Origin of the sequence: Serratia plymuthica NBRC 102599, assembly GCF_001590925.1 — a bacterium.
Taxonomy (GTDB): domain Bacteria; phylum Pseudomonadota; class Gammaproteobacteria; order Enterobacterales; family Enterobacteriaceae; genus Serratia; species Serratia plymuthica.
In genome coordinates this window covers 54,134-111,804 of sequence record NZ_BCTU01000026.1, presented here as the reverse complement: position 1 = coordinate 111,804, position 57,671 = coordinate 54,134, and the positions used below count along the sequence as shown (strand labels likewise).

42 protein-coding genes (2 of these 42 running past the window's edge) are annotated in these 57,671 nt (G+C 57.3%); 11 read left to right on the top strand and 31 right to left on the bottom strand.

Annotated features, from left to right (window positions below):
• The 7 genes from SPL01S_RS18490 to SPL01S_RS18460 form a co-directional block, all read right to left on the bottom strand.
• Positions 1–1,173, bottom strand: the 5' portion of a protein-coding gene (locus SPL01S_RS18490) for a flippase (protein WP_063202024.1). The gene continues 117 nt to the left of window position 1, outside the view; 1,173 of the gene's 1,290 nt are visible here — the first part of the coding sequence; it begins with the start codon at positions 1,171–1,173; the stop codon falls past the left edge of the window.
• Positions 1,174–1,179: 6 nt separating this feature from the next.
• Positions 1,180–3,357: a polysaccharide biosynthesis tyrosine autokinase gene (locus SPL01S_RS18485; protein ID WP_063202020.1), complete on the bottom strand. Its 2,178-nt coding sequence runs from the start codon at positions 3,355–3,357 to the stop codon at positions 1,180–1,182.
• Between the two features lie 28 nt (positions 3,358–3,385).
• Positions 3,386–4,519: a polysaccharide export protein gene (locus SPL01S_RS18480; protein WP_063202017.1), complete on the bottom strand. Its 1,134-nt coding sequence runs from the start codon at positions 4,517–4,519 to the stop codon at positions 3,386–3,388.
• Positions 4,520–4,565: 46 nt separating this feature from the next.
• Entirely contained in the window at positions 4,566–5,615 is a 1,050-nt protein-coding gene (gene wecA / locus SPL01S_RS18475) for a UDP-N-acetylglucosamine--undecaprenyl-phosphate N-acetylglucosaminephosphotransferase (RefSeq protein WP_062871141.1), read from the bottom strand.
• A 167-nt stretch (positions 5,616–5,782) separates the two neighbouring features.
• Positions 5,783–6,739 carry an NAD-dependent epimerase/dehydratase family protein gene (locus tag SPL01S_RS18470; RefSeq protein WP_004945832.1) on the bottom strand — a complete coding sequence of 319 codons (957 nt, stop codon included), beginning with the start codon at positions 6,737–6,739 and terminating at the stop codon, positions 5,783–5,785.
• 182 nt (positions 6,740–6,921) lie between these two features.
• On the bottom strand, positions 6,922–7,827 hold the full coding sequence (locus tag SPL01S_RS18465) for a transcriptional regulator (RefSeq protein WP_063202014.1): 906 nt from the start codon (positions 7,825–7,827) through the stop codon (positions 6,922–6,924).
• A 751-nt stretch (positions 7,828–8,578) separates the two neighbouring features.
• A complete protein-coding gene (locus SPL01S_RS18460; RefSeq protein WP_063202010.1) occupies positions 8,579–9,973 on the bottom strand; it encodes a NarK family nitrate/nitrite MFS transporter in 1,395 nt (464 codons plus the stop codon).
• A gap of 363 nt (positions 9,974–10,336) precedes the next feature.
• Between SPL01S_RS18460 and narX the strand changes: the two genes are divergently transcribed.
• Both narX and narL read left to right on the top strand, forming a co-directional pair.
• Complete coding sequence (gene narX / locus SPL01S_RS18455; RefSeq protein WP_063202006.1) at positions 10,337–12,121, top strand: nitrate/nitrite two-component system sensor histidine kinase NarX; 1,785 nt, start codon at positions 10,337–10,339, stop codon at positions 12,119–12,121.
• A gap of 11 nt (positions 12,122–12,132) precedes the next feature.
• A complete protein-coding gene (narL, locus tag SPL01S_RS18450; protein WP_006326049.1) occupies positions 12,133–12,783 on the top strand; it encodes a two-component system response regulator NarL in 651 nt (216 codons plus the stop codon).
• On the opposite strand, the gene SPL01S_RS18445 is transcribed toward narL, so the two are convergent.
• Positions 12,780–14,294 (bottom strand): YchO/YchP family invasin, encoded by a 1,515-nt coding sequence (locus tag SPL01S_RS18445; protein ID WP_063202003.1) that lies wholly within the window; start codon positions 14,292–14,294, stop codon positions 12,780–12,782. The two genes, narL and SPL01S_RS18445, sit on opposite strands and share 4 nt — an antisense overlap.
• Positions 14,295–14,540: 246 nt before the next feature.
• Here SPL01S_RS18445 and SPL01S_RS18440 point away from each other — a divergent pair, with 246 nt between their 5' ends.
• The 3 genes from SPL01S_RS18440 to SPL01S_RS18430 all read left to right on the top strand — a co-directional run bounded on the left by SPL01S_RS18440 (position 14,541) and on the right by SPL01S_RS18430 (position 16,229).
• The gene (locus SPL01S_RS18440) at positions 14,541–14,834 is read left to right on the top strand and encodes a hypothetical protein (RefSeq protein WP_063202000.1); all 294 of its coding nucleotides are present in this window, start codon (positions 14,541–14,543) and stop codon (positions 14,832–14,834) included.
• Positions 14,824–15,498 carry a prepilin peptidase gene (locus SPL01S_RS18435; protein WP_063201997.1) on the top strand — a complete coding sequence of 225 codons (675 nt, stop codon included), beginning with the start codon at positions 14,824–14,826 and terminating at the stop codon, positions 15,496–15,498. The genes SPL01S_RS18440 and SPL01S_RS18435 overlap by 11 nt, the downstream gene beginning before the upstream one ends.
• Positions 15,499–15,662: 164 nt before the next feature.
• Positions 15,663–16,229, top strand: a complete 567-nt coding sequence (locus SPL01S_RS18430) for a YbhB/YbcL family Raf kinase inhibitor-like protein (protein WP_063201994.1) — start codon at positions 15,663–15,665, stop codon at positions 16,227–16,229.
• A 4-nt stretch (positions 16,230–16,233) separates the two neighbouring features.
• Here SPL01S_RS18430 and cobA read toward each other — a convergent pair whose 3' ends face one another.
• The 16 genes from cobA to chaB form a co-directional block, all read right to left on the bottom strand.
• Complete coding sequence (gene cobA, locus SPL01S_RS18425; protein ID WP_063201991.1) at positions 16,234–17,049, bottom strand: uroporphyrinogen-III C-methyltransferase; 816 nt, start codon at positions 17,047–17,049, stop codon at positions 16,234–16,236.
• A gap of 13 nt (positions 17,050–17,062) precedes the next feature.
• Entirely contained in the window at positions 17,063–19,714 is a 2,652-nt protein-coding gene (locus SPL01S_RS18420; protein ID WP_063201987.1) for a nitrate reductase, read from the bottom strand.
• On the bottom strand, positions 19,711–23,856 hold the full coding sequence (gene nirB, locus SPL01S_RS18415; RefSeq protein ID WP_415774753.1) for a nitrite reductase large subunit NirB: 4,146 nt from the start codon (positions 23,854–23,856) through the stop codon (positions 19,711–19,713). Before nirB ends, SPL01S_RS18420 begins: the two co-directional genes overlap by 4 nt.
• 10 nt (positions 23,857–23,866) lie before the next feature.
• The gene (locus SPL01S_RS18410; protein ID WP_006326063.1) at positions 23,867–24,655 is read right to left on the bottom strand and encodes an ABC transporter ATP-binding protein; all 789 of its coding nucleotides are present in this window, start codon (positions 24,653–24,655) and stop codon (positions 23,867–23,869) included.
• A 10-nt stretch (positions 24,656–24,665) separates the two neighbouring features.
• On the bottom strand, positions 24,666–25,550 hold the full coding sequence (gene ntrB, locus SPL01S_RS18405; protein WP_062871152.1) for a nitrate ABC transporter permease: 885 nt from the start codon (positions 25,548–25,550) through the stop codon (positions 24,666–24,668).
• A gap of 8 nt (positions 25,551–25,558) precedes the next feature.
• On the bottom strand, positions 25,559–26,818 hold the full coding sequence (locus SPL01S_RS18400; RefSeq protein ID WP_063201984.1) for a CmpA/NrtA family ABC transporter substrate-binding protein: 1,260 nt from the start codon (positions 26,816–26,818) through the stop codon (positions 25,559–25,561).
• Between the two features lie 441 nt (positions 26,819–27,259).
• Positions 27,260–28,540: a nitrate regulatory protein gene (locus tag SPL01S_RS18395; protein WP_063201979.1), complete on the bottom strand. Its 1,281-nt coding sequence runs from the start codon at positions 28,538–28,540 to the stop codon at positions 27,260–27,262.
• A gap of 55 nt (positions 28,541–28,595) precedes the next feature.
• Positions 28,596–30,170: an ABC transporter substrate-binding protein gene (locus tag SPL01S_RS18390; protein ID WP_063201975.1), complete on the bottom strand. Its 1,575-nt coding sequence runs from the start codon at positions 30,168–30,170 to the stop codon at positions 28,596–28,598.
• Between the two features lie 136 nt (positions 30,171–30,306).
• Positions 30,307–30,978 (bottom strand): ABC transporter ATP-binding protein, encoded by a 672-nt coding sequence (locus tag SPL01S_RS18385; protein WP_063201972.1) that lies wholly within the window; start codon positions 30,976–30,978, stop codon positions 30,307–30,309.
• Positions 30,975–31,817, bottom strand: coding sequence for an ABC transporter ATP-binding protein (locus SPL01S_RS18380; RefSeq protein WP_063201969.1), 843 nt, complete (start codon positions 31,815–31,817; stop codon positions 30,975–30,977). Before SPL01S_RS18380 ends, SPL01S_RS18385 begins: the two co-directional genes overlap by 4 nt.
• A complete protein-coding gene (locus SPL01S_RS18375) occupies positions 31,807–32,676 on the bottom strand; it encodes an ABC transporter permease (protein ID WP_063201966.1) in 870 nt (289 codons plus the stop codon). The genes SPL01S_RS18380 and SPL01S_RS18375 overlap by 11 nt, the downstream gene beginning before the upstream one ends.
• Positions 32,673–33,725 carry an ABC transporter permease gene (locus SPL01S_RS18370; protein WP_063201964.1) on the bottom strand — a complete coding sequence of 351 codons (1,053 nt, stop codon included), beginning with the start codon at positions 33,723–33,725 and terminating at the stop codon, positions 32,673–32,675. The genes SPL01S_RS18375 and SPL01S_RS18370 overlap by 4 nt, the downstream gene beginning before the upstream one ends.
• Complete coding sequence (locus SPL01S_RS18365) at positions 33,725–35,293, bottom strand: ABC transporter substrate-binding protein (protein ID WP_062871159.1); 1,569 nt, start codon at positions 35,291–35,293, stop codon at positions 33,725–33,727. Before SPL01S_RS18365 ends, SPL01S_RS18370 begins: the two co-directional genes overlap by 1 nt.
• A gap of 313 nt (positions 35,294–35,606) precedes the next feature.
• Entirely contained in the window at positions 35,607–36,560 is a 954-nt protein-coding gene (gene cbl, locus SPL01S_RS18360) for an HTH-type transcriptional regulator Cbl (protein WP_004945885.1), read from the bottom strand.
• 301 nt (positions 36,561–36,861) lie between these two features.
• Complete coding sequence (locus tag SPL01S_RS18355; RefSeq protein ID WP_062871160.1) at positions 36,862–37,557, bottom strand: gamma-glutamylcyclotransferase; 696 nt, start codon at positions 37,555–37,557, stop codon at positions 36,862–36,864.
• Positions 37,558–37,943: 386 nt separating this feature from the next.
• Positions 37,944–38,171 (bottom strand): putative cation transport regulator ChaB, encoded by a 228-nt coding sequence (gene chaB, locus SPL01S_RS18350; protein WP_062871161.1) that lies wholly within the window; start codon positions 38,169–38,171, stop codon positions 37,944–37,946.
• A 130-nt stretch (positions 38,172–38,301) separates the two neighbouring features.
• On the opposite strand from chaB, the gene SPL01S_RS18345 reads away from it, so the two are divergent.
• Positions 38,302–39,120, top strand: a complete 819-nt coding sequence (locus SPL01S_RS18345; protein ID WP_063201961.1) for a siderophore-interacting protein — start codon at positions 38,302–38,304, stop codon at positions 39,118–39,120.
• A 372-nt stretch (positions 39,121–39,492) separates the two neighbouring features.
• Positions 39,493–40,593 (top strand): sodium-potassium/proton antiporter ChaA, encoded by a 1,101-nt coding sequence (gene chaA, locus SPL01S_RS18340; RefSeq protein WP_063201958.1) that lies wholly within the window; start codon positions 39,493–39,495, stop codon positions 40,591–40,593.
• 57 nt (positions 40,594–40,650) lie between these two features.
• Here the strand turns inward: chaA and lpxO are convergent, their stop codons facing one another.
• Both lpxO and phoH read right to left on the bottom strand, forming a co-directional pair.
• Positions 40,651–41,553 carry a lipid A hydroxylase LpxO gene (gene lpxO / locus SPL01S_RS18335; protein WP_063201953.1) on the bottom strand — a complete coding sequence of 301 codons (903 nt, stop codon included), beginning with the start codon at positions 41,551–41,553 and terminating at the stop codon, positions 40,651–40,653.
• Between the two features lie 232 nt (positions 41,554–41,785).
• On the bottom strand, positions 41,786–42,571 hold the full coding sequence (phoH, locus tag SPL01S_RS18330; RefSeq protein ID WP_004945903.1) for a phosphate starvation-inducible protein PhoH: 786 nt from the start codon (positions 42,569–42,571) through the stop codon (positions 41,786–41,788).
• A 1,508-nt stretch (positions 42,572–44,079) separates the two neighbouring features.
• Here phoH and SPL01S_RS18325 point away from each other — a divergent pair.
• Positions 44,080–44,772, top strand: a complete 693-nt coding sequence (locus tag SPL01S_RS18325) for a hypothetical protein (protein ID WP_063201949.1) — start codon at positions 44,080–44,082, stop codon at positions 44,770–44,772.
• Between the two features lie 357 nt (positions 44,773–45,129).
• Here the strand turns inward: SPL01S_RS18325 and pqqU are convergent, their stop codons facing one another.
• The 5 genes from pqqU to putP form a co-directional block, all read right to left on the bottom strand.
• Complete coding sequence (pqqU, locus tag SPL01S_RS18315) at positions 45,130–47,277, bottom strand: TonB-dependent receptor PqqU (protein ID WP_063201942.1); 2,148 nt, start codon at positions 47,275–47,277, stop codon at positions 45,130–45,132.
• Positions 47,278–47,490: 213 nt separating this feature from the next.
• Entirely contained in the window at positions 47,491–48,789 is a 1,299-nt protein-coding gene (gene efeB, locus SPL01S_RS18310) for an iron uptake transporter deferrochelatase/peroxidase subunit (protein ID WP_063201938.1), read from the bottom strand.
• A gap of 10 nt (positions 48,790–48,799) precedes the next feature.
• On the bottom strand, positions 48,800–49,930 hold the full coding sequence (gene efeO, locus SPL01S_RS18305; RefSeq protein WP_063201935.1) for an iron uptake system protein EfeO: 1,131 nt from the start codon (positions 49,928–49,930) through the stop codon (positions 48,800–48,802).
• A 19-nt stretch (positions 49,931–49,949) separates the two neighbouring features.
• Complete coding sequence (gene efeU / locus SPL01S_RS18300) at positions 49,950–50,795, bottom strand: iron uptake transporter permease EfeU (protein ID WP_006321371.1); 846 nt, start codon at positions 50,793–50,795, stop codon at positions 49,950–49,952.
• A 249-nt stretch (positions 50,796–51,044) separates the two neighbouring features.
• Positions 51,045–52,529, bottom strand: coding sequence for a sodium/proline symporter PutP (gene putP / locus SPL01S_RS18295; RefSeq protein WP_063201931.1), 1,485 nt, complete (start codon positions 52,527–52,529; stop codon positions 51,045–51,047).
• A 557-nt stretch (positions 52,530–53,086) separates the two neighbouring features.
• On the opposite strand from putP, the gene putA reads away from it, so the two are divergent.
• The 3 genes from putA to SPL01S_RS18280 form a co-directional block, all read left to right on the top strand.
• Positions 53,087–57,055 carry a trifunctional transcriptional regulator/proline dehydrogenase/L-glutamate gamma-semialdehyde dehydrogenase gene (putA, locus tag SPL01S_RS18290; RefSeq protein WP_063201928.1) on the top strand — a complete coding sequence of 1,323 codons (3,969 nt, stop codon included), beginning with the start codon at positions 53,087–53,089 and terminating at the stop codon, positions 57,053–57,055.
• A 166-nt stretch (positions 57,056–57,221) separates the two neighbouring features.
• Positions 57,222–57,404, top strand: coding sequence for a type II toxin-antitoxin system HicA family toxin (locus SPL01S_RS18285; RefSeq protein ID WP_063201925.1), 183 nt, complete (start codon positions 57,222–57,224; stop codon positions 57,402–57,404).
• 29 nt (positions 57,405–57,433) lie between these two features.
• On the top strand, positions 57,434–57,671 hold the 5' portion of the coding sequence (locus SPL01S_RS18280; protein WP_063201920.1) for a type II toxin-antitoxin system HicB family antitoxin. Its footprint extends 176 nt past the window's final position; the window shows 238 of its 414 coding nt (coding positions 1–238); it begins with the start codon at positions 57,434–57,436; its stop codon lies beyond the right edge, outside the window.

Genomic DNA, 57,671 nt, shown 5'->3' with positions numbered 1-57,671 from the left:
AATAAACTCCGTTATCAGGGTTGAAACCGCCGCACCTACTATGCCGTAACGCGGTATCAACGCCAGATTCATCAGCACGTTGGCCAACGCGGCCAGCGGCATTTTTATCGCTATAAATCGATAGCCCCCAAACAGCACTATCGCCCGATAGGACACGGTGCCCATCACCGAGAACAGCGACGTCACCGAACACAGCGCCAAGATGGTGGCGGTTTCGCGATAGCTGTCGCCAAACATCAGCGCCACGATCGGACCTGGGAACAACGACAGCAGCAAGATCACCGGCATGGAGAGCGACAACACCACCAGATACAGCAACCGGATACGTCCTTCCTGCTCGGCCAATGAGCGGGCATTCGCCACGCCCGGCATCATTGAGGTGATCAAGGCAATGGGGACGAATATCCATCCCTGGCTCAGGGTAATCGCCGCGCTGTACAAGCCGACGCTGTGCTCGCCCAGTACGTTGCCGATCATGATCTGATCGATACGCGTGTAGACGACGATCGACAACCCGGAGACCGCCAGCGGCAAACCTACCTTTAACAGATAACGACCATAGCGCCGCTTGTGACGCCCGCTGATCGCCCGCATATCGCCCTGCTCGCGGCGAAACAGCACCCAACGCACGGCGTACGGGATCAGGCTGCTCACAACATAGGGCACGGCAAACCATTCCAACGGCAATTTGGCATGCACCAGCGCCAGCCGCAGAATGATTGACAGCAACAGAGCCAGGTTGTTGATCAGCGTGTTCAGCTTCGATTTCAACAGCGCGTCGTAATAAATCTTGTAGACGTCCTGAATAGAGAAATACGCACTGGCGAGCATCAACAACATCATGATCTGACTGGTACGATCCTGCGTCAGCACAGCCCAGGCCATCAGCGGCACGGCGATCAGCGCAAAAAGCTGGCGCCGCAAACGCATCGAGGCCATCATCAGCCGAATACCGCTGCGCCGCCGCTTGGCGACGCGGTTGAACAACACCGCATCCGCCCCCAGTTGTACCAGCGGCACGGCAATGGCGATCACCGACAGCAGATAGTTAATCAGACCGTATTGCGCCGGCCCCAGATAACGCGCTACGTACACCGAAACGAAAATCCCCGAAAGGCTCAGCGATATCCGTTCCAACATCAGCCACAGGGAGTTCATCAGCATCGCTTTCATGCGCGACTACACCTTTTCCTGATGGCTGGGGTAAGCAAAGGCGTAGTAGCCGGCGTCAGTGGCGGTTTTTTTCACCATGCCGTTCAGGATCACCCCTTTAATCGCCACGCCGTTCTGCTCGAAACGACGCATGCTGATTTCAATCTGCCGGACGGTGTCGACCTCAAAACGCACCACCATCAGCGCAGTGCCGACATGGTGACCCACGATGGCGGCGTCGGTCACCGCCAGCACCGGCGGCGTGTCGATCAGCACCAAATCGTAGTTCTGCCTCGCCCACTGCAGGAAGTCGGCGAAACGCTGATGCATCAGCAGTTCGGACGGGTTCGGCGGCACCTGGCCACGCGGCACAAAATCCAGATTGGCGATAGCAGTTTTCTTCACCGACTGATCTGGCGCAATCAACCCGGACAGCATGTCCGACAACCCGCCCTTGGCGCTGTTGTTGAACCAACGGTGCAGGAATCCTTTGCGCATGTCTGCGTCGATCAGCAGCACCCGTTGGCCCGCCTCGGCGATCACCACCGCCAGATTGGTGCTGGTGAAACTTTTCCCGCTGGCAGGGCTGGCGCCGGAGACCATCAGGATATTGTTTTTGGCCTCCATCATGGCGAAGTGCAAACTGGTACGCAGGCTGCGGATGGCTTCGACGGACAAATCCCCCGGCTCTTCCTTGGCCAGGATCGGCAGCTTGTCACCGCCATTTTTGACCAGTAGCTGCTGCTGAGTGCGGTTACGTTTTTGCTGCCACGGCGACAACGGGACCGTGGCATACACATTGATACCGCGCTTTTCCAACGCCTCGGTGTCACTGACGCCCCGCTGGAGCGCCGCGCGCAATACCACAATCGACGCCGACAGCACGCCGCCCATCAACAGCGCGAAGAGCACGATCATCGCTTTTTGCGGTTTTACCGGCCGCAGACCGCTTTCCGCCTCATCGATAATGCGGATATTGCCCACGGTGCCCGCTTTGCTGATGCTCAATTCCTGCTGCTTGTTCATCAGTTGCATGTATACCTGCTGATCCACCTGCACATCGCGGGTCAGACGCAGAATTTCCTGCTGCGTTTTCGGCAGCGTCTGCACCTGTTTACCGAGCCGCGCCTTTTCCGCCTCCAGCGTGGCGCGCTTTTCCAGCAGAGCGCGATAGGCCGGATGCTCACGGGTATAAAGCTTGGAGATTTCCGCTTCTTTGAAGGTCAGCTCATTCAACTGGGCCTCCAGTTGAACCTGAGTATCCAGCACCGATTTGGCTTCCAGCGTCAGGTCCACCGAGTCGTTCTGCTGACGGAACTGGTTGAGCTGATTCTCGGCGTTGTTGAGCGACGTCTGGGTGCGCGGCAGCTGTTCGTGCAGGAAAGCCAGCATGCGCTGCGCTTCCTCGGTTTTGCGATCCACATTCTGTTGCAGGTAGTTATCGGTGATGCTCTTGAGCACCGCTTCGGCGCGCTGCGGATCCTCGCCGGCCAGGTTGAACGTCATAATGCCGCTTTCCTTGCCGCCAGGGGCAACGTCAAGCAGGTTGCGAAGATCGTCCACCGCCTGCTGGCGCGGCACGTTGACCACGCTAAACTCAGTGCCCGGCAATGCCTCCAGCGCAGTGACGTTCATCGCCCAGGCGCCCTGCTTCAGCGGTTGTCCGACGGTGCCGCTGAACAAGTTCTTCCCATCATGGCTCAGGCTATAACGTTGCTTATCCTGCACGGTCAGGGTCAGTTCCTGGCCCTGCATCGCCGCAGGCACCGTCATCCCTGAGATGAGCAGCACCGGCGGCGGTTCGCCGCTCAGACGGGCCAGCCCCTTGCCGAACAGCGGAAAGTAATCCGGGCTGATGCGCACCGTCAAACCGAGATCGTCCACGGTTTTGCCAATCACATAGCGTGATTTCGCCAGCGAAACCTCATCTTGCGTCGCCGAATTCTGACCCATCGAACCCATCGAGTTGTCCAGCGTCTCGCGCAGCAGCGAATCGCCCGAAAGCTGTTTTTCCACCTGCACCAGCGCGGTCGCCTGATAGATCGGCGTCGCCATCAAGGCATAGGCACAGCCCAGGACACCGGCGACACCGGTCACCAGCAAAATACGCCAACGGTTATCCCACAGCGGGCCAATCAGCCGTTCCCAGTCCAGTTTCTCGTCCTGCTCGGCCATCACAATCGGCATTGCATTATTCTTCATCATCGGTGTTCCTTAAGTCAGCGTGGCGGGGTTACCAGTTACGTATCCGCAACGTGGCCTCGCTGAGGTCGTTAAAGCTGGAAATCGTCGGTACCAGCTGGCTTATCAAGCGGTTCCAGCGCGCAATCGGCGCTGCGGTGACGTACACCACGTCATAAGGTTCCAGCTGAAATTCTGTGCCCATCGCCAGTGCAGCAGCATCAGACAGGTCGAACTGGTACAAAGACGCCAGCCGCTGCGGCTGTTTGCCGCCGTTCGGGCGGATCACGAACACGCCGGTGGCATCGGCCACCGTCTGGCTGATGCCCTCTGAACTGCCCAACGCCTCCGTCAAGGTCATGCCGCTGCGGTCCATTTTCAGCGTCGCCTGCTTACCGACCTCACCCATCACAAACACCTTCAACTCGTCATTGCGCGGCACATACAGAATGTCGCCCGGCTGCAGCAGTTGGTTCTGGCCGGTATCGCCGCGCTGCATCAGCGCCTGCAGGGAGATGGACTGTTCCTTGCCCTGGTGAGTCAGCACCACGTTGCGCCAGTCGGCGTTGTCCGTCAGGCCGCCGGCGGCGTTAATCGCATCGAGAATGGTCAGCGGCACGTTGGTCACCGCCTGCTGCCCTGAGGTTTTCACTTCGCCGGTCACATACACTTTCTGCGAGCGGAAAGCGGCAATGCTGACGTCCACCTGCGGGCTTTCCACATAGCGTGCCAGCCGGTTGGCGATCTGATTGCGCACTTCGGTGACGGTTTTTCCCACCACCTGCACCCGGCCGATATACGGGTAGAAGATCGCCCCGTCGGCATGCACCCAGTTGCCGGTATCGCTGGCGCTGCGGTATTGGCCGGCAGGCGTGGTCAGTTCCGGATGATCCCAAACGGTGACGTTAAGCACGTCGCCGACGCCGATGCGGTATTGGTAACTCTGCAAGCGCTGGTCCAGCGCCGGGTTTGGCCGGGCCACCGGCTCCACGCGGCGCATTTTTTCCAGCAACATCGGCGTTACGCGGTACACCTGGACCTGCTTATCCAAATCGAAGTCTTCATCCTGCTGGGTGACTTTGGCTTTCCCTTGAGTAGGCAGGTGCGAACCTGGAAATGTCGTGCAGCCGCTAAGCAACGCGGTGGACAACACCAGCGGCATCAAATGAGGTAAGTGAAGGTTCATGACAGTACCGTGAAAAAACGGGCCGCCGTTGCGGCCCGTGGGAGGATTAACGATCGGCGGTAGGGTTATCGGTAAAAATCGGTGCCTGACGCGGTTCATGCAACATGACAAAGTAACCGAAGAAGCAAAGTACAAAGGCCACCAGCATCTGGTAGTCCGGCAGTTGCAGGACCTCGCTGCAGATACCGACGCAGGCCAGCGTCACCGCCAGCATGCAGCTCATCGCCAACGCCTGGCGCGCATTGAGACCACGCCGCATCAGGATGTGATGCAGATGGTCACGACCGGCCTTGAACGGGCTCTGACGGCGCAGCAGTCGGCGCACCATGACCGTCACCATATCCATCAATGGGATAGCGATCAGCCACAGCGCGGTCACTGGCCGTATGACAGCGTCCTGCCCCTGGGTGGCGACGATCAGCAACCACAGCACGCTAAAACCAATCACCATGCTGCCGGCATCGCCCATGAAAATCTTGTTGCGCGGACCGAACATGCTGAGGTTGAACAACAGATAGGCCGCCAAGGCCGCGATCAGGCTCAGGCACCACATCGCCAGTTTTTCTTGCCCCGCCAGACCAAACAGAATCGCCAGTGCGATAAAAGTGACGCAGGACAACGCGCCAAGCTGGCCGTCTATGCCGTCAACCATGTTATAGGCGTTAATCGCCCCCCAGACCGCCAGCGGTGTGATCAGCAAGGCTATGTAACCCAGCATCAGCTCCTGATGCCCCCACAGATAGCCGAAGGAAGTAAGTTGCATCCCTGCCGCCAGCATCATCGCCAGCGCGATCCCTCCCTGCACGATGACGCGCGGCGCCACCGGCAGATCAAAACGGTCATCAAGCACACCCAACACCACTAACGCCGTGACGCATAACAGGTAGATATTGCTGTGCGGCAACCATTCCGGTTGCCAAAACGTCACCAGCATGAGGGTGAGATAAATGGCTATTCCGCCAACCAGCGGTATATGCCCCTGATGACGCTTGCGGGCATTGGGTTTATCCACCAATCCCACCGCCAGCGCAGCACGGCGTGCAATAACCACCAGCGTCAGCGCCAAAATAAATATTATGCTCAGTTGATATAACATTATTCCTCCAGCGAATAAGCACGCTACCGCCCTTGAGTTACAGCTCCCAATGCGCTATTAACAAAAACAAAATTGACATCGCCAGGATATAAGTCAGCATAAGCTCATCCTGTTAACTACAGATTCATCCGAAAAATAAAAGGCGTTAACGCATGAGAAATATATCTCTAGGAAAACTCATGCTTAATGGTTCTTTCGATTGCCAAATTAAGTTCAACCGGCGCCTCGAAATTGTTTTGCACATTGCTTTTAAATTGTGTTCTGGCGCAGAATTTTTGTACTCTCACGCGGCTAATAGGGAATTTACGGTGACTTATTTTACTCACCACATCCAATGCCGCAGCGCCGCAGATCCCGAATATATAAGGAATCCGAATGGTTTTGTTCTCTCTGCCCAATGAAGACGAAATAACGTCGACCAGTTGGTTCATGGTGAAATCCGGTTTATCAACATAATTGCTGACCTGATAACTGGCCTGCTGATCCAGCGCATACTCCAGCCTGGCTGCAATATTCTCGACATAAGCCATGGATTTCATATTATTGCCGCTGCCAATCATTACGAAACGGCCGCTGGCGATCTGACGGAACAGGTTATAAACGTTGCCGCGATTATTTTCGCCGAATACTACGGTCGGACGGATAATGGTCAACTTATTGTCACCGTCGGCCTTGCGCCAGGCTTCGTAGACATACTCCGCTTCCAGCTTGGATTTACCGTAATGGTTAAAGGGTTCAAAACGCCCTTCTTCACCGGTTTCCTGGGTAACGAACCCGTAGACCGCCACGGATGAGGTAAAGATAATCTGTCTGATGTTCAGCGAAGAGGCCGTCATGCAAACATTACGCGCGCCCTCGACATTAACCTGATAATACAGCGAGATCGGATCGACATTATCCTGATGCTCTGCCGCAAGATTAATCACGGCATCACACCCCGCCAGTGGCTGCAGTAAGGTCTGCGGCTGGGTTACATCGCCAAACTGATAGAGCTCCGGAAAATGTTCGCTTTGTTTCTTGTCTACAATCGTCAAAATCAGATCGCTACGCGCACTCAGGCGCTTAACCAAACGCGTTCCGATAAAACCGGAACCCCCGATGATAGCTACTTTACGCTTATCCATATTTGTCACTCAGCCAAGTTTTCCATTAATTCCCACCGCAGAATTGAGGCGAGACGCTTAATACGCGTTAGATCATGGAAACCAGACTGGACAAATCGGCCCAAGCTTTCAAATAACAAATAATGAAATAACAGTATTTGCTGAATGTAAAATTATGGGGAAAGATGAAATGTCGGCGTAGACTAATTTTTAACTTCGTAAGCAACCTGATATTGAATGCTTTTATTCGGCAGAATGAGATTAATCTTACCTTTACCCTTGGCCTCTGAAATTTCGTATTTCACCGGCTGTTTAAACTTCCCCTGTTTAGGATCGATGCACTCGATGGTCGCCTGCTCCAGGTTTTCGCCCTGATAAAGGCAAAGCAGCGTTTGCGGGCCGTTAGATTGGGGGTTGTTCAACGTCAGGGTAAGCACCACGCGGGTGTTGTTTTGTATATCATTGATAATCGGTGGACGAGTTTGGTTCCCCAGCACATAGGAAAAATGTGAAATAATCAGCAGTGAGACAAACACCGACAGGTACTTCACCACTCTGACGGCAGGAACGGAGAAAAAACCCGCGGATGCAGTCATTTTATTTCTTATTGTTGTATTTTTCAGCGGTACGGATACCACAGCAACAGGTGGCCCGGAACTCGTAATCGCTTCCTCATGCGTGTCTATTTTCTCGGCGCTAATTTCATCGTCTCTATTTCCACTTTCAGATATTTCCGCTTGAAAATCTTCGTTAATATTCCCAGAAACTTTCCATATTTCATCAACACCATATTCATCCTCCTCCGATATAAAGTGAAAAGCGGCCTTGTTTTCCACCTTATAGCCCAGGCGTGGAATCGTTCTGATAAGCGTATGTTCAACATCACCTATTTTCTGACGAATTGATTTAATTGTTTGATTTATCGTCGAATCTGAACAATAAGTTCCTTTCCATATATTTTCTATAATTTCCGTACGACTAACCAGTTCAGGGGATCTGGCGACCAGAAGTGAAAGTATCTGATACTCCTTCCAACGCAGGCGAAATTTTTCCCGGGAAGGTGTCAGAACATCTAGATTCCTAATCTTTATTCTTTTATCAAGATTCACTTTTAATTTCCTTAACGTGCCTGTCCTGCACACTTTGTATAGAAATATGAAAAAATGTTCAAGAAATTAAATGTAAACTCAACAGGTTGTATTCATTGGATGTTTATTTTTATAAAAATTCGCTGATTTCATTTTTTACATCACCTCGAATACCAAAGATCCGATTCTCAGAATGTTCTCTTTTTCCCTGTTGGTAACATGGTTTCTTTTCATGTTTACCGGCAATAAAAATCAGCCAACAGACTGATTTAAAACAAAAAGCCCGCATATGTTATAACTTTGTTGGTTAAGTGAAATTGTGAAATTCACCCGAAAACCTGCAAGTATCACCTGTTTTTCCACCTAATCCGATTGCCAGATAGCCTACAAAAAGCCAGCAAAAACAGAATGAGAGTTATCTGATTTAATCACTTCACGAAACAAAGCACCAAATACAAAGACATATTTTCAATTTGGCTACACAACCTTCAAATAATGAAGATCTCTGTCACTCACCATAACAGGCTATGTCACCAGCATGCTTTATTTCTGTAAAAATTCCGACAAGAAAATGAAAATCACGCTAACAATAATATTGTGGAGTATTCTTCATTGAAAAACATGAAGTGAGAGATGCACCTATAAAAAAAGAGAAATTCAGCATGGGGAAATAAGAATATTACCTAAAGGCGGGGAATTTCACTGCGGAAAAACAAACTACGCGGAGAGTAAAAGAAACAGTCCCTCCCCTTTCGGGGAGGAACAAATCGCATCAGGCCGTTTTTTTACGACCGTACACAGCCCAGGTAATCACCACGCACAACAGGTAAAACACCAGGAAAATTTTCATCGCGCCCGCCGGAGAACCGGTCAGCGCCAGGGAAGTGCCAAATGCTTTCGGAATAAAGAAACCGCCGATGGCGCCAATCGCCGAGATAAACCCCAGAGCGGCTGCGGAATCGGTTACCGCTTCGCGCTGTGCGCTTTCGTCGCTCCCGCCTCGAGCCTTAACACGCTCGAGGGTAATTTTACGGAAGATCACGGCGATCATCTGGAAGGTCGAGCCGCTGCCCAAACCGGCGGTAAGAAACAGCAGCATAAAGACGCCGTAAAACGCAATAAAGGACCCCGTATGCCCAGCCCCCGGTAAGGTCAGGAACAACAGTGCGGCAAACACCGCCATCAATACAAAGTTAATCAGCGTAACGCGAATACCGCCAAACCGATCGGAAAGCGCACCGCCAACCGGCCGTGCCAGGGCGCCGAGGAACGGGCCGAAGAAGGCATAATGCAGGATCACCACATCCGGAAACTGCGTCTTCGACAACATGGCGAAACCGGCGGAAAAACCGATGAAGGATCCGAAAGTGGCAAGATACAGCAGGCTCAGCATCCACAGATGGCCGCGCTTGAGCACCGGCAGCTGTTGTCTGAGCGAGGCCTTCGAAGCCGCCAGGTCGTTCATGCCGAACCAAGCCGCCAGCGTGGCGATCAACAGGAATGGCACCCAGATCCACGCGGCGTTCTCCAGCCACAGTTGACTGCCGTCCGGCTGAACCTGGCCCGTGCCGCCAAAAACGCCGAACATGGCGATGGAGATCGCCAACGGGGCCACCAATTGCATCACGCTGACGCCCAGATTGCCCAACCCGCCGTTCAAGCCTAATGCGCCGCCCTGCCTGGCCTTTGGAAAGAAGAAACTGATGTTGGCCATGCTGGAGGCAAAGTTGGCGCCGGCGAAGCCGCACAGCAGAGAGATGATGACAAAAACGCCATAGGCCGTAGAGGTATTCTGAACCGCAAACCCCAGCCACAGGCAGGGGACCAGCAGTAAACAGGTGCTGATTGCCGTCCAGCGGCGGCCGCCGAACATCGGGATCACGAACGAATAAGGCACGCGCAGGATGGCGCCCGAAACGGAAGGCAACGCGGTGAGCAAAAAAAGCTGGTCGGTAGTGAAATTGAAACCGACCTTGTTCAGATTGACCGCAACCGCGCTGAACAGCATCCAGACGCAGAAGGCCAATAACAGGCAAGGAACGGAAATCCACAGGTTGCGACTGGCAATCGCCTGACCACGCTGTTGCCAGAACTCGGTGTCCTCAGGTTGCCAGTTCTGAATAACCGCACCTGTTTTTTTTGATGATGACATTGCAGATTGCGACATAAAAACCTCAGAGACAGGGTGATAACTCCGCACACCCTAGGTGGCGGCCCCCAGGTCAAAGTTGATGTAAATCAATCGGAGTGCAGGTAGTCATGCGCGGGAAACGCACCGACATCCCTTTATGAGTAAGGGGCCACCCCATAAAATATAACTATAAATCAATTAGTTGAAATTTACACTGCACCACTGATGCCCGCCCGTAGCGGCGCATGGAAACTAAGGGTTACTTCGTTAGAGGTATGGGGTTGCCTGCAACTATGGTGAAAAATAACGCCAAATCGTTACCGCCTTCGCTGGCACCGCCTGCTTTCGCCCTCTGGTTTCCAGCCGTCGCCACACTCTACCTCCGGGGATCCAAGCAACATGAAACGCCTGTTAGCTCCACTTTCCATCGTTAATCAGGTGGCCATGCTGATGATACTGCTAGGCATATTGGGCATCGCCGGAATGGGCATTTCCGCCTGGATGTCGCAGAGCATTCAGGGCAACGCGCATGCCATCAATAAGGCCGGCTCGTTGCGTATGCAGAGTTATCGCCTGCTGTCGCAAGTTCCGCTGGATGCTCGCAGCGAAGCGCTGGTCCGCGAACTGGATCAGGCTCAAGACAGCCCTGATCTTCAGCGTTCGCTGGAACAAGAAGAGATGACTGAACAATTTCAGACGCTGCATGATTATTGGCAGCTAACCCTGCTGCCGCAGTTGCGTCAGGCTCGGCACCCGACCGAGGCTGCGCCGCAGGTCGCGCATTTCGTCACCCTGCTGGATAAGCTGGTGTCCGACATTGACCGCCAAACCGAACGGCGGCTGTTGATGGTGACGCTGGTACAGGCGGTATTTATCGCGCTGACGCTGCTTTTGTTGGTCGGTACCATTTGTTACCTGCGCCGTCGCCTGCTGCATCCGTGGCGGCAACTGGTGGCGATGGCGCTGTCGGCGGGCCGTGGCGATTTCAGCCGGCGTTTTGCCCAACGCGGCCACCAGGATGAAATGGCCTCGCTCGGCGGCGCGTTAAACACCATGTCCGACGAACTTGCCGCCATGTACAGCGGGCTAGAGCAACGGGTGGCGGAAAAAACTGCCGACCTGCAACAAAAAAACCAGGTGCTGAGCTTCCTCTATAAAGCCAGCCGCCAGTTGCACGGCAATGAGCCGCTGTGCAGCCGCCTGACGCCGATACTCAATCAACTGCAAAGCCTGACGCCGCTACGGGCCATTCAGGTTCGCCTGTACGAGAACAACAGTCAGGAACAATTCGTACAATTGAGCGGCAACCTGCCGCTACGGCCGGAATACTGCACCAACCCGGTCTGCAGCGCCTGCCTGAACGACGATGGCCAACAACACGCCCATCACCCTTCCCTGAGCTGGAGTTTAAGCGACAAACTGGGGGATTACGGGGTGATCGTCGCACAGCACCTACCGCAACAGCCGCTAAATGACGATCATCGCCAGTTGGTTAACACGTTGGTAGAACAACTGACCAGCGTGTTGGCGATTGAACGCCAGGTCGATCATCAGCAACAGCTGATGTTGATGGAAGAACGCGCAGCGATTGCGCGTGAGTTGCATGACTCCATTGCTCAGTCGCTGTCGTGCCTGAAAATGCAGACCGGTTGCCTGCAAATGCAGGGCGCGGAGCTCTCGCCCGCCAACCTGGCGCTGGTGCGACAAATGCGTGAAGAACTGAACATCGCTTACCGCCAATTGCGCGAGCTGTTGACCACGTTCCGCCTGCGCCTGACCGAACCGGGGCTGCTGGCGGCGCTGCAGTCAACGGTACAGGAATTTAGCCAGCGGCTCGGCGTTGCCATCGATCTCGATTACCAGTTGACGCCACGCACGGTGCCTTCTTATCAGGCTATTCACCTGTTGCAGATTGCCCGCGAAGCCTTAAGCAACATCAATAAACATGCCCAGGCCAGCCGGGTAAGCATCCAGGTGGTCAATCGACGAGGTGAAGTTACCCTGAGCGTCTGCGATAACGGACGCGGGCTGCCGGAAGAGACCGCCCGCCCCGATCACTATGGCCTGATAATTATGCGCGATCGCGCCAAAAGCCTGCACGGCCACTGCGAGATTTTACCCTGCAGCGGCGGCGGCACTGAAGTCCGGGTGGTATTCAAACCGGACAACCACGCCATCGATTAATGAGAGAAACCATGACGACTGAAACCGCTGCCACCATTTTACTGATTGATGACCATCCGATGCTGCGTAATGGCGTAAAGCAGCTGATCGCTATGGACCCACGCCTGCAGGTGATTGCCGAAGCCGGCAATGGCGAACAGGGCGTCGCGCTGGCCGAAGAGCACGATCCTGATCTGATCCTGCTCGACCTGAACATGCCGGGCATCAACGGTCTGGAGACGCTGGATCGCCTGCGCATGACCGCGCTATCGGGCCGCATTGTGGTGTTTAGCGTCTCAAATCACGAAGATGACGTGGTCAGTGCTCTGAAACGCGGTGCCGACGGCTACCTGCTGAAAGACATGGAGCCGGAGGATCTGCTGAAGGCCATGCATCAGGCGGCTGCGGGCCAGATGGTATTAAGCGAAGCCCTGACGCCGGTCCTGGCCGCCAGCCTGCGTGAGAACCGCCCCAGCGCCGAACGCGATATCCAGCAACTGACGCCGCGTGAGCGCGATATTCTGAAACTGATCGCCCAGGGCCTGCCGAACAAAATGATCGCCCGCAGGCTGACGATCACCGAGAGTACCGTCAAGGTGCACGTCAAACACCTGCTGAAAAAAATGAAGCTGAAATCGCGCGTTGAAGCCGCCGTCTGGGTATTGCAGGGGAAAAACGGTTAATCCTCGCCGTTCAGTGGCCCGGTCTGCGCCGGTATCGCCGGCGTTTGCAGGGTTTTCGCCGGCGGCAACCCCTCGTCGGTGCCGGAAGACAGCGTCAGGGGCGGCGTCACTTGCAGCTGGATCCAGTTGGATGTCACTAACTGGTGTTTATCGTCTTCCAGCGTAACCGATAAAGAGTAACTGTTGCTTGCGCCTGGAGAGGCATCCCACTTAGGCACGATCAGGCTCCAGCCGTGCGGATCGTTACCGTTTTGCGGCGGCGTCAGGCTCAGAGCCTGGGTATCCCCCTGCCAACTGACGCGGGCGATTTTGTTGGCCGCTTTGATTTCAAGCACCAGCGGCAACGTTTCCCCTTCCTTCAGGCTCCACGGCGGCGTAGCCAAAAACACCTGCAGCGTTTTGCGTTGTCGGAACGCCAACACCGGGACATTTTTGCGTTCGATATTGCCATAGCGGCTACCGCGCAGCGACTTGGCCTGCGCAACGTACTCCGGCGATATCTGTTTCACCAGGGGAACACCAAGCCGGTAACTCAGCGCCAGTTCGATCTGATCCTGGCTCACCCCGCCTTCGCCCATTTTGTGCAGCGCTTTCACCGTCACCAGCGGCACCGGCGTGTAATTCACCCCAAACTGCATGGCACGCGGATCGCTTTGCTTTTTACCGCTGCCGAACAGATCGACATTCTCCCCCCAGTACTGCTCATAGCTGAGAGAACCGCCAATCTGGCGGTAGAATGGCAGGTAGCCTTGAGTGGTAATGTCATAACCGTTCGCCGGTCGGCTGAGGAACACCGCGTCATTTTTCTGCTGCGCCAGCGCCGACAACGGATAGTAATAATTGGCGGAAAAACGCAGGAAATCGCCCCAGGCTTCGGCGCCCACGCTGGCACGGTTGTGCCGGCGCTCAAAATCGCTGTCGAGCACCGTGTTATACCCCAGCAGCCAATCCCCGGCGACCCAGCGTTGCCCAATCCCCAGATTGCCCAGCGAACCGTCGTTTTGCTGCAAAAGACCGAGCTGGCTGTAAGTCAGCAAACCGTTGACGTCATACAAAGGGCTGAACAGTTGGCCGCTGCTGCCGGCAAAATCCCCCTGATTGGACACCGCCAGCGACAGTTTGGCGGTGCCCAGCGGCGATAACAGCTCCTGCGCTTGCTGCTGCAAGACGTCGTTTGCCTGACCCAACACATAGTTCTCGGCGCGGGTACGCACCTGCTGGCCGGAAACGTTATTCAAATTACGTTCACCCAGCTGTTTGGCCATGGTGGCCCACTCTTTCTCACGCGCAGCGTCGTCCTGGGCGTTGCCGCCAAGCTCGGGTAAATCATTGCCCGGCGAATGAGCGAGGGAATCGGGTGCCGGCGGGGATTCAGCCTGGGCGGGCAACGCGCCGCAAAACCAGGCAAGTAGCCACACCAGCAGCGCCGCCGGTAAACTGCCGGTCAGGCGAGGGAGAAAATGAACGGCTTTTTTCACTCTGCAGCGTGTTTTTTGTCTAACGTCAGTCATTACTCTGTCGCCATCCCCTCATCCGGAGAGCAAGGCGCATCAATCCTTTTTTTGCTGCGGCCACTCCAGGCGGCAGACAACTCAACCTTCGCACACTCTGACACAGGGCATTTATCCCCTTTCAAGGGCCCAGCGCCAAAACGCATCATGAATACCCAAGCCTAGTGGATTTGTGATGAGAAACCATCGGATAAACCTCAGTTATTCATGTGACAACGTAACAAAACCACCACCTCCGCAGAGGCCATGGCATCAAGCCATAAAAATACCCGATTCCGAGCCGCCAAAATGAGTGAATTCACTTTATTTCACCTGAAATTTTGCCGAAAAAAACTTCAGACGGAAATCAGCGGGACCAATAACGTCTTGATTATGCGTAGCAATACGCAATTTTTTGCTATCCCTCTGTTAGCTGAACAATACTTTGCGGCCAGGCTCGCAATGCCAATCATTGATGGCGTCATTTTTCCCAATCAACCGTATTTTGCCGCTATGTTGAACGCTGATTTCAGCTCGGTAAGGACGTTTTATGCTCGATGACGCGCAACACGATCTCTGGCATCGCTGCCTGTTTATCCCGGCCCTGCTGCTTGCAGCAGCCATCGCTACGCGGTTGATTCACTGCGTATCGGCAAGCCTGTCGGGGCCCTCGCCAAAGCAGACGCGCTGGGTGATGGGGGCTGCCCTTTGCGCCGGGCTGGCGGCATTGCCTTTCGGCATGCCGCTCCTGCACCGCGTAGTGTTGCTGCCGGTGGCGGCGGTATTGATCGCGTTGGCGTTTATCGATTGGCAGCACCGCTTGTTGCCGGATCGCCTGACACTGCCGCTGCTATGGGCCGGGCTGCTGGTGAACCAGCAAGGCTATTTCACTTCGCTGGCGGAGGCGGTGTCAGGGACCGTTGTCGGTTATCTGTCGCTGTGGCTACTCAACGCGGCCTATCGCCGCCGTCATCAACGGGATGGCATTGGGCAAGGGGATTTTAAACTGTTGGCGGCATTAGGCGCCTGGGTCGGCTGGCCCGCCCTGCCGATGTTGGTCACCGGTGCGGCGGCGACGGGATTATGCGCGGTGGCCATTGCCGGCCTGATGCGTAAACCCGGCTGGCAAACTCCGCTGCCGTTCGGCCTGTATCTGGCAGCGGCGGCCTGGCCGTTGCTGCTGTCGACGGCCGGCAAGGGAATCGCGCAGTTCAACGGGGTATAACGCTAAATTTCACCTTATTTCACTCTGGCGGTAAATGGGCACAGGGCCATTTTACCGCTGTTATAGCCCACTGTCGGTACGGCTGTTATGGCGACTCTTCACCTGCACCGCTATCCTTTGGCTAAGCCAAAACGGGGTTTTGCCTAAATCAATACGGGGGTTATATGATTGGTCATGGTTTATCCGCACTCGCGCTCGGCGCGGCGTTACTGACGGGGTCACTGTCATTCGCGGCGCAGGCGGCCGGCACCTTCACCCTCACCTCGCCGGCGTTTCAGGATGGCGGAATGCTGGCGCAAAAATATGCCGGCGCGACGCCGGGCAATGCCAGTTGCACCGGCGATAACGTTTCACCGCCGCTGAACTGGAGCAATCCGCCGACAGGAACCCAGAGTTTCGCCCTGCTGCTGTCCGATCCCGAGGGGCGCAGCGGCCTTGGCGTAAGCCATTTGGTGGCCTACGGCATCCCCGTCTCGGCCAGCGGCTTCGCCGAGGGCGATCTCACCCTGGGCAAAGGCTTTATTGGCGGCAAAAACTCGCCGGGCACTGCGGTTTATCACGGCCCTTGCCCCCCGGCCGGATCAGGGTTGCACCACTATACTTTCGTGTTGATCGCCACCGATCTCCCGCCCCATGCACTTGGCCCGGGCTTGACGCGCGAACAACTCCTGGAAAAGCTGCACGGCCATGCCAAGGGCGGCGCGGGCATTATCGGCCGCTTCGGCCAATAACCGTTCAGGCCGTCAACGCCTCTGCCGGGGTCTCTGCGGTCACCGCCGCAGCGCGGTACAGGCTGACCACCTCACCGATCACCAGCAGGCTGGGCGAAACCGGCCGCTGTCGGGCCATGATCGCCGGCAGTTCGCCCAAGGTGCCGATCAATACCCGCTGCTGCGGCTGGGTACCGCGTTCAATGATCGCCAACGGCATCTCCGCCGCCATACCATGGCGCAACAACTGTGCGGCAATGGTTTCACTCAAGGCCAGCCCCATATAAAACACCAGCGTTTGCCCCGAACTGACCAATCCCGGCCAGTCCAGATCCACCTCGCCGTTACGGCAGTGGCCGGTAACAAAACGTACCGACTGCGCGTAATCCCGGTGGGTTAACGGAATGCCGCTTGCCGCCGCACAGCCACTGGCGGCGGTAATGCCCGGCACCACGTGGCAGGCCACGCCATGACGCTGCAACCAGGCCATCTCCTCGCCGCCGCGACCAAAAATAAAAGGGTCACCCCCCTTCAACCGCACCACCCGATTGCCGGCCTGCGCCAGCTCTACCAGCAGTTGTTCGATCTCCGATTGCGCCAAAGTGTGGCAGCGCAGGGATTTACCCACGTCGATACGCAACGCCTCCGCAGGCAGCAGCGCCATCACCGCCGGGGAAACCAGGCGATCAAACACCACCACGTCCGCCTGCTGGAGAACCCGCAGCGCCTTCAACGTCAGCAGCTCGGCATCCCCAGGCCCGGCACCGACCAACCACACTTCACCCCGGCGCACCGGCTGGCGACGATCCCCAGCCAACATCAGCATTTCAAGTGCCTTCATTGCATCACCTCCGCTATGCCACCCGTTGGGCCGCATGCTGTTGAATCAACTTTTTCAGTTCCGGCAAACAAGAGCCGCAGTTGGTGCCGCATTGCAGACGATCGCCCAGTTCACTGGCGCTGTGGCAGCCCGCCTTAATCGCCGCAATAATGCGGTTCTCGCCCACGCCGAAGCAGCTGCAAATCGTCGCCCCGGCCGCCGTCTGCCCCGCAGCCCCTCGCCCCGCTAACAACGCCAAGCGCTGCGCTCCGCCGACCGGCGGTTGTGCAAAAGCACTCAGAATTGCCGGTCGATCGAGCATCGGAGCCTGTTGGCGAACATAAAACGCCAGTTGCACCTCGTTCTGACGCCAACCAATGACGTGCAAACCGCGTTGGGCCAATTGCGCGGTTTGCAGCGTCAGCCCCGCCAAGGGGAAGTGCCGCCGCAACCAGTCCTGCCAGTCTTCGACCGGCCGTTGCCCGGCCATGATGTAGTGGGTCAGGCCCTCCTGCGCTACCCGGCTCCAGTAAATACCCACCGGCGGCGCCACCTCGGCGCGCAGGAAAATCTCCGCCTGCCAGCTCGTTGGCCACAAGCTGACCCGTACCGGCGCATGTTTGCTTTCCGGCTGGCCGGAATGAGCATCGACCACCGGAGGGATCAGACTGTCGACCCGGCCCTGAGCGGTAAACTGACCATTCCAGTGCATAGGCGCGAATACGCTGCCGCGCCGCTGCCCCGGATGGCACTGGGCTCGCGCCAGCATCCAGCCATGGGGCGAACTGAGCCGCACCAGGGCGTTATCGGCAATGCCCAACGCCGCAGCATCCTGCGGGTGCATTTCACAAAACGGCTCGCTGAGATGGCGCATCAGGCGCGCCGCTTTGCCGGTGCGCGTCATGGTGTGCCACTGATCGCGGATACGGCCGGTGTTCAGCACCATCGGGTAACGCGGCGATACCGCATTTTGCGGCAGGCGCGGCGTCACCGGCAGCAGTTGCGCTTTGCCGTCCGCATGGAAAAAGCGGCCATCGCTGAACAGACGCCGACACCCGTCAGGGTGCTGGGTATTGACCGGCCACTGCACCGGTGCCATGCGCGACCACTGCTCCCGATCCCCCTGCGCCAGCAGGCTGATATCGAACGCGCGCGTTCCGTTATTCTCAAACCCTGACAACGCGGCGTGCTCACTGAAAATCTCCGAAGGGTGCCGGTAGCCGAACGCCGCCCCATAGCCCATGCGCCGCGCCACCTGGCTGAGGATCCACCAGTCGGCCCGCGCCTCTCCCGGCGGTGGCAAAAACGCGCGCTGGCGGGATATGCAGCGTTCGGAGTTGGTGACGCTGCCCTCTTTTTCGCCCCAGGCCAGCGCCGGCAGGCGGATGTGAGCCAATTCTGCGGTATCGGTCACCGCCATCACTTCCGACACCACCACCAGCGGGCACTGTTTCAACGCCTGTCGCACCGCGTCCGCATCCGGCAGCGATACCACCGGGTTGGTGCCCATGATCCACACCGCCTTCACCTGCCCGGCGGCCATCGCCTGGAACAGTTCGACCGCATTCAGGCCAGGTTGCCTGGCAATGCCCGGCGACTGCCAGAAACGCTGCACCCGGTCGGTATCCTCGTCGCTGAACCCCATATGCGCCGCCAACTGATTAGCCAGCCCGCCCACTTCACGCCCGCCCATCGCATTCGGCTGGCCGGTAATGGAAAACGGGCCGCTACCCGGCCGGCCAATGCGCCCGCCCGCCAGGTGCAGGTTGATGATTGCATTGCATTTATCCGCACCGCTTGAAGACTGGTTGATGCCCATGGAATAGAGGGTCACCCAGTCGCGCGATGTTTTCAGCAAGGCGAAAAAGGTCAGTACGGCGCTGAGCGGCAGTTCGCAAAAATCCGCTACCCGTTCCGGTGCCCAGTCGGCCACCGCCGCCAGCGTTTCCTCCACGCCGTTGGCATGCTGATGCAAAAAGGCGTTATCCAGGCCATCGTGCTGCGCCAGCCAGCGCAGCGCTCCGGTAAACAGAGCGGCGTCGCTGCCAGGGCGCAGCGGCAGGTGCAGATCGGCAATATCGCAGGTCGCCGTCTCTCGCGGATCAATCACCACCACGCGCATCTGCGGCCGCTGCTGACGCGCCTTCACCAGCCGCTGATACACCACCGGGTGCGCCCAGGCGGTGTTGGAACCGGTCAGGATCACCAGATCCGCCTGTTCGATGTCCTCATAACAGCAAGGCACCGCATCGCCACCGAACGCCCGCTTGTAACCCACCACCGCCGATGCCATGCACAGCCGGGAGTTGGTGTCGATATTGGCCGCGCCGATAAAGCCCTTCATCAGCTTATTGGCGACGTAATAGTCCTCGGTCAGCAACTGGCCGGAAGCGTAAAATGCCACCGCCTGCGGGCCGTGTTGCTCGATCACGCGGCTAAAACGCAGCGCCACCTGCTCCAGCGCGTCGTCCCAGCCCACCGTTTGGCCGTCAACCTGCGGTTGCAGCAAGCGGCCCGCCAAATCCAGGGTTTCTCCCAACGCGCTGCCTTTCACGCACAGCCGCCCCTGATTTGCCGGGTGGGCGACATCACCGCTGACCGCCACCGCGCCGTCGCTGCGCTTTTCGACGGCGACGCCGCAGCCAACGCCGCAGTAAGGACAGGTGGTGCAGTGTGCGGCGGTCATGATGCGGCGCCCGTCGCTTCCGGCATGGCGGCCTGCACCGCCAGCGGTTGGCTGCACACCCAGACTCTGCCCGCCGTCACCCGTACCGGCCAGGCGGTAACACCAGATTGCGCGTTATCCACACAGCTGCCGTCGCTCAGGCGGAAACGCTGCTTGTACAACGGGGAGATCACCACAGGCACACCGGCTACGTCCCCCAGCAACCCGCGCGCCAGCACGTTGGCGTCGCTGTCCGGCTCCTGATTCGCCAGCGCATAAACGCCGCTGCCCGGCAGATGGAACAGCGCAATCTGCCGCGGCCCCAGACGTGCAGCAATGCCGGCGTTGACGGGAATGTCCGCCAACGCGCAGACATCCAGCCACTGATCGCCTGCGGCCGAGGCCGGTTGCACTTCGGTAACCTGCCCGCGTTCCTCTCCGCTGGCCGGGCGGCGCTGCCCGCGCTCCGGCTGCCAGACAATGGCTTCGTCCGGCCGATCGCTGTTCACAAAGGCGCGGAACAGCTTAAGACGATCCGGGCTGGCGAGCGTGGTCTGCCATTCGCACTGATAGCTGCCGACCACCGCCTGCATGTCGTTCTCCAGATCGGCGGCGATACCCAGGCTATCCTCCAGCACCACCTCACGCAGGTAATCCAGCCCGCCTTCGAGGTTATCCATCCAGGTGCTGGTGCGCTGCAGGCGATCGGCGGTACGGACATAAAACATCAGGAAACGATCGACCATGCGGATCAGCGTGGCGGTGTCGAGATCGCTGGCAAACAAATCCGCATGCCGTGGCTTCATACCGCCGTTGCCGCACAGGTACAGATTCCAGCCTTTGTCGGTGGCGATCACCCCAACGTCCTTGCTTTGCGCTTCTGCGCATTCGCGCGTGCAGCCGGAAACCGCCATCTTGATTTTGTGCGGCGCTCGCAATCCCTTGTAACGGTGCTCCAGTTCAATCGCCAGCGCGGTCGAATCTTGCACGCCATAACGACACCAGCTTGAACCGACGCAGGATTTCACCGTACGCAGCGACTTGCCGTAGGCATGGCCGGTTTCAAACCCGGCGTCGACCAACTGCTGCCAGATTTCCGGCAGTTGCTCCAGGCGCGCGCCAAACAGGTCGACCCGCTGGCCGCCGGTGATTTTGGTGTACAGTTGATAACGCTGGGCAATTTGGCCGATGGCGATCAGCCCTGCCGGGGTAATTTCACCGGCCGGCACGCGCGGCACCACCGAATAGGTGCCGTCTTTTTGGATATTGGCGAAGAAACGATCGTTGGTGTCTTGCAACGGCAGGTGCTGCGGCTTGAGCAGATACTCATTCCAGCACGACGCCAGAATCGATCCCGCCAGCGGTTTGCAAACTTCGCAGCCGTGCCCATGGCCATGTCGGGCCAGCAGATCGTCGAAGGTGCGGATATTGCCGACCCGCACCAGGTGATACAGCTCCTGGCGCGAGTAGGCGAAATGCTCGCAAACGTCCTTTTTCACCACCACGCCGCGTTGCTGCAGTTCGTGCTCCATCACCTGTTTCACCAGGGCGGCGCAACCGCCACAGCCGGTGCCGGCTTTGGTGCAGGCTTTCACCGCCGCCAAATCGCCGCAGCCCTGGTCCACCGCACAGCTGATATCGCCTTTACTGACGTTGTGACAGGAGCAAATCTGCGCCGTGGCCGGTAACGCCGAGACGCCCAGCGCTTTTGGCGCGCCGCCGGCCGAGGCCGGGAGAATCAGGCTTTCCGGTGCGGCGGGCAGCGGCAGATCATTGAGCATCATTTGTTGCAGCGTACTGTATTCGCTGCTGTCGCCGACCAATACCGCCCCCAGCAGCCGTTTGCCGTCGGCATCAACCACCAGCTTTTTATACACTTCCGCCGGGCCGTCGACCCAGCTGTAGCTTTGGCTGCCGGGCGTATGGCCGTGCGCATCCCCGATCGACGCCACCTCGACGCCCAGCAGTTTCAGCTTGGTGCTCATGTCTGCGCCGCAGAACACGTTTTCCCGCCCGGCCAGCAGATCCGCCAGCGTGCGCGCCATTTGATACCCCGGTGCCACCAGCCCGAAAATTTGGCCGTTCCATAACGCGCATTCGCCGATGGCGTAAATGGCGTCATCGCTGGTGCGGCACTGGCTGTCAATCACGATGCCGCCGCGGGGTCCCACCTCCAGTTCGGCGGCGCGGGCGAGCTGGTCACGCGGCCGGATACCGGCGGAAAACAGAATCAAATCAGCATCCAGGGTTTCACCGTCGGCGAAACTCATACTGTGACGGTGTAACGAACCCTCGATAATCGCCTGTGTTTGCTTGCCGGTGTGTACGCTCACGCCCAGCGCCTCAATCTTTTTACGCAGCATCGCCGCGCCGCCGTCATCCAGTTGCACCCCCATCAGGCGCGGCGCAAACTCCACCACGTGGGTTTTCAGCCCAAGCTGCTGCAAGGCATTGGCGGCCTCCAGCCCCAACAGACCGCCGCCGACCACCACGCCCACGCTGGCGCTGGCGGCGCATTCGGCAATCGCCGCCAGATCCTCCAGTGTGCGATAAACCAGACAGCCGGGGCGATCGTTGCCGGGGATCGGCGGGACAAACGGATAAGAGCCGGTCGCCAGTACCAGGTGGTCGTAGGCCGTTTCGCGCCCCTCGGCGTCGATCACGCATTTGCGCCGGCGATCGATGGCGCAAACCGCCTGCCCCAGCCGCAGCTCAATCCCGGAACCTTCGAAGAAACCCGCTTCCACCATCGACAACGAGTCGGCGCTGCGGCCGGAGAAAAATTCCGACAGATGAACCCGGTCATACGCCGCCACCGGCTCTTCGCCAAAGACCACGATGTGATACTGCTGATGCAGTTCGCGAGCGACCAGTTGTTCCAGGAAGTGATGACCGACCATGCCGTGTCCGGCAACCAGCAAAACGGGCTTATGCATATCCGATGTCCTCTCGTCAGACGCCTGCGGCGCCTCGGGTTCGCTACTGCCAAACAGCAGGGCTTCCGGCTGATTCACCGGCTGACCGAGCTGCCGCAGATAAAAAGGGCTGTCCTGGGCGTCGCCGTACAACACAACGCCCTGTAATCTGCCGTGGCGCACCAGCAGGCGGCGGTAATGCTGCGCCTGTGGGTCTTCGGCGTGGTGAAGCTCGGTTTGCGCGTCGGCGATCATTTCGCCGGCGCTGAACATCTCGATGCCGCTGACCTTCAGGCGGGTATGCAGCGGCGCCGGTCGGTAGCCCGGCACCTGCTCACCGCTCAACCGCCGCGCCAACAACTCCGCCTGTTGCCAGCAAGGTGCCACCAGACCGAAGGTGGTGGCGTCGAGCTGGGCGCATTCGCCGATGGCGAAGATCGCCGGGTCCTCAGTCTGCATCCGATCGTCGATCAAAATGCCGCGCTCACAGCCCAGCCCGGCGGCCTGCGCCAGGCTGATTTCGGGCCGCACCCCGGCGGCAATCACCACCAGATCGCAATCGCACCGCTCGCCATTACTCAGCGTGGCGGCCTGAACCTGCTCTGTGCCGTGGAACCGGCTGACCTCACAGGCCAGCCGACATTCGATACCGCGTTGCAACAGATTGTGTTGCAGCATCCGCCCGGCGCGGGCATCCAGTTGCCGCTCCATCAGGTGTGTGCCACGGTGCACCACGGTGGCGGTCATGCCGCGCTGCGTCAGGGCGGCGGCCGCCTCGATCCCCAACACGCCGCCCCCTACCACCAGCGCATGCCGCCCTGGCCGGCAGCGGCCAAGCATGGCTTCAACGTCGTCCAGCGTGCGAAAACCGTAAATGCCGTTCAGCGTCACGCCGGGCAGTTGCGGCATCAGCGGACGCGAACCGGTGGCGAACACCAGCAGGTCATAAGGCACCTCATGCCGGGCAGTCATCACCCGTTTGTGCCGCCGATCCACTGCCAGCGCCGGTTCACCGGCCAGCAGCCGCACGTCGTGCCGGTGATACCAGTCAAGATCGTGCAACAGGGTCTCGCTGAACGCCTTTTCCCCCGCCAGCACCGGCGACAGCAGAATGCGGTTGTAGTTGCCGCGCGGCTCCTCGCCAATCACCGTGATGGCATAGCGCGCGGGTGCCAGCCGGCAGAGCGTCTCCACCAGCCGCATCCCGGCCATGCCGTTGCCAATCACCACCAGTTGGGTTTTGTCCATCATTCGGCTCTCATGCCGCTTTCGCGTGCTTCTCGTAGAGGAACTTCAGCACCTGGCGACGGTAATGGTGATAATCCGGGTCGTCCGCCAGCGCTACCCGTGAACGCGGACGCGGCAGCTTCACCTCGAGAATTTCACCGACAGTGGCCGCCGGGCCGTTGGTCATCATCATCACCCGATCGGACAGCAGCACCGCTTCATCGACGTCATGGGTGATCAGCACAATGGTGGTGTTCAACCGTTGCTGGATTTCCATCACCGCATCCTGCAGATGGGCGCGGGTCAGCGCATCCAGCGCGCCAAAGGGCTCGTCCATCAGCAACACCTTGGGTTTCATCGCCAACGCACGGGCGATGCCGACGCGCTGTTTCATGCCGCCGGAGATTTCATGCGGCCGCTTGTGCAACGCGTGGCTCATATGCACCAGCTCCAGGTTGTGCTCGATCCACTCGCGCATTTCGCCGCGAGTCATTTCGCGCCGGAATACCTGATGCACCGCCAAGGCCACGTTTTCGTAGGTGGTCAGCCACGGCAGCAGCGAATGGTTCTGGAACACCACGCCGCGTTCTGGCCCCGGCCCGGTGATTTGCCGGTTATCGCACAACAGCACGCCGTCGCTGGGCAGAGTCAGCCCGGCGATCAAATTCAGCAGCGTCGACTTGCCGCAGCCGGAATGGCCGATCAGGCTGACGGTTTCCCCTGCCTGGATATCGAAACTTACCCGATCCAACGCGATAAACTCCCCCTGCGGGGTGGCAAAGCGCTGGCTGACGTTCTGGACCTGAATAATCGGTTTCATGGCGCACTCCTTAACGGTTCTGATAGCTAAAACGTTTTGCCAGTAACATCAGCCCCTGCTCGAGCAGCAGCCCCACCACGCCGATCACGATGATGGCGATGATGATGTTTTCGACGTTGAGGTTGTTCCATTCATTCCAAATCCAAAAACCGATGCCGACGCCGCCGGTCAGCATTTCCGCCGCCACGATCACCAGCCAGGCGATGCCGATGGACAAACGCACCCCCGTCAGCACATACGGCAGCACTGCCGGGAACAGGATTTTGCGCATCACCGTCCACTCAGACAGCTTCAGCACCCGCGCCACGTTGAGGTAGTCCTGCGGAATGCGCGTGACGCCTTCTGCGGTGTTGAGGATCATCGGCCAGATGGAGCAGATGAAAATGGTCCAGGTTGATGCCGGCTCCGCACGCTGGAACAGCAGCAGGCCAATCGGCAGCCAGGCCAGCGGGCTGACCGGGCGCAGCAGCGAAATGATCGGGTTGAGCATGTTCGCCAGAAAGGCAAAGCGCCCCAGCAGGAACCCGGCCGGAATACCGACCAACGCCGCCAGCCCAAAACCGGTGGCTACGCGCTGCAACGAGGCCAGTACGTTCCAGCCGATCCCCTGATCGTTCGGCCCGGCGGAATAAAACGGATCGGCAAACAGCGTCAGCGCCGCTTGCCAGGTCGCCACGGGCGTCGGGAAACCCTTGCTGTTGAGCGCGGCGATCTGCCAGACAACCAGGGTCACCACCAGCCCCAACGCCGCGGGCACCGCACGGCGAAAAGCGTTCTGCAAAGGCAAACGCCAGCGCGCTTTGGGTTGCGGCTTCGCGGCGGCCGGGATTTTCAGCGGCACGACTTCCGCACGGGTCGGCGTTGGCATATCAATACGTTCAGCGAGATTTTTCATCGGTTACCTCAGCGCTTTAAAGAGAAACTGTTGGCGTATTCCGCCGGATTGCTGCCGTCCCAACGTTTACCGTCAAACAGCGTGCTGGCGCGCATGTCGCTGCCGGGAAGATTCACCCCGCCCACCGCGCTTGCCGCCTGTTTGTAGATCTCGATGCGGTTGATTTTTTGCGCGACGGCCAGGTAGTCCGGCTCGGCGCTCAACAGGCCCCAGCGGCGATGCTGGGTCAGGAACCACATGCCGTCAGACAGATACGGGTAGTTCACCTCGCCATCGTGGAAAAAGCGCATCGCATGAGCGTCCTGCCAGGATTTGCCCAGACCGTTTTGGTATTGCCCCAGCATGCGGCCGGTGATCACTTCCGGTTTGGTATTGATGTAGGCGCGCCCTGCCACCACCCGGGCGGTCTCCTCGCGGTTGGCGTCGGAGCTGTCTATCCAGCGTGCGGCGTCCAGCACGGCGGCGGTCAGCGCGCGGGCGCTGTTCGGGTTGGCCGCCACCCAGTTCCCCGTGGTGCCCAGCACTTTTTCCGGGTGATCGGGCCAGATTTCCTGGGTGGTGACGGCGGTAAAACCGATGTTTTCGGCGATGGCGCGCTGGTTCCACGGCTCCCCGACGCAGAAACCGCTCATGTTGCCGATCTTCATGTTCATCACCATCTGCGGCGGCGGCACCACCACGTTGCGCACGTCGTCAAACGGATGAATGCCGGCGTTCGCCAGCCAGTAATAGAGCCACATGGCGTGGGTACCGGTCGGGAAGGTTTGGGCGAAGGTGTAAGTGCCCTTGGCGCTGGCGTCGACGTGTTTTTTCAGCGCGGCCGCATCGGTGACGCCGGCCTGCTTTAACTGGTTGGAAAGCGTGATCGCCTGACCGTTGTTGTTGAGCGTCATCAGCACCGCCATGTCGTGCTGCGGCCCGGCTACGCCCAATTGCAGGCCATAAACCATGCCGTACAGCACGTGCGCCGCATCCAGCTCGCCGGACAGCAGCTTGTCGCGCACCGCCGCCCAACTGGCTTCTTTGCTGGGAATGATTTTGATGCCGTATTTTTCGTCAAACTTTTTCACCGCCGCCATCACCACCGAGGCGCAGTCGGTGAGCGGAATAAAGCCCACGCGGATCTCTTTTTTCTCCGGTGCGTCAGAGCCTGCCGCCCAGGCCGTATTCATCAGGCCAGGCAGCAACATGCTGCCGCCCAGCGCCGCGCTGCCGGCCAAAAAGCGGCGGCGCGTCAACTCAAGCCCAGGGTGTTTGGTGTGCGTCATCAGCAAGTCCTTCAATCAGGCGATAAAAATAAAAAAGGCGTCCCATCAGCACATTCCACCATTGGGGTGAACATGCTGAAAGGACGCCTTTATCCAAATTCTTGTTGGCAATCCGGCCGCCATTGGCCAGGTTACGTTTTAGTTAATGCAGCTTGCGTGCCAAATCGCCAAATCTGTCATTTTAAACCCACCAATATGTACCCCATGAATTTCAAGTTGTAGCCAGGCGCCCAGCTCGCTCATCCCCAGGCGCTTACTTAAGTCACTGGGGTGAGTGACAAATCTGTCGTGAACCGATTTGAACTTCGCTCGCAGCGGCCCCGAAGGGGCAAGGCCCTTGGATGGATCTTGCAAGCAGGTAACAACGCTGCAGCTTGAAAGGCGACGGGTACGTTGCACAACGGCAAGGCATTAACTGCACTGACGGTGTGCATATACTCCTTAAGGAGTATTTCCGGTGGACGGTAAAATATCCGCCACCGCCAGCATGGCATTGGCGATATCAATCAGCCGCTTGTTTTGGTTCATGGCCATCTTGAGCAGCAGCCGGTGAGCGTCCTCCTCGGTCAAGCCGCGATGCCGGATCAGCAGCCCTTTGGCGCGTTCGATTTGCTTGCGCTCATGCAGCGTCGCACGCGCCGTTGCCAACTCCTCTGACAGCACCTGCAACCGCTGCGACTGCTGCTGAATCAACTCCATCATGGAACGGCCCAGACGCGGATTGATGCCGTCCCCCATCAGCGGCGACGCCGCCCCCAGCGGGGTGGCCACAAACACCGCGTAGCTTTCTCTCGCCTGTTGCGGCACGTAATCGACATAATCCAGCGCCAGCGAGCGCTGGGCCTCGGCCAGGCTGTGGCGGCAACTGGCCATCAGCGCCTCTTCCAGCCGATCCTCTATCTGTTTCATCAGGTCGATGCGCGCACTGGTGATCTCGAACCAGCGCAGGCTGGTGTCGGCGCGATCGCTCAACTGCAACTGGGTACAGGCAATGCGACGCAGGCGTTCAAACTCGCGGTCATCCTGCTGCTGTATGCGCCGCCACTGGGCCAGCGACTGTTCGTCGGCGAACTCGCTGAAGGTTTGAAAACAGCGCTCCTGACCTTCGATCAGCATCAGTAACTGCTGATGGGAGGCTTCACTGAAATGCATGGCGGCAAAACCGGCCGCGCCAATTGCCCGCTCTTGCCCGGCCAGTTCCTTGCCTTGCATAAAGCTGAACATGGCGATCAACGCACGCGTCATGGCGGGTTCAACGCAGGCATCCGCCGCCTCGAATACCAGCGCCAGCAGGCTGTGAATGATGTTATTGAAGGTGTCCATGGCCGCAGGCTGCGAGACCTGCTGCTGCTGTACTTGCCGGCGCAGCGCGGGCAAAGCGGTGAGGTTGTGCAACGCACAGGCGATGCGGCTGAACAGGCGGCTGGCGCTGGCCAGCGGTGCCGTGGCGGCATCCAACTGCGCCAGTTGCCGTTGCACCGCCAGTTCGGCCTGCTCCACGTCCTGCGTTCTGCCGGGCAGCCGTTCGCCGAACAGCGCGCCCTGCGAACACAGATAAATATTGACGGTGCCGCGCTCCCGCTGAAGCACGTGGATCAGTTGGCTCACCCGGCCAACCAACTGGCCCATCTGCAGCAGCTGTTGCAGCACGGTGATTTCGCAGCGTTTGGACGCCAGCAGAAAATCGCCGGCGCTGGGCGGGAAAGCGCTATTACGGCTCATGACAGGATCCCCGTTACGGTAAATAGGCCGATCCTGCAAAAGCCGTGCCGTAGCGTTACTTACTCACGCGATCCAGATAAAGCATACTGTTGGCGATATTCAGCGTGGCGCCCTTGATGTTGTCGCGCAGCGCCACCAGCGTTTGCCCTTGCAACGCGACGACGTACGGCGAACTGGCCTGCACTTCATGCTGCAAGGCTGCGTAGCGCGCGGCGCGTTTTACCCCATCGCCTTCTGCCGCCGCCGCACGGGTTTCCGCACTCAGCGCCGGTATCGTCCACTGGGTGCGCCAGGCCAGGGTTTTCGGGCCGTTCGGCACATTGTAAGCAAAGGCGCTGGCGTTGGTGTTCGGGTCCAGATAGTCGGCGCCCCAATAGGTGAAGATCGCCTGGAAATCGCGACCGCGCATCTTGCCCCACAGATCGCTCTCCACCACCGGATGAATATCCAGTTGCAAACCGGCCTTGGCGAAGCTGGCCTGCAGCGCTTGGGCGATATCGGTATAAGGCGGTTGGTTAATGACGATCAAATCGATGCGCGTACCTTCAGCGATACCGGCGTCATGCAGAATCTGCCTGGCTTTTGCCACGTCAAGTTTGAACGGCTGGTCCGAGACGGCGCCGTCCAGCCCGACCGGCAGAAAAGCCTGATGAACGCGGTATTGCCCTTTCAGCAGATCTTTCGCGATGGATTGGTAATCCACCAGCCAGCGCGCCGCCTGCCACAGCGCCGGATTGCTCAGCGCCGGTTGCTGTTTGTTGCCGGTATTGAAACCGAGGTAATACACCTTGGCCGAATCATGCTGCTCAATACGCACGCCCTTTTCATTGCGCAACGAGTTGAACTGATCGGCCCCCAAATCATAGGCCACGTCGGCGTCGCCTTTCAGCAGCAGCAGGCGGCGGGTGCCGGCGTCGCTGACGTTCTTCAGCAACACCGTTTTCAACTGCGCTTTGGGTTGGGCGTAATCGTTACGGCTGAACAACAGCGCCTCGTGCGGCACATAGTTGCTGACCCGGTAAGGGCCGGCACCGGCGGAGTTCGAACGCAGCCAGGCATTGCCGAAATCCCCCGCCTGGCTGTGTTCGCTCAGCAGCTTCTCATCGACAATCGACGCCACCGGTGCGGTCAGCAACCGCAACGCCAGTTCGCTGCCGATATTCGCCGGCCAGTTCAGTTGCAACTGGTTGTCGTTGAGTTTTTTCAACTGGCTTTCGACGTTGTCCGGCGTCCAGCCGAATTCGCCGAGAATAAACGACGGCGCCTTGTTCAGTTTCACCGCACGCACCAGCGAGAAGATCACGTCCTCCGGCCGTACCGGATTGCCGGAGGCAAAGCGCTGGTTGTCATGCAGGGTAAAAATCAGGCTGTGACCATCTGCGCCCGCCTGCCAGCCGCTGGCCAGTTCCGGTGCCAGCTTTTCCGGCGTTTCACGATCCGGTGCCAGCAGGCGCTGGTACAGATTGACCAGGTTGGCCGAGCTGACGGTTTCAAAACTCTCGGCCGGATCGAGGCTGATAATCCCCTCCAGCGAACTGACCACGACCAGCGTATCTTGCGGAGTGGCGGCCTGCGCGCCGAAACTTGCTGCCAGGGCGCTGAACACTAAGGTTGGGATGAGACGTTTCATTGCTGCACTCTCCATCAATCACGCGGATGCGTTATTTTTCGAGTGTAGGGGGGTGAGTTTATAAGAAGAACGACTATAAATTGCTTTATTTATTACACAGATGAATATACCCGCCGCAGCCACGGCGGGTATTGCTTCAATTCACCAGCCGGCCGTGCGCCATCGCCACCGAGCGATCGCACATATGGTCGATGACGTCGGCATCGTGGCTGACCAGGATCATGGTCAGATCACCCGCCTGCTTCAGATCGTTGAGCAGGTTGAGGATTTCCGCCTGTACCGACATGTCCAGCGCCGACGTCGGCTCGTCCAACAGCAGCAGTTTCGGTTTTAGCAGCAGCGCCCGCACTATCGCCACCCGCTGGCGCTGGCCGCCGGAAAGCTGGTGCGGATAGCGATCCAGCAAGCGCGGGTCCAGCCCCACCTGCCGAAAACCGGCGCTGATTTTCTGCTCGATATCGCGCTCTTTCAGCAACTTCAACGGCTCCGCCAGCGTGCGCAACAGCCGGTGCTTGGGGTGCAACGAAGCATAAGGGTCCTGAAACACCATCTGCACCTCACGCCGCAGCGTGCCGGTGAACGGCCGGCCGGGCTGCAGATCCTGGCCCAACAACCGGAAACCGCCGCTCCAGTGCTCGTTCAACCCGGCCAGCACCCACAGCAGCGAGGATTTACCGCAGCCTGAGGGGCCGACCAGCCCGAAGCATTCACCTTGCTCGATATGCAGATTGACGTCATGCACCACCGTGCGTAACTCATAGCCCTGGCGGTGGCTGACGCTGAGGTTGTCCAAAGTAATCAGGCTCATTTCAGCGCCTCCAGCAGCGCGCGATCCAATACCGGCAGGGGTTTGCCGTGGGTTTCCCGGCTCGGCCGGCACGACCATAGCGTGCGGGTATAAGGATGCGTGGCCGAAGCCAACTGGTCAGCGGGCAGTTGATCCAGCAGTTCGCCCTTGTACATCACCAGGACCCGCTCGCAGTAGTGCGCCACCTGCTGCAAATCGTGGCTAATCAGAATCAGCCCCATATTGCGCTGCTCCACCAGATTTTCGATCAGTTGCAACACCTGATCGCGCATCTGGTGATCCAGTGCGGAAGTCGGTTCATCGGCAATCAGCAGTTGCGGATCGTTAATCAGCGCAATCGCCAGCATCACCCGCTGCCCCATGCCGCCGGAAAGCTGATGCGGGTAGCGCTGACGCAACGCCGCCGGATCAGGCAAGCCTACCGCCGCCAGCATGTCCAGCACCTTTTCCCGCCGTTCGGCCCGGCCCAGGCGAGTGTGCAGTAACAGCGGCTCCTCCACCTGCTTGCCAATCGGCTGAGTAGGGTTCAGCGCATGCTTGGGATCCTGCATCACCATCGCCACTTTTGTGCCACGCAGGCGGTTCCACTGACGCTCGTTCAGTTGCGTAAGTTCATCCCCGCCTAACGTCAGGCGCTGCGCCCGCACTTGCAACGGCGGGGGCAATAGCCCCATCAACGCCCGGGCGGTCAAGGATTTGCCGGAACCGGATTCACCGACCAGCGCCAGTCGCTCCTGCCCCATGCTGAAAGAAATCTCTTTTACCAGCGCAACCGGCTGTGGTGCCGGCAGCAGCACCGACAATCGGTCGGCGATTAATAAGCGGTTATCAATGCCCATGACGAGGATCCATTTTATCGCGCAGGCCATCGCCCAGCAGGTTAAAAGCCAGGCTGGCGAACAGGATCGCCCCGCCCGGTACGGCGGCCACCCACCACTGATCGAAAATCACTTTACTGCCCTCGGCCACCATTGACCCCCATTCGGCGGTCGGCGGCGCAACGCCCATGCCGAGAAAACCCAAACCGGCAGCGGACAGGATAATCCCGCCCAGGCTCAGCGCGGCGCGAACGACCGCGCTCGGCAGGCACAACGGCAAAATATGGCCGGCCATCAGCCGCAGGCCGCCAATGCCCTGCATGCGCGCCGCCGCCAGATAGTCACTGCGACGCAACGCCAGGGTTTCCGCCCGCGCCTGACGAGCGAAAGAAGGCCAACTGGTCAGCGCCAGCGCCAACGCGCCATTCATCAGGCCCGGACCGAGCACCGCGACAAACGCCAGCGCAATCACCAGGCTGGGCAGCGACAGAAAAATATCGGTCACGCGCATCAAAATACGCTCCGCCCAGCCGCCGAGATAACCGGCGCTGATGCCCACCAGCAGGCCAATAGGAATGGTCAGCAACAGGATCAGGGACACCAGAATCAGCGTCGGGCGGGCGCCGTAAATCACCCGCGACAGCAAGTCGCGGCCAAAACCGTCGGTGCCCAGCCAATGGCCGGAGGAAGGCGGCAGCAGGCGCAACTCAATGTGTTGCAGATTGGGGTCGAACGGTGCCAGCCACGGGGCCAACAGCGCGGTCAGGATCAAGATCGCCACCAGCGTCGCGCCAATCGTCAACGTCGTCAGCCGACGGCGTGAAGGGTAGCCGGTAGCCGGTGCGCCCTGGGGCTCATGTTCGGAAAGGTATTGGCTCATCGGGTTCGCGGGTCCACTAAATAAGTCAGTGCGTCGGCCAGTGCGTTAAGCACCACGAAACAGGTGCCGATCAGCAGCGTAGCGCCAAGAATGGCCGGCGTATCGGCGGCAAACAGCGCGGTGGTCAGGTAACGCCCGACGCCCGGCCAGGCGAACACCGTTTCGGTCAGTACCGCGCCTTCGAGCAGGCTGGCGTAGGAAAGCGACAAAACGGTGATCAGCGTGCCGAGCACGTTGGGAAACACGTGGCGCAACAGAATGCGCACGCGGCTGGCGCCTTTGGAACGCGCCAGAGTGACGTACTCTTTGTTGCACTCTTCCAGCATCGCCGCACGCAGCAGCCGGGTGATGCCCGCCATCGACAACAGCGCCAACGCCACCACCGGCAGCCACAGGTGGCTGATGGCGTTGTAAAACATCTCGCGATCGCCGGACAGCCAGCTATCAATCAGCACAAATCCGCTGCGTGGCTCCATGCTGTAAAGGTAGATATCATCCAGCCGTCCCGGCCCCGCCGACCAATGCAGCGTGGCGTAAAACAGCAGCAGGCCCAGCAGGCTGAGCCAGAAGATCGGTACCGAATAGCCTATCAGCGACAGCAGCCGCGCCGCGTTATCCAGCCAACTGCCCGGTTTGAGCACCGCCAGAAATGCCAGAGTAATGCCGCCGAGAGCGCCGAGGATAATGGCGCAGGTGGCCAGTTCTACCGTGGCCGGGAAGGTACGCAACAGATCGCTCAGCACCGGCTGCGAGGTGATACGGGATATTCCCATATCGCCGTGCGCCAGATGCATCAGATAGCGCCAGAACTGCACCGGCAGCGGCTGATCCAGCCCCAAATCGTGGCGCACCTGGGCATAAGTGGCTTCGCTGGCGTGATCGCCGGCAATTTGCAACGTTGGGTCGATCGGCGCCAGATGCGAGAGCATAAAGGTGAACAGCAACAGGCCGAGCAGCGTCAGCGCCAGGGACAGCACGCCGGTCAACAGCCTGCGGCTCCAGCGCCAGCTGTGCCGGGCGAACCCGGCAGAGGAAGAACGGGTTGTCATTACTTGCTGACCTTGCTGTAGAACACCATGTCGGGGTTGATGCCCTGCACGTAGCCTTTCAGATTGTCACGCACGGCGATCAGGCTGCGCGCCTGCAAGCCGATAACAAATGGCGAGCTTTGCTGAACGGATTTCTGCAACTGTTGGTAATCCGCCACCCGTTTGGCGGTGTCATTCTCTGCCGTGGCCGCCAGCGTGAGCTTATTCAGCGCGGGAATTTGCCAGTTGGCGCGCCAGGCCAGGGTTTTGCTGCCGTCTTCCGGGTTATAAGCGAAGGCGGCGGCGTTGGTGTTCGGGTCAAAATAATCCGGCCCCCACGAAGTCAGGACCGCGTCATAGTTAAGGGTTTTGACCTTGGTGGACACCTGAGCGCTCAGCCCCGGCACCAGATCCACTTTCACGCCACCCTGGGCGAAACTGGCCTGCAACGCCTGGGCGATATCCAGGTACGGCGGCTGGTTGTTGACGTCCAGCTTAAAGCTGACGTTTTTCAGACCGGCCTTCGCCAGGATTTCTTTGGCTTTTTGCGGATTAAAACTGTACGGGCGGTCCTTCAGCGCGCCCAGATACCCTTCCGGCAGGAAGGCCTGGTGGTTCTGGAACTGGCCTTTCAGCAGATCGTTGGCAATGCCGTTATAGTCAAACAGCCAACGTGCCGCTTCCCAGAACGCCGGGTTACCCAGCGCCGGCGACGCCTTGGCGTTGAACTGCAGGAAATAGAGGGAGGCGTACGGGATCGCCAGCGGTTTTACGCCCGGCTTGTCTTTCAGCGCCGCCATCTGATCTGCGCCCAGGTTGCGCGCAATATCAGCGTCGCCCTGTTCCAGCAGCAAGCGGCGCGCAGCCGGATCCGGCACGTTCTTGATCAAGACGGTTTTCAGCGTTGGCGCGCCTTCCGGTGAGGTCGGGTTGGCATCCAGCACCACCACTTCATGCGGCACATAGGTGCGGATTTTATACGGGCCGCTGCCGGCGGAATGGCTGTTCAGCCACTGATGCCCCAAATCATCGCCCTGCTGGTGCGCCAGCGCTTCTTTGGCATCGACAATCGACGATACCGGCGCCGACAGCAGGCTAAGCACGAACGCCGGGCTGACGTTTTCGCTCCAGCTTATTTTCACCTTGTGGTCGTCCACCTTGCTCAGGTGCTGGTCGACGTTTTTAGCGTTCCACCCCAGTTGGGTGAGGATAAACGACGGTTCCAGGTTCAGCTTCACCACCCTTGATAGCGAGAAGATCACGTCTTCCGGGCGCAACGGGTTGCCGCTGGAGAATTTGGCGTCCGGCCGCAGGCTGAAGGTCAGGCTGCGGTTATCGCTGCCCGCCTGCCATTCGCTGGCCAGCGTAGGCTTGAGGTCGATAGGGTTCTGCGGATCCGATTGAATCAAACGCTGATACAGGCTGTTGAACGATTGTACCGTGGTTAACTCAAAGCCCTGGGCAGGGTCAAAGCTGACAACGTCATCAATTGACTGGGCAATCACCAACGTATTCGCCGGGGTTGCCGCCTGCGTGTTGAAACTGGCCGCTACGGCCAAAAATAGCAAAGAAGGAACGAACGCTTTCATCAGAAACTCTCCAAGCGGATGGAATTTATAGTAATTTCGCGAGTGTAAGTGAGTGCATTCGGCAGGCGAAGGTACTTAAATAACTATAGATATTCTTTTTATATCTATAGATGAGGTTTTGATTATTAAGCAGGCTAAGTTCTGCGACGTTGCCCTTTGTCTGCGATTAGCGTGCGGCCTGTCAAGGCCGGGGATGATCAGATGATCAAATGGGAAAAGGTAAACGCCGTCTGGTCGGAAAGTTATTGAAAAAGCCGCTTTAGGCTCCTCTATCGCCGGGCAATCTGCCCGGCTTTTTATGTTCATCGCCAGGTCAAATCTGGTAATCGATCACCGCATCCAACTGTGAGGAGAATACCTTGTCCTTGATTTCGGTCAGCGACAGCGTCGGGTTGCACAGCTGGATAAACCGCCAGGCGTAGTTACGTTGTAACTGACTGCGTTTCAACCCCAGCCACACGGTGTTGGGTTCGAACAGATGCTCGGCATTGAGGCTGACCAGGCCGTGGTCGCGCTCTTTCTCGTACGACATATCCGCCAATACGCCGACCCCCAAGCCCAACTCGACATAGGTTTTAATCACGTCGGAATCTTGCGCGCTCAGAGCGATATCCGGCGTCAGGCCGGCGGCCTTGAAGGCGGCATCCAGCCGTGAACGGCCGGTAATGCCCTGCCGGTAGGTGATCAGCGGCAGCGTGCTGAGCATCTCCAGCGTGACCTGCGGCTGGCGGGTCAGTTCATGCCCTTCCGGCACCAGTATGGTGTGATGCCAGCGGTAGTAGGGAAATGCCGCCAGCGATTCGTCGCTCATCAAGCGTTCGCTGGCAATACCGATATCGGCTTCGCCGGAAGCCAGCATGGCGACAATTTCCTCCGGGCTGCCCTGGTTCAGCACCACTCTCACCCGCGGATATAACGCGCGAAACTCTTTAATCACCCCCGGCAGGCTGTAACGTGCCTGAGTATGAGTCGTAGCGATATGCAGTTGGCCGGAGTCGTTGCTGCTGAATACGTCTGCCAAGCGGCGGATATTATTGGCATCATTCAGGATACGTTCAGCCACCACCAGCAATTCTTTACCCGGTTCGGTCATGCCCAATAAACGCTTCCCGCGGCGGATAAATATCTCAATGCCCAGCTCTTCTTCCAACTCACGAATATGACGGCTAACCCCAGATTGCGAGGTAAATAACGTGTTGGCGACCTCGGTCAGGTTGTAGTTGCAACGCGCCGATTCACGAATAATTTTTAGTTGTTGAAAGTTCATCCCTTCCCCCTGTCGAGCAATAGTGTTAACGACAGTGATACTGAGTCTGGCGGGAGGGAACAAATAAGAAATAACCTTTACTTATGCATTTTAATGCTAAGTGGATTTTTCACGACCGTGAATTAACTGTTTCTTCGAGATAAAATAACGAACACCTTTAAAATTAACGACATATAAAACCACTTAATTATTATGGATTAGATATTCCGGCGAAATAAAGTTATTAAATATAGGCATTGGTTATATATAAAAAGGCCCTGCATGCAGAGCCCGTTTGGAAAGGATGTTTCGGCAGAGAGAATCAGGCAGTCGCTTCACCGCCAATAGGGCCGGACGTGTTCTGCTGCAACCACTGCTGCACATAGTTGACCAAATCGCCGATGCAGTCGTCCTTCATGCCGTGGTTTTTCAGCTCGTTATCCAGTGCAAACAGGTATTGGGCATTGGTGCCCAACGGCCCGCTGGCGCTGGCTATCAGAGGCGCTATCACCTGATGGCTGGTGTCTTCTTCAAACAGCGGGTGTTGCGGATTCATCACGAATACCAGCGCGGTGACCACTTCGCCATCGGCAAGCTGGAGATCGCACCAGGTCGGCAGGTAACAGCCGGTCACCATTTCGCGTTTCCACAGCAGTTCCAGCTCTTCGCGCAGCTTCTCTTCCGGCAAGCGGAACGCCAGCCCGGTAGTATGGCCGCCCTCTTTCAGCGCCAGCATGCGCCCCGGCTGATGCAGGGTGCCGCGCCCGGCGGTTAACCGCAGGCAAAACGCACGGTGCCAGCCCTGCAGCGTGGCCGGACGCACCTCTTCGGATTCGAATACCGGGTTCCACATCAGCGAGCCATAACCGAATATCCACACCGGGCTGTTATCCGGACGACGGGATAAAGTACAATTCAGCGAGGCCGCACGCTGCTCTGATGTCAGTAACAGCGACTCCTCAATTGTGCCGAATGCTGTTTTGCAATCTGCCTTTTGCAGAAAATCTCGCGTTAACACCTTAACAACCTCCTGGGAATAGACGACTCATACTCCCTGCCACTGCGATCTCTGGAATTTTTATTTATTGGATGCGGAATTTTATTAATTCAATATACCCAAAATAATTGGAGCTGCATCAAGGCGGCAAGACCGTAAATCCCCGGGAGCTTAGTAAACTAAGTGACTGGGGTGCGCGGACGCGGCCAACACAGATGCAGTTTCAAGTATGAAGGGTATAAGTCACTCCACGATAATAATGACCTTATTCTTTTCTCGATCCGCAATCAAGTTTCAAAACGTAGATAAAGTGAAAAAGTATTTGTACGCGAGAGCAATAATATTAATTGCATGCTTAGCTATGCAGATATTGTGATTTTCCCGGCACCCGCAGCCGGGTTTTAAGGTTACTTTTTGTGCCAACGGTCGTCGTCGCCTTTGCGGTAGGCCTGCTTCACTGCCGCCCAGGCGACTTTATGCGCCGTTTCTTCGCGGCTGTCATCGCCGCGACGGTCATCAGGATCACGATATTGATCCCAGGCGCTATTAAACGCTTCTTTATAGATCTCTTGTGCATGATCCGGCAGCACATTTTTCACATTGTCAGGTAAGGCGCTCTTGCTGTTGTACGGCATTATTTTTCTCCCATAACGACGTATGAATCTCTAAGCCTGGTCAATACCGCCTGCCGCCTCAACCAGCAAACGATTCTCATTATCAAATGACATGATATACTCGGCGCCATACGAACATAAGGAGATCACCGTGAATACCGATGCCCCCCGCTCACGCGCGCCTTACCTGATTGAAGTCGCCGCTGTCCGTGACATTACGCCGCACCTGCGCCGCATCACCTTTAGCGCGCCAGACCTGCGCTATTACCCGGCGCAAGCCGCTGCCGCACACATCAAGGTTTTCCTGCCGCTCGCAGGCCAACGGCAACCGGACCTCCCAACGTTGACCGCTAACGGCCCGGTTTGGGCAGCGGACGCGGTACGCCCGATTATTCGCACCTATTCGGTACGCGCCGTGCGCCCGGAACTGGCAGAAATCGACATCGAATTCGCCATCCACGACCATAGCGGCCCGGCGGTAAACTTTGCGCGCCAGGCTAAAGCGGGCGATAAAATTGGCATCAGCAACCCTGGCGGCCCCAAACCGATGCTGCCACCAGCCGATTTCTACTGCCTGGCCGGCGATCCTTCATCTTTACCCGCGCTGGCCGCGTTGCTGGAACAGCTGCCGGCGAGCAGCGAAGGCCATGCTTTTATCCGCGTGGATACTCCCGCCGACGTTATCAGCCTGAAAAAACCTGCCGGCGTCGAGCTGAATTGGATTATCGGCGGCACCGAAAAAACGCCGGAGCTGATAACCCAATTTTGTGCATTGCCCTTGCCGCAGGCCACCACCCAGTTCTGGCTGGCGGGTGAAGATCGCCTGGTGGTCGAGCTGCGCCGCTACCTGCGCCGCGATCGCCAATGTGATCGTAATCAGCTTTATGCCGTGCCTTACTGGCGTGAGGGGTTAAATGAAGAGGGTTATCATAATAAACGGCATGAAATCATGGATAACATTGACGACTAATGGGAATTTTTCCCTTTATTAACCATGCAATGCGTGTATAACTGCAATTTACGCGCCACTGATGCGAAAAGTTAATCCCACTACGTAAAAGTAAGTAAATAAAACCGCATCAGATGCGGTTTTTTTGTTAACCTTGTCACACAAAGCAAGCAATTGCTTTTTCGAGTAACACAACATCACATCATTACCCGACACAAGACACCGGGTGTATCCTATTATTATTAAATATAAATATGCCCAATGGATTTCAAACTGCGGCCAACAATGCGGCAGCGTGAAAGGCGGCGGGTAAACATTCTGGATACGCGAGTTGCCGTACTGCGGCAGTCAGCGATGACGGGTCCACGCTGTTTGAGAAGGAGTACCATCAAAATGAAGTCGCAACACGATCCTGGCCGATCCAAATCCCGCCACACCGAGTACTCGCTGATTTTCCCGATCGCCGCCCTGGTCGTCCTGAATCTGTGGAGCAGCACCAGCAACTTTCCTTTGATCGTCGGCATTAACATCATCGCCCTGATAGGTATTCTCAGCAGCGCCTTTAGCGTGGTGCGCCATGCGGACGTGCTGGCTCATCGTTTGGGGGAACCCTACGGCTCGTTGATCCTCAGCCTGTCGGTGGTTATTCTGGAAGTGAGCCTGATTTCAGCGCTGATGGCGACCGGCGACGCGGCCCCTGCGCTGATGCGCGATACGCTTTATTCCATCATCATGATCGTCACCGCCGGGTTGGTAGGCGTTGCGCTGCTGCTCGGCGGGCGCAAATTCGCTACCCAGTACGTTAACCTCGGCGGCATCAAACAGTATTTGATGGCGATTTTCCCGCTGGCGATCATCGTGCTGGTGTTCCCGAGTGCGCTGCCGGGCGGTAACTTCAGTACCGGTCAGGCACTGTTGGTCGCGGTGATTTCTGCCGCCATGTATGGCGTGTTCCTGGTGATCCAGACCAAAACCCACCAAAGCCTGTTCGTGTACGAGCATGAAGATGACGACGGTGACCCGCACCACGGCAAGCCTTCCTCGCACAGCAGCGCCTGGCATGCGGGCTGGCTGGTCGTGCATCTGATTGCGGTGATCGCGGTGACCAAATTCAACGCCAACTCGCTGGAAGGTTTGCTGACCAAAGTGAATGCCCCGGCGCAGTTTACCGGCTTCCTGGTAGCGCTGCTGATCCTGTCGCCGGAAGGTTTGGGTGCCCTGCGGGCGGTGTTGAACAATCAGGTGCAGCGCGCCATGAACCTGTTCTTCGGCTCGGTATTGGCGACCATTTCCCTGACGGTGCCGGCGGTAACCATCATCGCTACCCTCACCGGCCAGACGCTGATCTTCGGCCTGCAGACACCGCATATCGTGGTGATGTTGACGGTCTTGCTGCTGTGCCAGCTGTCGTTCTCCACCGGGCGCACCAACGTGCTAAACGGTACCGCGCACCTGGCGCTGTTTGCCGCCTACATGATGACCATATTTTCCTGAATGACCGAGGGGCGCACTCTGCGCCCCTCTTCTTATACCGCCTTGTACCGCCAGGATTTATACCGCGAAGAAAATGCCCGCCGCGATCCCGCCGAACAGAATCCATTTAATGATGTAATAACCGGTGCGGTTCCACGCCTTTAGCCGTTTCCCCACTTTGCGCACCGCATAAATATACTTGAACAACTTGTTAACGCCGCCGGTGCGATCACCCTCTTCGTTTGGCGCAGTGGCCGCGCTCATCAGATTACGCCCCAGCCAGTGGTTGATGCTCTGCGCCCAGCGATAACGCATCGGCCGCTCGATATCGCAAAACAGAATCAATCGGTTTTGCCCGCTCTGGTTTTCGGCGTAATGCAGATAGGTTTCATCAAACATCACCCCTTCTCCGTCACGCCAGCTGTAACGTTCGCCGTCGACTTCAATAAAACAGCGATCGTCATTGGGCGTGATCAACCCCAGATGGTAACGCAGCGAACCGGCGTAGGGGTCACGGTGACGCGGCAGGCGGCTGCCGTCCGGCAGTTCGGCAAACATCGCCGCCTTGACCGAAGGCAGACTGCGCAGCAGCGCGGTGGTCTGTGGGCACAGGCTCATCGCCGACGGATGGTTGTCTTCATACCATTTCAAATAAAAACGCTTCCAACCGGTTTTGAAGAACGAGTTGAAGCCGGCATCGTTGAATTGATCCGAAGCTTTAATTTGCTGGATCGCCATCAACTGCTGCCCTTCGTCGCGAATGGTTTGCCAATTATCCCGCAGCACCCCCAGTTCGGGAAATTGCTCCGGTTGCAGATAAGGCGTTATCGGCGCGCGCGAGAACAAGTACATAAAAACGTTCAGTGGCGCGGTGAAAGTGGAATGATCGGAAAGCTGCCGCCAGAAGGTATAACGCACCCGGCCGCGATAATGGATATAGACCACACATAAAATAAATAAAATTAAAATAATATATTTCATGACTGAACCGCTGTGAGAAGCCCAACACCTGTGCGCCAAACCGGCGCACAACGCAACTACTTCCGTTTGCCAGGTAAAGGCTGGCGCCAATTTGGAACACCATTAATCATTAACGCTAATGCAACGAAAATCCATACAAAAACCTACAATAATTTACACTCAGGGTTGGCGGGCGGAGATTAGTGGCGGAAAAGAAAAAGGCCGCCGAAGCGGCCTTGTCGTAGCAGGCAGGTTAACTGTAGGCGTTGAGCGTACGCTGGCACAGGGCGGAGCGGACGCAGTCTTGTTTATCAAAGCGGATGATGCCGATCATTTCATCCTCTTCGAAGCGCTCCATCGCATCGCTGAGGCCGGACTTCACGCCGCGCGGTAAATCGCACTGGGTTACGTCACCATTGACGATTACCGTTACGTTCTCACCCAAACGGGTCAGGAACATCTTCATCTGGCTGGCGGTGACGTTCTGGGCTTCATCCAGGATAACGACCGCATTTTCGAAGGTACGCCCGCGCATGTAGGCGAAAGGCGCGATCTCTACCTTGCCGATTTCCGGGCGCAGGCAGTATTGCATAAAGGACGATCCCAAGCGGCGCACCAGAATGTCATACACCGGGCGGAAATAAGGGGCGAACTTCTCAGAAATATCCCCGGGCAAGAAACCGAGGTCTTCATCCGCCTGTAAAACCGGACGCGTAACAATAATCCGATCCACTTCTTTATGTATAAGGGCTTCTGCCGCCTTCGCGGCGCTGATGAATGTTTTGCCGCAGCCGGCTTCGCCGGTGGCAAATATCAACTGCTTTTTATCTATGGCGATTAAGTAATGACCCTGAGCTTCGGTTCTAGCCTCGATGGGAGAGCTATCGCGCTTGTCTCGCGCCATGCCGATAGACTCAACTCCACCCATTTGTACCAGCGAGGTTACGGACTCTTCTTCCAGCTGGCGATGACTACGAGCGTCACGACGAATAACGCGTTTCGCTTCACGACGTGCTTTGATCACTGCTTTTTGTCTCATAGTGGCACCTTACAGTTTGTTTCACCTACCGCAGCAGCCTAGCCGCGCGATTATGTTTCACATACAGATGAGGTTTTGGCTTCCTTCAGAGCCAATAAAAGCCAATAGACGAAGTGAATACGCGGGCGTTGTAGCGCACCGTTTTTTCACGGGAGAACGCGATTGCGTAATTAATTGTGGAGTAAAAAGTGACAAGAACTTGTCATGCCGGGAATGCGGAGTTGCCAGGAAAAGAGAGTCGGAGAGAGAACCCTCGTTACAACGAGAAATCAGAGAAGGTGTATTGTTTTTTCTTTCCAGCCCAACCAAGGACTTTACCATTAGCGATCCCCGCAGTGTTATTTACAGCTTCCGCTGTGCACCTTGTGAAAACTACCGCCAGATGATTACAGTATAATGACATTCAAACCCATCGCGTTACTAAAATGTAAAAATTTTTAATCTTTTTTGTTTTCAGATAGCACCAGAACACTATATCACGCCGTTTACGCCATTCCAGAGAAATTTTATCACCCAGCCAGATCAAATAGTTATGATTAAAAATGCCGGATGACATTTTGGTTTCCTGATTAAATTTTGCACAAACAAAAACCTGCATCTTGCCCCAAAACTTAGCGGTACGCCGATTCTCTTCACCTCTTGCGTTGTACTTTATGGCTAGTCTCGCTAGAGGTTGACACTCTTCAGCCTTCTAACGTCCGATGAGTTTCGCCGCCGTTTTGTAATTTAGCGACGTATGCGGTCGCCCTGTGTTATAGGTTTTCACAGTCTCCTTGACCATTTTCTCACCTGCTCTCTATCCTCATTCCCCTCCTCAGCATCTCTTTCACCCACTCCGCCGGTGCATTCTGATAGCAATCGTATCCATCCATCACCGAACAAGTCATTCCATGCCGCTTATGTCACCCCCGATACCCAAGCTGGGTACTTCGTTGTGAGTAATGAGCCACTCATTGTTCTGTTTTCTGCCCAACAGGCCATCAGGCATACCCTGGGGAAAATTGCGTATGCAGGCTGCCATTAACATAATGAAAATGCAGCAACTTACCTATGCCTAACGATCACGTTGCTAACCCCCCAGTATTTAAGTAGGTCAAATATTTCCACGCCTTATAATAATCAGGCCGTCGCTTCAAATCCATCAAGATAAACCTGCATCGCCTTTGCGATTTTTATTAATCACAGGCGATAAAACCATTTATAATTAAACAACCTAAGATACTTACCTTAATAGCCACCGGAAGCCCCACAAACTCATATTGTCAACCTGATTTCTTAGAGGAAATCATCACCATTTCTGATGAGAAGCCATTAAAATCTCTGGTCCCCTCGGCTAACTACATAACATGATCTTAAAAGTGTGAGTTTTAGCAAACAACTACCCTGTAGAAATTGAAACATGCCTTATCATCCTTTATGTTAACAAGGTAAATGGTGTCTTGAAAATTGTCTTTTTTGCTACAAGTTACCGGTTATCACTAATACATGGAAATTTCAGAGAGGGAAGAATGAGCTATAACACACTCATACTGAAAAAAATTGAAGCCGAGAAATATCTTGCCCAACTACTTAGCAACAGTATCTCCGAAGTAGCTCTCCAGACAGTAAAGCAGGCACAACTCATATCTTCAGGTTTTTCCCGACTTACTTGGTATTCATCGTGTTTTACTGATAATTACCAAGCGGTTTGCTCTAGATTAAAAAAAGAAGACATAAGATTTTCTAAAGCGATAGTACATCTCATTAAACGACAAGATATCGTCAGAGAAATGGTTGAAGTCTTCGTAGGATATATGGTTAATAACCTTTCTGACGAAAGAGTTAGAAATATAGCCCGAATACTCGCCAAGTCTGGCGCAAGTTTTACAGCCTCGACGGTTACAAACCTCTCGTTTCGCTATTCGATTTCTGCCGCTGTTTGCATGGGTATAGGTATTAGGTCTGCCATCGATAGCGCTCTGACAGTGTGGATGGGTAGAGGTGTTATTGCTGCTGGTATATACGGATATGTACAAACTGCGGCAGATTCAGCCGAAAAACTTGCAAGCAGGAAGCCTGTATATCATTCAGCTCTTTACGCTCTTGAGCTAGAAATGCTTTACTTTCTTATAGAGCCAGTTATTACCAAGATTGATACCTTCTCCCAATCATTAAAAACAGATCAGGAGATAGCTTCAGATATCATAAGGATTACGCAGTGAAAAAATTATTTGCCGCATGGTGGCAGGATTTAATTAGAATAATTTCGAGAATATATCTCCCCATCGCCACGACAGTGCTTTTTTCGTTGGTTGCTGTAACTTACTGGGAAAATTATGCACATATTTCCACTGTTATCTTTCTTATCTTGGCATTTGTTGTTAGTGATTTCATCTTTAAAAAAAGGAGTAAATAGTCACTTTTAACATATATATCATATTGATTAGTTACGTTCTCCAAATATTGAGAAAGAAATGTATCAACGCTATCTAGCACGGAGCATCGAGAATAAAAAAGGCGGGAAATCTCCCGCCCTGAAGGACTCAGTTTACTCACCCATCACTGGGCCGAAAATGCCTTTACTCGAAGGAGTAAGAGACGCTCACGCCGCCACCCCAGTTCCTGCCCGGCGCCGGTTCGTAATAACGGCCGTTGCCTTCATTGACGATGACCGAGCCAACGTATTGGCGGTCAAACAGGTTGTCCACGCGGCCGAAAACGTTAAGCATCCAGTTCCCTACCGGATAGCGGTAGCCGGTATTCAACCCCACGGTGGTATAGGACGGTGCCTGTTCGGTGTTTTCATCATTCACCTCGATGTCGCTCATGTAGCGCACCTCCGCGCCGGCATACCAGCCTTCCGGCGGGGCCCAGGCGAAGGAAGCGAACCCCATATTGCGTGCAATACCCGGCATGCGGTTGCCGCTTGGCACCCTATTGGCCGCCGTACACTGGCTGTCACCGCACACGTCATCCCGGTAGCGCGCATCCAGCAGCGTCCAGGCCAGTTGCAGCCGCCAATCGTAGGCAAACTGCTGGTCCAGCGCCAACTCCAGCCCGCGCCGACGGGTTTGCCCGGCATTTTTGTAGCTGGTGCGCCCGTTGCTGCTCTCATCGACGACAATTTCATTCTTGGTGTCGGTCTGGAAAACGGCGGCGGTCAACAGACCGTTGCCGATACGCGTTTTGCTGCCAAACTCCACCGTATCGCTGGTTGCCGGTTTCAGCCCGAAATTAAGCCCACTTTGGTCGCCGGGGCGATAGGACAACTCGTTGATGGTCGGGGTTTCGAAACCGCGACCGGCGGAAAGATACAGGTTCCAGCCGCGGCTGACGGCATAATTGAGGGAGCCTGCCGGCAACCACTGATGGTAGCTGGCGCTGCCGCTGTCATCGCCATTGCTGCCGGTGACGTAGTGATCGTTGGAATCAAAATTAACGGTGCTGTAACGCGCACCGGCATCCAGCGTCAGTTGCGGGGTCAGTTTCCATGAAGTTTGCAGATAAGGGTCCACATTCCACATCAGGTTGCGCTCGTTGCGGCGCAGCGAGCCCTGGGTGCCCAGCTCGGTCACGCCGTTGGACTGGGTAAAGTTTTCATACCCTTTGCGCTGTTCGGTCATGGTTTCATAGTCCAGACCGCCGGTCAGAGTGTAAGGCACCGCCACCAGTTCGCCACGGTGGGTCCAGCGCGTATCAATCCCCTGATAATGGCGCGTCAGGTCAATCACCCCGCCCGGGTGCTGTGCGCTGCGCTGCTGTACCGCGACCGGGATCGACTGGTACTGAGTGGTTTCGCGTTCGCCGGCGTACATCATCACACTCAGGTCATCATTGACGCCCATCTGGCGTTCATAGTGCAATCCGGCCTGGGTTTGCGAGGTGGTTTTGCGCGTATTGTATTGATCGGCTCGCGGTGCCTGCCGTGGGTTGTCGTGCCATTCGGCAGACGTCAGGCCACCGGGATCGTTGGCGTTGATATCCACGCTGTTGAACAGCAGCGTAAGCGTGCTGACATCGTCGATACGCACGCCCAACTTGGCGTTGCCGAGGTTTTTTTGCGCACCGCTGTGGTCGCGGAATCCTTGAGTGGTAAACCGCGTGCCGGAAATGGTGTAGTTAACGTCGCCGGCATGGCTGCCATCCCCGGTTGCCCCGGAGGCTTTGATGCCATTGCGCCAGGTGCCGTAGCTGCCAAAATAGCTGCCCGCTTCAATGCGGTTGGGCTGTTGGCCGGTTTCGGTTTCCACGTTCACCATGCCGCCGGAGGAGTTGCCGTAAAGCGCGGAAAACGGCCCACGCAGCACTTCCACCTTGTCGACCGAGTTCAGGTCGATATTCGAGGTTTGCCCCTGCCCATCCGGCATGGTGGCCGGAATGCCGTCCACATAGATCCGCACGCCGCGCACGCCATACATAGAGCGTGCGCCAAAACCCCGCACCGATAACTGCAAATCTTGCGCATAGTTCTGGCGGTTTTGAATTTGCAGGCCAGGCACGCTGCCCAGGCTTTCAGACAGGTTGATCTGAGGCTTGGCGTCACGGATTTGATCGCCATTCACCACGCTGACGGCGGCGGGCGTCGAGAGTTCGGAAAGGCCGCTGCGTTTGGCGGTCACCACCATGGTCTGTTCCCCCTCGCTGTCTTGCGCATAGCACAATGAAAGGGGCAGTAAGGCGGGAATGACGATGGCGGACGCCAGCGTGTTTTTACGGGTGTTTTTCATCAAGAGAATGCCGTTAAAGGGATCGGGAAATCTGAACCGTCTGGAACAAAATGGCTGGCATGTTAATACTTTTAACAAACAAATGAAAACAGTTAGCCATAATTAAAAACCCGGATTCCCGGTTGCGCAAGGCCACGGAATATTTAAATAAGATCGGTTCGGTGCAGAGGGCCGATGAAAAAAGGCGGGATGAACCCGCCAGATTGAATATGACTACGCTTTCAGCAAACCGCTGCCAAGGTAATCATTGCCGTCTTTCACCCCCGGCAGCGCAAAGAAGTACCCGCCGCCAATCGGCTTCACATACTCTTCCAGCGCCTCGCCGTTCAGGCGTTTTTGCACCGTCAGGAAGCCTTTCTCCAGATCGGCCTGATAACAGACGAACAGCAGCCCCATTTCCAGCTGGCCGGAATTGGACACGCCGATCGAATAGCTGTAACCGCGGCGCAGTAACAGATTGCTCTGGGTTTGCGGTGTGCGCGGGTTCGCCAGGCGGATATGCGCATCCATCGGAATGGTTTTACCCTCGGGATCTTTAGCGTAGTCCGGCTCGTCGTGCTCATGCTTCATGCCGAGCGGCGCGCCGCTGTGCTTTTCACGGCCGAAGATGGTCTGCTGCTCCTGCAACGGCGTGCGGTCCCAGAACTCGACGTGGAAACGGATAATCCGCAGCGCCTGATAGCTGCCGCCTACCGCCCAGGCAGGCTCCCCTGCGTTGTCCGCCACCCACACCACCTGATCCATCAACGGCTTGTCGCCGGTTTTCGGGTTGGCGGTGCCGTCTTTAAAGCCCAGCAGGTTGATCGGCGTTTCTTTGCCTTTGCTGCGCGCGGCGTGAGCGGAAATAAAGCCTTCCCGCTTCCAGCGCACGCTGAGCAAGTCCGGGGAATGCTTGATGATATCGCGCAGCGCGTGGATAACCGTTTCATTGGTGTTGGCGCAAATTTGCAACACCAGATCGCCATGACACAGGCTGGCGTCCAGCGAGTCGTTGGGGAAACGCGTCATCTTTTGCAGCCGCAGCGGTTTTTGCCCCTGCAGGCCAAAACGTTCGTCAAACAGCGAAGTCCCCACCGACACGGTGATGGTCAGGTTGTCCGGATAGATCTCCGGCCCCATGATACCCGAGTCGAGCGGAGGCAGCTTGGGATCAACCTCCGGTGCCTTGCCGCCGCTGGTCAGAAACGCAATGCGGGCAGTCAGCAACCGGAACAGACGCTCCAGATCCTGCTTGTTGCTTGCCAGCACGTCAAAGGCCACCAACATCATCGCGGCCTGCTGCGCGGTGAGGATCCCGCCCTGATGCGCGCCATAGAACGGCTGTTTCTGCCAGCGCTCGTCCTGCGACGTCGCCAGCGGTTCGGTGCCCTTCTCTGCGGCCTGCGTCAAACGGCTGCCGCCCAGCGCCAGAACACCCAGCCCCAGCCCCTGCAGCAAACGACGGCGCGACGGTGACGCCGCGCCTGTTGATTGCGGATGCGGCCCGTTGCCCGGGCCGATCTTGTTACTCATAGTGCTTGCCTCAATCCAGACCCAGTACGCCACGCAGTTGTGACAGGTCTTCCGCCAGGGTAGTGATCGGCCCTTTCATTGCGTTACGATCGGCGTCGGTCAGCTTCTCGTAAGACTCATAGCCGTCTTTGGTTTTGTATTTTGCCAAAATGCCATCAACGGTTTTGAAGTTGGCGTCAATCTTGTCCAGCAAGGGTTTGTTGGCCTTAACCAGCAGCGGGCGCAACAGGTTAACGATTTTCTGCGCACCGTCGACGTTGGCCTGGAAATCCCACAGGTCGGTACGGCTGTAACGGTCTTCTTCACCGCTGATCTTGCTCGCCGCCACTTCCTCGATCAAGCCGGCCGCGCCACCCACCACCTTGCTTGGCGGGAAGGTCAGATCGTTCACGCGCTTTTGCAGTTCAAGGGTATCGTTGTACAGGCGATCGGCGTATTTGCTCATGTCTTTGGTGGTGTTGTCGGCAAACAACGCTTTCTCCAGACGGTGGAAACCGGTGAAGTTCGGATCTTCGGCTTTCTTCTCGTAGTCGTCTTCACGGGCGTCGATGCTGCCGTCCAGATCGGAGAACAGCTCGGCGATCGGCTCAATACGCTCGTAGTGCTGGCGGGTCGGCGCATACAAGTTGCGCGCTTGCGCGATATTGCCGGCTTTTATCGCGTCGGTGAACAGCTTGGTCTGCTTGACCAGCCCTTCCACTTCTTTAGTGACGTAAACCTTGTACTCGGCAATCGGCCCAACCAGATCCAGCGCGTTAGGTTTGCCGTCGGTAGCCGCACCCGCCGTAACGATCAATTTGCCTTTCGGGTTGCTGAGCAGCCCGCAGGTCATATCGTATTCGCCCGCTTCCAGATTGGCGGTCATCTTCTGGGTGAAACCCGGCGCGATGTTTTCGCGCTCTTCCACCACCATCACCCCTTTCAGGATTTCCCATTCCACGTTTTTCTGGCTGGTGTTGTGCACCACAAACTGGGTTTTCCCGGCCGGCACGGTCAGTTGCATCGGCTCGCACTGCTTGTCGTTAACGGTAATCTTCACCTGCGGCACGTCCGCCGCCAGGGCATCGATGCTCAGCGCGAATGCCGGGATAGCCAGTAATGCTGCGTGCAACACCTTGCGGCGGAATAACGGAGTAGACATACAAGATTCCCTATTAAAATTAATGATTGATTTTACGTTGCGCCGAAACCGCTGCCGGTTCCGCACGCTGCGGCAGGAAAAAGAAAATCAGCGCCGGGATCAGATACAGGAAATAGACCGCCACTTCGCTCACCGTCGGCGCTTCCTGGTAACCGAAGATGCCTTCAAGCAGGGTGCCAAACAGCGAATGGGTGGACAGATGGTTGCTGAGATCAAACGCGATATCCTGGAAATGGTTCCACAGCCCGGCTTCGTGGAAAGCGCGGATCGCCCCGGCGGCCAGGCCGGCGGCAACGAACAGGATAAACAGGCTGGTCCATTTGAAGAATTTGGCCAGGTGCAGCTTCACGCCGCCCCAGTAGAGAGCCATGCCGAGCACGATGGCGGCGACCAGGCCGAGCACCGCGCCAATCGGCGCTTCGATGCCGACGTCCTGCTGGAAGGCCGCCAGCAGGAAAAATACCGACTCCAGCCCTTCGCGGGCCACGGCGAAGAATACCATCGCCACCAGCGCCCAGCCCTGGCCTTTGCCGGAATTGAGCGCGCTGTCGATGGCGCCTTCCAGATGCACCTTGACCGATTTGGAGACCTTACGCATCCAAAACACCATATAGGTGAGGATCAACACCGCAATCACCGCGACGATGCCTTCGAACAGTTCCTGCTGTTTCTGCGGGAATTCGCCGGTGGTTTCATTAATGAAGATGCCGAGCGCCAGGCACAGAGCAGCGGCGACAATCACCCCTATCCACACCACGCCTAGCCATTGACCGCGCTGGGTGCGTTTCAGGTAGCTGGCGATCAGGCTGACGATCAGCGCAGCCTCCAGCCCCTCACGGAACATGATAAGGAAGGGAACAAACATAAGTAATAACCCCTAAAAAGGCTTCTGTCGCGAAGCGTCCGCACGCCAGGAATGGCCGCAGCGCTAATGTAAAGAAAAGTAAAACACAACGATAGTGATTATCATTCTGCCAAGAAGAAATACAAGGGGAGCAAGGGTGATTTTTTCTAATCAAATGTCGCGAGGTGTTTCCGGCGGAAGACAGAAACGACGAAGTGAAAATGACAAAGGGCGCATTAAGCGCCCTTCGATACCCGCACTGCGAGAGGGTTAAACCGTTTTGAACTCAGCTTCCGCCTTGTCGAAACGTTCGGTCATGGTGGCAGAAGGCTGGCGGCCCATCAGGCTCACCACCACAATGGCGATGCAGCCGAACAGGAAACCCGGGATGATTTCATACAGATCCAGCCAGGCGAAGTGTTTCCAGACAATCACCGTCGCTGCACCCACCAGCATGCCGGCCAATGCGCCGTTGCGGGTCATGCGTGACCACATCACCGAGATCAAGACTACCGGGCCAAAGGCGGCACCGAAGCCGGCCCAGGCATAGCTTACCAGGCCCAGCACGCGGTTTTCCGGGTTGGCGGCCAACGCGATCGCCACCAGCGCCACGACCAGCACCATGATGCGACCGACCCATACCAACTCGCGTTGGCTGGCACCCTTACGCAGGAAAGCTTTGTACAGGTCTTCGGTAATCGCGCTTGAACACACCAGCAATTGGCAGCTCAGGGTACTCATCACCGCCGCCAGGATCGCCGACAGCAGAATGCCCGCCACCCATGGGTTGAACAAAATCATCGCCAGCTCGATAAACACGCGCTCGCCGTTTTGCGACACGTTGCCCGCCTGATCCGGGTTGTTGGCGAAGTAGGCAATACCGAAGAAACCGACGGCAATGGTGCCCGCCAGGCACAGGATCATCCAGGTCATACTGATGCGACGTGCGCTGCGGATGGTGCGGTGGGAATCCGCCGCCATGAAACGCGCCAGGATGTGCGGCTGGCCGAAGTAACCCAATCCCCAACCCAGCAGCGAAAGGATAGCCACAAAGTTCAGGCCTTTCAGCATGTCGATGTTAGCCGGGTTCTTCGCTTCAATCACCAGCATTGACGTGTCGATACCGCCTACCGCCAGGATCACGAATACCGGTGTCAGGATCAGCGCGAAAATCATCAGGCTGGCCTGCACGGTATCGGTCCAGCTCACCGCCAGGAATCCGCCGATAAAGGTATAAATGATCGTGGCTGCCGCACCGGCCCACAGCGCCGTGCCGTAACTCATGCCAAAGGTGCTTTCAAACAAGCGCGCGCCGGCCACGATGCCGGATGCACAGTAGATGGTGAAGAACACCAGGATAACAATGGCGGAGATCACCCGCAGCAACTTGCTCTTGTCTTCAAAGCGGCTGGTGAAATAATCCGGCAGCGTCAGGGCGTTATTGTTGGCTTCGGTATGCACACGCAGCCGCCCCGCCACCAGTTTCCAGTTGAGGTAAGCGCCGATCGTCAGGCCAATGGCAATCCAGCTTTCCGAGATGCCGGACAGGAAGATGGCGCCCGGCAGGCCCATCAGCAACCAGCCGCTCATATCCGATGCGCCGGCGGAGAGCGCGGTCACCACGCTACCCAGGCTGCGGCCACCCAGAATATAGTCGTCGAAGTTATTGGTTGCCCGGTAGGCAAGTAAGCCGATTAACACCATCCCGAAGATATACACCAGGAAGGTCACCAGCATAGGTGTGCTCATTGTCATGAAATTCTCCACTCTCATTATTATTTCGCGCTGTATTGCGATATTTGCTACTTGCCGATCCGCCGGAACGAGGCGAAATGACGAACAGGCCGCGAGTGAAAATAGTTTCCTCCCGCAATTGTCTGACCGCTGGCTATCCTAGATGACCCGTTCGTTATTCAACAAGATATTTAACAACAAAGTTACACAAAGTTTACCCTGCGTCACATTTAACCGCCTTTACGGTTGCACCATTCACTCCCAAACCAAGTTGCACCTCCCGCAACCCTGCGTTTACCCCTTATATTACTGAGGATAACGCACTCACACAGCCAACCTCTGCACTCTTTGGCAGAGAACCCAGCAAGAATCGTGCCGGTTGCCGATGTTAAAAAATCGATGAAACTCACACTTCGTTCATCGGCCTGATTTAACACGGTTGCACAAAGTTGCAACATGCTGGATATTGTCTGCATTCTTCACACCGCATAACGTACGAACCTATCCCAACAGCCTATGTGGCCCGTAGTTTGTATAGCCTGATGGGATAGGTTCTTTAACACAGGAGTTGGATTGGCATGGGCACTACCACAATGGGCGTGAAGCTCGACGAAGCAACACGCGACCGGATTAAAGACGCGGCACAGCGTATCGATCGCACGCCGCACTGGCTCATCAAGCAGGCCATTTTCAATTACCTCGAGCGTCTCGAGAACGGTTCCGATATTCCTGAAATCCCGGCACTTGCCGCCGCGGCCCAGGCCGAAGCGGACGACATTATGCCGCAAGCGCTGGAAGAGTCCCACCAGCCATTCCTTGAATTTGCAGAACAAATTTTGCCGCAGTCGGTCAACCGGGCCGCCATTACCGCCGCTTATCGTCGCCCGGAGACCGAAGCGGTGCCGATGTTACTCGAACAGGCGCGATTACCTGCCGATCTTGCCAAAGCTACCCATAAGATGGCTTACGACATCGCCGAGAAACTGCGTAACCAAAAGAGTGCAAACGGCCGCGCCGGCATGGTGCAAGGTCTGCTGCAAGAGTTCTCGCTCTCCTCGCAGGAAGGCGTGGCGCTAATGTGCCTGGCGGAAGCCCTGTTGCGCATTCCGGACAAGCCAACTCGCGATGCGCTGATCCGCGACAAAATCAGCAACGGCAACTGGCATTCCCACCTCGGCCGCAGCCCGTCGCTGTTCGTTAACGCCGCCACCTGGGGCCTGCTGTTCACCGGCAAGCTGGTATCGACCCATAACGAAGCCAATCTGTCCCTTTCGCTGAACCGCATCATCGGTAAAAGCGGCGAACCGCTGATCCGCAAAGGCGTGGATATGGCGATGCGTCTGATGGGCGAACAGTTCGTGACCGGCGAAACCATCGCCGAAGCGCTGGCCAACGCGCGCAAGCTTGAAGACAAAGGCTTCCGCTACTCCTACGACATGTTGGGTGAAGCGGCGCTGACCGAAGCCGACGCGCAGGCCTATCTGGTGTCCTACCAGCAGGCTATCCACGCTATCGGCAAAGCCTCTAACGGCCGCGGTATCTATGAAGGCCCAGGCATTTCGATCAAACTCTCCGCCCTGCACCCGCGCTACAGCCGCGCCCAGTACGAGCGCGTGATGGAAGAGCTTTACCCGCGCCTGCTGTCGCTGACCTTGCAGGCACGACAGTATGACATCGGCATTAACATCGACGCCGAAGAAGCCGATCGTCTGGAAATCTCGCTCGATCTGCTGGAGAAGCTGTGTTTTGAACCGCAACTGGCCGGTTGGAATGGCATTGGCTTCGTGATCCAGGCATATCAAAAACGCTGCCCGTTCGCTATCGACGCGGTTATCGACATGGCGCAACGCAGCCGTCGACGCCTGATGATCCGCTTGGTGAAAGGCGCCTATTGGGACAGCGAGATCAAACGCGCCCAAATGGACGGGCTGGAAGGCTATCCGGTATACACCCGCAAGGTCTACACCGACGTGTCTTACCTGGCCTGCGCCCGCAAACTGCTGGCGGTGCCCAACCTGATTTACCCGCAGTTCGCCACCCATAACGCCCACACATTGAGCGCGATCTATCATCTGGCGGGCAACAATTATTATCCGGGTCAGTATGAGTTCCAATGCCTGCACGGCATGGGCGAACCGCTGTATGAGCAAGTGGTGGGCAAAGTGGCCGACGGCAAACTGAACCGCCCTTGCCGCATCTATGCGCCGGTCGGCACCCATGAAACGCTGCTGGCGTATCTGGTGCGCCGCCTGCTGGAAAACGGCGCCAACACCTCGTTCGTTAACCGCATTGCCGACGCCACCCTGCCGCTCGACGAACTGGTCGCCGATCCGGTCACCGCAGTTGAGGCCCTGGCCGCAAGCGAAGGCCAGATTGGGCTGCCGCACCCGCGCATTCCGCTGCCGCGTGAGCTGTATGGCGATAAGCGCACCAACTCCAGCGGCCTGGATCTGTCCAACGAACAACGTCTGGCCTCGCTGTCCAGCGCACTGTTGACCAGCGCTACCCAGCCGTGGCGTGCAGAACCCATTATCGACGCCGAGCTGGATCAGGGCGTGGAACAGCCGGTGATTAACCCGGCCGAGCCGGGCGATGTGGTCGGTTACGTGCGTGAAGCCACCGAAGCGGAAGTCAGCCGGGCGCTCGACGCCGCCGCCGCCGGCCCAATCTGGTTCGCTACCCCACCTTCCGAACGCGCCGCCATTCTTGATCGCGCCGCAGAACTGATGGAAGGCCAGTTGCAAAGCCTGCTGGGCATCCTGGTGCGCGAAGCGGGTAAAACCTTTAACAACGCCATCGCCGAAGTGCGCGAAGCGGTCGATTTCCTGCATTACTACGCCGGCCAGGTGCGCGACGACTTCGCCAACGACAGCCATCGCCCGCTGGGCCCGGTGGTCTGTATCAGCCCGTGGAACTTCCCGCTGGCGATCTTCACCGGCCAGATTGCCGCGGCATTGGCGGCAGGCAACAGCGTGCTGGCCAAACCGGCCGAGCAAACTCCGCTGATTGCCGCACAGGCGGTGCGCATTCTGCTGGAAGCCGGTATTCCCCAAGGCGTGCTGCAACTGCTGCCGGGCCAGGGTGAGAGCGTCGGTTCGGTGCTGGTCAACGACGCCCGCGTGCGCGGCGTGATGTTTACCGGATCCACCGACGTCGCAGGCATCCTGCAACGCAGCATCGCCGGGCGCCTGGATCCGCAGGGCCGACCAACGCCATTGATCGCCGAAACTGGTGGACTGAACGCCATGATCGTCGACTCATCCGCCCTGACCGAACAGGTGGTGACGGACGTGGTCGCCTCGGCCTTCGACAGCGCCGGCCAGCGCTGTTCCGCGCTGCGTATCCTGTGCATTCAGGAAGACGTGGCGGAACATACGCTGCAAATGCTGCGCGGCGCGATGGCCGAATGCCGCATGGGTAACCCGGAACGCCTGTCTACCGACATCGGCCCGGTGATCGACGCCGAAGCCAAAACCGGCATCGAACGTCATATCCAGGCGATGCGCGCCAAGGGCCGCAAAGTCTATCAGGCGGCGAAAGGCAATGCGCAGGATGAGAAAGAGTGGTCACGCGGCACCTTTATCAAGCCGACACTGATCGAACTGGACAGCTTCGACGAGCTGCAAAAAGAGATCTTCGGCCCGGTGCTGCATGTGGTCCGCTTCCAGCGTACCAATCTGGAGTCGCTGGTCGATCAGATCAACGCCGCCGGCTATGGCCTGACGCTGGGCATTCACACCCGCATCGATGAAACCATCGCCCGCGTTACCGACCGCGCCAAAGTGGGCAACCTGTACGTTAACCGCAACATGGTTGGCGCGGTCGTCGGCGTGCAACCCTTCGGTGGCGAAGGCCTGTCCGGCACCGGACCGAAAGCCGGTGGCCCGCTGTATCTCTACCGCCTGCTGGCCAACCGCCCGGACGACGCCGTTCAGCGCACCCTGAACCGCCAGGACGACGAGCGCCCGCTGGAAGCCACCGCGCGGCCGCTGCTGCTCAAAGCCCACCAGGCGCTCGAGCAGTGGGCTGTTGCCGAGAAACACAGCGATCTAGTGCAGTTGGCGCAACGTTACGCCGAACTGGGCCAGGGCGGCACCGTTCGACCGCTGCCGGGCCCGACCGGCGAACGCAACACCTACGCCCTGCTGCCGCGTGAGCGCGTGCTGTGCCTGGCGGACAACGAAGCCGATGCGCTGACTCAACTGGCTGCAGTGCTGGCAGTTGGCAGCAGCGTACTGTGGCCGGAAGCCGAATTGCAGCGCACGCTATACCGCCGCCTGCCGACGGCTGTTCAGGCACAAATCAGCTTCAGCAAGGACTGGCAGCAAGATAAGGTGGAATTCGACGCCGCCATTTACCACGGCGACGCCGATCAGCTGCGTACTCTGTGCGAGCAGATCGCCCAACGCAGCGGCGCAATCGTCTCGGTACAGGGCTTTGCCCACGGTGAAACCAATATCCTGCTGGAACGCCTGCTGATCGAACGTTCGCTCAGCGTCAACACCGCCGCCGCCGGCGGTAACGCCAGCCTGATGACCATCGGTTAACGCTTAAAGAGGGATTGCAGCCGTTTGTCATCCACTCTGCTATCCCCTTCTCAAACCCTGCACCCGTGCAGGGTTTTTTATTGTCTGCACAAAAGCGGCGCGCTAGCGTATTAATCCTGTTGCCATGAAGTGTGTATGGTGTGTATCATAAAGGGACGGTAAGCGCGTGAAAAGTTCAGAACTGATCAGGCTGTTAGAACGAGAAGGTTGGGTTTTAGAGCGGATAAAGGGAAGCCACCATCAGTTTAAACACCCGGGATCTCGTTTGGTGATCACCGTTCCACACCCGCGTAAAGATCTGAAGCCGGGAACGCTGCGCCAGATCATGAAAGATGCCGGGCTGTGCTAACCCGGTACCATGAGTTAACAGGAGAAATTATGTTCTACCCTGCTTATGTACATTCAGACCTCGACGGCAGCGCCAGCGGTTTCTTCCCCGATGTGCCGGGCTGTTATTTTGCCGGCGATACCCTCGATAAAGCCTTTGAAGATGCCAAAGGCGCGCTGGATGCGCATTTCGAACTTCTGAGCGAAGACAACCAGGCCATTCCGCGCCCACAGGCCGTTTCCTTCCATCTGGCACAGGAAAACGACACCCTGAACGGCGGGCAGTGGC

Bases quoted from the DNA above. Each gene is read 5' to 3' on its own strand.
- SPL01S_RS18430 (WP_063201994.1), top strand. From the start codon at position 15,663: ATGATTGGTCATGGTTTATCCGCACTCGCGCTCGGCGCGGCGTTACTG.
- efeB (WP_063201938.1), bottom strand. From the start codon at position 48,789: ATGAGTAACAAGATCGGCCCGGGCAACGGGCCGCATCCGCAATCAACA.
- SPL01S_RS18435 (WP_063201997.1), top strand. From the start codon at position 14,824: ATGCTCGATGACGCGCAACACGATCTCTGGCATCGCTGCCTGTTTATC.
- phoH (WP_004945903.1), bottom strand. From the start codon at position 42,571: ATGAGACAAAAAGCAGTGATCAAAGCACGTCGTGAAGCGAAACGCGTT.
- chaB (WP_062871161.1), bottom strand. From the start codon at position 38,171: ATGCCGTACAACAGCAAGAGCGCCTTACCTGACAATGTGAAAAATGTG.
- ntrB (WP_062871152.1), bottom strand. From the start codon at position 25,550: ATGAAAAATCTCGCTGAACGTATTGATATGCCAACGCCGACCCGTGCG.
- SPL01S_RS18440 (WP_063202000.1), top strand. From the start codon at position 14,541: ATGGCATCAAGCCATAAAAATACCCGATTCCGAGCCGCCAAAATGAGT.
- SPL01S_RS18420 (WP_063201987.1), bottom strand. From the start codon at position 19,714: ATGACCGCCGCACACTGCACCACCTGTCCTTACTGCGGCGTTGGCTGC.
- SPL01S_RS18470 (WP_004945832.1), bottom strand. From the start codon at position 6,739: ATGGATAAGCGTAAAGTAGCTATCATCGGGGGTTCCGGTTTTATCGGA.
- efeO (WP_063201935.1), bottom strand. From the start codon at position 49,930: ATGTCTACTCCGTTATTCCGCCGCAAGGTGTTGCACGCAGCATTACTG.
- SPL01S_RS18385 (WP_063201972.1), bottom strand. From the start codon at position 30,978: ATGAGCCTGATTACTTTGGACAACCTCAGCGTCAGCCACCGCCAGGGC.
- cobA (WP_063201991.1), bottom strand. From the start codon at position 17,049: ATGAAGGCACTTGAAATGCTGATGTTGGCTGGGGATCGTCGCCAGCCG.
- narL (WP_006326049.1), top strand. From the start codon at position 12,133: ATGACGACTGAAACCGCTGCCACCATTTTACTGATTGATGACCATCCG.
- lpxO (WP_063201953.1), bottom strand. From the start codon at position 41,553: ATGAAATATATTATTTTAATTTTATTTATTTTATGTGTGGTCTATATC.
- SPL01S_RS18400 (WP_063201984.1), bottom strand. From the start codon at position 26,818: ATGACGCACACCAAACACCCTGGGCTTGAGTTGACGCGCCGCCGCTTT.
- SPL01S_RS18410 (WP_006326063.1), bottom strand. From the start codon at position 24,655: ATGAAACCGATTATTCAGGTCCAGAACGTCAGCCAGCGCTTTGCCACC.
- narX (WP_063202006.1), top strand. From the start codon at position 10,337: ATGAAACGCCTGTTAGCTCCACTTTCCATCGTTAATCAGGTGGCCATG.
- chaA (WP_063201958.1), top strand. From the start codon at position 39,493: ATGAAGTCGCAACACGATCCTGGCCGATCCAAATCCCGCCACACCGAG.
- SPL01S_RS18375 (WP_063201966.1), bottom strand. From the start codon at position 32,676: ATGAGCCAATACCTTTCCGAACATGAGCCCCAGGGCGCACCGGCTACC.
- cbl (WP_004945885.1), bottom strand. From the start codon at position 36,560: ATGAACTTTCAACAACTAAAAATTATTCGTGAATCGGCGCGTTGCAAC.
- SPL01S_RS18325 (WP_063201949.1), top strand. From the start codon at position 44,080: ATGAGCTATAACACACTCATACTGAAAAAAATTGAAGCCGAGAAATAT.
- putA (WP_063201928.1), top strand. From the start codon at position 53,087: ATGGGCACTACCACAATGGGCGTGAAGCTCGACGAAGCAACACGCGAC.
- putP (WP_063201931.1), bottom strand. From the start codon at position 52,529: ATGACAATGAGCACACCTATGCTGGTGACCTTCCTGGTGTATATCTTC.
- SPL01S_RS18390 (WP_063201975.1), bottom strand. From the start codon at position 30,170: ATGAAACGTCTCATCCCAACCTTAGTGTTCAGCGCCCTGGCAGCAAGT.
- SPL01S_RS18380 (WP_063201969.1), bottom strand. From the start codon at position 31,817: ATGGGCATTGATAACCGCTTATTAATCGCCGACCGATTGTCGGTGCTG.
- SPL01S_RS18460 (WP_063202010.1), bottom strand. From the start codon at position 9,973: ATGTCGCAATCTGCAATGTCATCATCAAAAAAAACAGGTGCGGTTATT.
- SPL01S_RS18370 (WP_063201964.1), bottom strand. From the start codon at position 33,725: ATGACAACCCGTTCTTCCTCTGCCGGGTTCGCCCGGCACAGCTGGCGC.
- efeU (WP_006321371.1), bottom strand. From the start codon at position 50,795: ATGTTTGTTCCCTTCCTTATCATGTTCCGTGAGGGGCTGGAGGCTGCG.
- pqqU (WP_063201942.1), bottom strand. From the start codon at position 47,277: ATGAAAAACACCCGTAAAAACACGCTGGCGTCCGCCATCGTCATTCCC.
- nirB (WP_415774753.1), bottom strand. From the start codon at position 23,856: ATGGACAAAACCCAACTGGTGGTGATTGGCAACGGCATGGCCGGGATG.
- SPL01S_RS18365 (WP_062871159.1), bottom strand. From the start codon at position 35,293: ATGAAAGCGTTCGTTCCTTCTTTGCTATTTTTGGCCGTAGCGGCCAGT.
- SPL01S_RS18480 (WP_063202017.1), bottom strand. From the start codon at position 4,519: ATGAACCTTCACTTACCTCATTTGATGCCGCTGGTGTTGTCCACCGCG.
- SPL01S_RS18395 (WP_063201979.1), bottom strand. From the start codon at position 28,540: ATGAGCCGTAATAGCGCTTTCCCGCCCAGCGCCGGCGATTTTCTGCTG.
- SPL01S_RS18485 (WP_063202020.1), bottom strand. From the start codon at position 3,357: ATGATGAAGAATAATGCAATGCCGATTGTGATGGCCGAGCAGGACGAG.
- wecA (WP_062871141.1), bottom strand. From the start codon at position 5,615: ATGTTATATCAACTGAGCATAATATTTATTTTGGCGCTGACGCTGGTG.
- SPL01S_RS18445 (WP_063202003.1), bottom strand. From the start codon at position 14,294: ATGACTGACGTTAGACAAAAAACACGCTGCAGAGTGAAAAAAGCCGTT.